The 55125-nt window shown below is 71.8% G+C and carries 56 protein-coding genes and 1 pseudogene (1 of these 57 only partly in view); 24 read left to right on the top strand and 33 right to left on the bottom strand.

Features of this window, described 5'->3' with window-relative positions:
- A protein-coding gene (locus RBJ77_RS27590; protein ID WP_372347503.1) for a hypothetical protein crosses the window boundary here: on the top strand, positions 1-726 show its 3' portion. The gene continues 57 nt to the left of window position 1, outside the view; the window shows 726 of its 783 coding nt (coding positions 58-783); the start codon falls outside the window, past its left edge; its stop codon occupies positions 724-726.
- A gap of 96 nt (positions 727-822) precedes the next feature.
- Here RBJ77_RS27590 and RBJ77_RS27585 read toward each other — a convergent pair whose 3' ends face one another.
- The 4 genes from RBJ77_RS27585 to RBJ77_RS27570 all read right to left on the bottom strand — a co-directional run bounded on the left by RBJ77_RS27585 (position 823) and on the right by RBJ77_RS27570 (position 3598).
- Positions 823-1062: a chaplin gene (locus RBJ77_RS27585; RefSeq protein ID WP_372347502.1), complete on the bottom strand. Its 240-nt coding sequence runs from the start codon at positions 1060-1062 to the stop codon at positions 823-825.
- 320 nt (positions 1063-1382) lie between these two features.
- Entirely contained in the window at positions 1383-1628 is a 246-nt protein-coding gene (locus RBJ77_RS27580; protein WP_255980487.1) for a chaplin, read from the bottom strand.
- Positions 1629-1818: 190 nt separating this feature from the next.
- Positions 1819-2460 carry a response regulator gene (locus tag RBJ77_RS27575; protein ID WP_372347501.1) on the bottom strand — a complete coding sequence of 214 codons (642 nt, stop codon included), beginning with the start codon at positions 2458-2460 and terminating at the stop codon, positions 1819-1821.
- Entirely contained in the window at positions 2453-3598 is a 1146-nt protein-coding gene (locus tag RBJ77_RS27570; protein WP_372347500.1) for a GAF domain-containing sensor histidine kinase, read from the bottom strand. The genes RBJ77_RS27575 and RBJ77_RS27570 overlap by 8 nt, the downstream gene beginning before the upstream one ends.
- Positions 3599-3779: 181 nt before the next feature.
- On the opposite strand from RBJ77_RS27570, the gene RBJ77_RS27565 reads away from it, so the two are divergent.
- From RBJ77_RS27565 to RBJ77_RS27555, 3 genes are all read left to right on the top strand, one after another.
- Positions 3780-4478: an SDR family NAD(P)-dependent oxidoreductase gene (locus RBJ77_RS27565; RefSeq protein WP_372347499.1), complete on the top strand. Its 699-nt coding sequence runs from the start codon at positions 3780-3782 to the stop codon at positions 4476-4478.
- On the top strand, positions 4475-5557 hold the full coding sequence (locus RBJ77_RS27560) for an S-adenosylmethionine:tRNA ribosyltransferase-isomerase (protein WP_372347498.1): 1083 nt from the start codon (positions 4475-4477) through the stop codon (positions 5555-5557). Before RBJ77_RS27565 ends, RBJ77_RS27560 begins: the two co-directional genes overlap by 4 nt.
- Positions 5558-5841: 284 nt before the next feature.
- A complete protein-coding gene (locus RBJ77_RS27555) occupies positions 5842-6603 on the top strand; it encodes a transglycosylase SLT domain-containing protein (protein WP_372347497.1) in 762 nt (253 codons plus the stop codon).
- 111 nt (positions 6604-6714) lie between these two features.
- Here RBJ77_RS27555 and RBJ77_RS27550 read toward each other — a convergent pair whose 3' ends face one another.
- Positions 6715-9252 (bottom strand): FHA domain-containing protein, encoded by a 2538-nt coding sequence (locus RBJ77_RS27550; protein WP_372347496.1) that lies wholly within the window; start codon positions 9250-9252, stop codon positions 6715-6717.
- 269 nt (positions 9253-9521) lie between these two features.
- On the opposite strand from RBJ77_RS27550, the gene RBJ77_RS27545 reads away from it, so the two are divergent.
- Complete coding sequence (locus RBJ77_RS27545) at positions 9522-11162, top strand: streptophobe family protein (protein WP_372347495.1); 1641 nt, start codon at positions 9522-9524, stop codon at positions 11160-11162.
- Positions 11163-11260: 98 nt separating this feature from the next.
- Positions 11261-12508, top strand: coding sequence for a phosphoserine phosphatase SerB (gene serB / locus RBJ77_RS27540; RefSeq protein WP_372347494.1), 1248 nt, complete (start codon positions 11261-11263; stop codon positions 12506-12508).
- A 30-nt stretch (positions 12509-12538) separates the two neighbouring features.
- Here serB and RBJ77_RS27535 read toward each other — a convergent pair whose 3' ends face one another.
- The 4 genes from RBJ77_RS27535 to RBJ77_RS27520 form a co-directional block, all read right to left on the bottom strand.
- Positions 12539-13057: a histidine phosphatase family protein gene (locus RBJ77_RS27535; RefSeq protein WP_372347493.1), complete on the bottom strand. Its 519-nt coding sequence runs from the start codon at positions 13055-13057 to the stop codon at positions 12539-12541.
- Positions 13058-13142: 85 nt separating this feature from the next.
- Positions 13143-13349, bottom strand: a complete 207-nt coding sequence (locus RBJ77_RS27530; RefSeq protein WP_372347492.1) for a hypothetical protein — start codon at positions 13347-13349, stop codon at positions 13143-13145.
- Between the two features lie 175 nt (positions 13350-13524).
- Positions 13525-13644 (bottom strand): SGM_5486 family transporter-associated protein, encoded by a 120-nt coding sequence (locus tag RBJ77_RS27525; RefSeq protein ID WP_255967042.1) that lies wholly within the window; start codon positions 13642-13644, stop codon positions 13525-13527.
- A 29-nt stretch (positions 13645-13673) separates the two neighbouring features.
- Entirely contained in the window at positions 13674-14978 is a 1305-nt protein-coding gene (locus tag RBJ77_RS27520; protein WP_372347491.1) for a CynX/NimT family MFS transporter, read from the bottom strand.
- Between the two features lie 100 nt (positions 14979-15078).
- On the opposite strand from RBJ77_RS27520, the gene RBJ77_RS27515 reads away from it, so the two are divergent.
- On the top strand, positions 15079-15774 hold the full coding sequence (locus tag RBJ77_RS27515) for a FadR/GntR family transcriptional regulator (protein ID WP_372347490.1): 696 nt from the start codon (positions 15079-15081) through the stop codon (positions 15772-15774).
- Here the strand turns inward: RBJ77_RS27515 and RBJ77_RS27510 are convergent.
- From RBJ77_RS27510 to fabG, 3 genes are all read right to left on the bottom strand, one after another.
- Positions 15749-16093: a hypothetical protein gene (locus RBJ77_RS27510; RefSeq protein ID WP_372347489.1), complete on the bottom strand. Its 345-nt coding sequence runs from the start codon at positions 16091-16093 to the stop codon at positions 15749-15751. The genes RBJ77_RS27515 and RBJ77_RS27510 overlap by 26 nt on opposite strands.
- A gap of 185 nt (positions 16094-16278) precedes the next feature.
- Complete coding sequence (gene fabI / locus RBJ77_RS27505; protein WP_372347488.1) at positions 16279-17064, bottom strand: enoyl-ACP reductase FabI; 786 nt, start codon at positions 17062-17064, stop codon at positions 16279-16281.
- A 5-nt stretch (positions 17065-17069) separates the two neighbouring features.
- Entirely contained in the window at positions 17070-17786 is a 717-nt protein-coding gene (gene fabG / locus RBJ77_RS27500) for a 3-oxoacyl-[acyl-carrier-protein] reductase (protein ID WP_255967032.1), read from the bottom strand.
- Between the two features lie 184 nt (positions 17787-17970).
- Between fabG and RBJ77_RS27495 the strand changes: the two genes are divergently transcribed.
- The 3 genes from RBJ77_RS27495 (at position 17971) to tyrS (ending at position 22229) form a co-directional block, all read left to right on the top strand.
- Positions 17971-19494, top strand: coding sequence for a TldD/PmbA family protein (locus tag RBJ77_RS27495; RefSeq protein WP_372347487.1), 1524 nt, complete (start codon positions 17971-17973; stop codon positions 19492-19494).
- Entirely contained in the window at positions 19491-20891 is a 1401-nt protein-coding gene (locus RBJ77_RS27490) for a metallopeptidase TldD-related protein (RefSeq protein WP_372347486.1), read from the top strand. Before RBJ77_RS27495 ends, RBJ77_RS27490 begins: the two co-directional genes overlap by 4 nt.
- 63 nt (positions 20892-20954) lie before the next feature.
- On the top strand, positions 20955-22229 hold the full coding sequence (gene tyrS, locus RBJ77_RS27485; RefSeq protein WP_372347485.1) for a tyrosine--tRNA ligase: 1275 nt from the start codon (positions 20955-20957) through the stop codon (positions 22227-22229).
- A 121-nt stretch (positions 22230-22350) separates the two neighbouring features.
- Here tyrS and RBJ77_RS27480 read toward each other — a convergent pair whose 3' ends face one another.
- Positions 22351-22626 carry a GlsB/YeaQ/YmgE family stress response membrane protein gene (locus tag RBJ77_RS27480; protein ID WP_255967023.1) on the bottom strand — a complete coding sequence of 92 codons (276 nt, stop codon included), beginning with the start codon at positions 22624-22626 and terminating at the stop codon, positions 22351-22353.
- A gap of 231 nt (positions 22627-22857) precedes the next feature.
- Here RBJ77_RS27480 and RBJ77_RS27475 point away from each other — a divergent pair, with 231 nt between their 5' ends.
- Complete coding sequence (locus tag RBJ77_RS27475) at positions 22858-23208, top strand: DUF3099 domain-containing protein (protein WP_372347484.1); 351 nt, start codon at positions 22858-22860, stop codon at positions 23206-23208.
- A 231-nt stretch (positions 23209-23439) separates the two neighbouring features.
- Positions 23440-23694 (top strand): hypothetical protein, encoded by a 255-nt coding sequence (locus tag RBJ77_RS27470; RefSeq protein ID WP_372347483.1) that lies wholly within the window; start codon positions 23440-23442, stop codon positions 23692-23694.
- A 4-nt stretch (positions 23695-23698) separates the two neighbouring features.
- Here RBJ77_RS27470 and moaA read toward each other — a convergent pair whose 3' ends face one another.
- The 3 genes from moaA to RBJ77_RS27455 all read right to left on the bottom strand — a co-directional run bounded on the left by moaA (position 23699) and on the right by RBJ77_RS27455 (position 26855).
- Complete coding sequence (gene moaA, locus RBJ77_RS27465) at positions 23699-24697, bottom strand: GTP 3',8-cyclase MoaA (RefSeq protein WP_372347482.1); 999 nt, start codon at positions 24695-24697, stop codon at positions 23699-23701.
- 167 nt (positions 24698-24864) lie between these two features.
- On the bottom strand, positions 24865-26487 hold the full coding sequence (locus tag RBJ77_RS27460) for a cation acetate symporter (protein WP_372347481.1): 1623 nt from the start codon (positions 26485-26487) through the stop codon (positions 24865-24867).
- Positions 26484-26855, bottom strand: a complete 372-nt coding sequence (locus RBJ77_RS27455; protein WP_372347480.1) for a DUF485 domain-containing protein — start codon at positions 26853-26855, stop codon at positions 26484-26486. The genes RBJ77_RS27460 and RBJ77_RS27455 overlap by 4 nt, the downstream gene beginning before the upstream one ends.
- Positions 26856-27190: 335 nt before the next feature.
- Here RBJ77_RS27455 and RBJ77_RS27450 point away from each other — a divergent pair, with 335 nt between their 5' ends.
- The 5 genes from RBJ77_RS27450 (at position 27191) to RBJ77_RS27430 (ending at position 34270) form a co-directional block, all read left to right on the top strand.
- A complete protein-coding gene (locus RBJ77_RS27450) occupies positions 27191-28720 on the top strand; it encodes a S8 family serine peptidase (RefSeq protein WP_372347479.1) in 1530 nt (509 codons plus the stop codon).
- 80 nt (positions 28721-28800) lie between these two features.
- The gene (locus tag RBJ77_RS27445) at positions 28801-30231 is read left to right on the top strand and encodes a S8 family serine peptidase (RefSeq protein WP_372347509.1); all 1431 of its coding nucleotides are present in this window, start codon (positions 28801-28803) and stop codon (positions 30229-30231) included.
- Between the two features lie 11 nt (positions 30232-30242).
- Complete coding sequence (locus RBJ77_RS27440; protein ID WP_372347478.1) at positions 30243-31748, top strand: S8 family serine peptidase; 1506 nt, start codon at positions 30243-30245, stop codon at positions 31746-31748.
- An 83-nt stretch (positions 31749-31831) separates the two neighbouring features.
- On the top strand, positions 31832-33163 hold the full coding sequence (locus RBJ77_RS27435; protein WP_372347477.1) for a CoA transferase: 1332 nt from the start codon (positions 31832-31834) through the stop codon (positions 33161-33163).
- 108 nt (positions 33164-33271) lie between these two features.
- Positions 33272-34270, top strand: a complete 999-nt coding sequence (locus tag RBJ77_RS27430) for a CopD family protein (protein ID WP_372347508.1) — start codon at positions 33272-33274, stop codon at positions 34268-34270.
- A 16-nt stretch (positions 34271-34286) separates the two neighbouring features.
- On the opposite strand, the gene RBJ77_RS27425 is transcribed toward RBJ77_RS27430, so the two are convergent.
- The 8 genes from RBJ77_RS27425 to RBJ77_RS27390 all read right to left on the bottom strand — a co-directional run bounded on the left by RBJ77_RS27425 (position 34287) and on the right by RBJ77_RS27390 (position 42023).
- The gene (locus tag RBJ77_RS27425) at positions 34287-35330 is read right to left on the bottom strand and encodes a zinc-dependent alcohol dehydrogenase family protein (protein WP_372347476.1); all 1044 of its coding nucleotides are present in this window, start codon (positions 35328-35330) and stop codon (positions 34287-34289) included.
- Positions 35331-35352: 22 nt separating this feature from the next.
- Positions 35353-36027 (bottom strand): lysoplasmalogenase, encoded by a 675-nt coding sequence (locus RBJ77_RS27420; RefSeq protein WP_372347475.1) that lies wholly within the window; start codon positions 36025-36027, stop codon positions 35353-35355.
- Positions 36024-36968, bottom strand: a complete 945-nt coding sequence (locus tag RBJ77_RS27415; RefSeq protein WP_372347474.1) for a sterol desaturase family protein — start codon at positions 36966-36968, stop codon at positions 36024-36026. Before RBJ77_RS27415 ends, RBJ77_RS27420 begins: the two co-directional genes overlap by 4 nt.
- Positions 36969-37040: 72 nt before the next feature.
- The gene (locus RBJ77_RS27410) at positions 37041-37763 is read right to left on the bottom strand and encodes a VIT family protein (RefSeq protein WP_372347473.1); all 723 of its coding nucleotides are present in this window, start codon (positions 37761-37763) and stop codon (positions 37041-37043) included.
- A 24-nt stretch (positions 37764-37787) separates the two neighbouring features.
- Entirely contained in the window at positions 37788-39038 is a 1251-nt protein-coding gene (locus RBJ77_RS27405) for an amidohydrolase family protein (protein ID WP_372347472.1), read from the bottom strand.
- Entirely contained in the window at positions 39035-40318 is a 1284-nt protein-coding gene (locus RBJ77_RS27400) for an amidohydrolase family protein (protein WP_372347471.1), read from the bottom strand. Before RBJ77_RS27400 ends, RBJ77_RS27405 begins: the two co-directional genes overlap by 4 nt.
- 21 nt (positions 40319-40339) lie before the next feature.
- Positions 40340-41224 carry an SDR family NAD(P)-dependent oxidoreductase gene (locus RBJ77_RS27395; RefSeq protein ID WP_372347470.1) on the bottom strand — a complete coding sequence of 295 codons (885 nt, stop codon included), beginning with the start codon at positions 41222-41224 and terminating at the stop codon, positions 40340-40342.
- Between the two features lies 1 nt (position 41225).
- Positions 41226-42023 carry an acetoacetate decarboxylase family protein gene (locus RBJ77_RS27390; RefSeq protein ID WP_372347469.1) on the bottom strand — a complete coding sequence of 266 codons (798 nt, stop codon included), beginning with the start codon at positions 42021-42023 and terminating at the stop codon, positions 41226-41228.
- A gap of 145 nt (positions 42024-42168) precedes the next feature.
- On the opposite strand from RBJ77_RS27390, the gene RBJ77_RS27385 reads away from it, so the two are divergent.
- The 6 genes from RBJ77_RS27385 to RBJ77_RS27360 all read left to right on the top strand — a co-directional run bounded on the left by RBJ77_RS27385 (position 42169) and on the right by RBJ77_RS27360 (position 47800).
- A complete protein-coding gene (locus RBJ77_RS27385) occupies positions 42169-42792 on the top strand; it encodes a TetR/AcrR family transcriptional regulator (RefSeq protein ID WP_372347468.1) in 624 nt (207 codons plus the stop codon).
- Positions 42793-42859: 67 nt separating this feature from the next.
- Positions 42860-43852 (top strand): DEDDh family exonuclease, encoded by a 993-nt coding sequence (locus RBJ77_RS27380; RefSeq protein ID WP_372347467.1) that lies wholly within the window; start codon positions 42860-42862, stop codon positions 43850-43852.
- A 166-nt stretch (positions 43853-44018) separates the two neighbouring features.
- On the top strand, positions 44019-44252 hold the full coding sequence (locus tag RBJ77_RS27375; RefSeq protein WP_255966985.1) for a hypothetical protein: 234 nt from the start codon (positions 44019-44021) through the stop codon (positions 44250-44252).
- Between the two features lie 91 nt (positions 44253-44343).
- Positions 44344-45138, top strand: a complete 795-nt coding sequence (locus RBJ77_RS27370; protein ID WP_372347507.1) for an SURF1 family protein — start codon at positions 44344-44346, stop codon at positions 45136-45138.
- A gap of 108 nt (positions 45139-45246) precedes the next feature.
- A complete protein-coding gene (locus tag RBJ77_RS27365; RefSeq protein ID WP_372347466.1) occupies positions 45247-47040 on the top strand; it encodes a glycoside hydrolase family 15 protein in 1794 nt (597 codons plus the stop codon).
- 4 nt (positions 47041-47044) lie between these two features.
- Entirely contained in the window at positions 47045-47800 is a 756-nt protein-coding gene (locus RBJ77_RS27360) for an SDR family oxidoreductase (protein ID WP_372347465.1), read from the top strand.
- Positions 47801-48288: 488 nt separating this feature from the next.
- On the opposite strand, the gene amaP is transcribed toward RBJ77_RS27360, so the two are convergent.
- The 5 genes from amaP to RBJ77_RS27335 all read right to left on the bottom strand — a co-directional run bounded on the left by amaP (position 48289) and on the right by RBJ77_RS27335 (position 50593).
- Positions 48289-48876: an alkaline shock response membrane anchor protein AmaP gene (amaP, locus tag RBJ77_RS27355; protein ID WP_372347464.1), complete on the bottom strand. Its 588-nt coding sequence runs from the start codon at positions 48874-48876 to the stop codon at positions 48289-48291.
- The gene (locus RBJ77_RS27350) at positions 48873-49529 is read right to left on the bottom strand and encodes a DUF6286 domain-containing protein (protein WP_372347463.1); all 657 of its coding nucleotides are present in this window, start codon (positions 49527-49529) and stop codon (positions 48873-48875) included. The genes amaP and RBJ77_RS27350 overlap by 4 nt, the downstream gene beginning before the upstream one ends.
- Positions 49526-49870 carry an Asp23/Gls24 family envelope stress response protein gene (locus RBJ77_RS27345; protein WP_372347462.1) on the bottom strand — a complete coding sequence of 115 codons (345 nt, stop codon included), beginning with the start codon at positions 49868-49870 and terminating at the stop codon, positions 49526-49528. The genes RBJ77_RS27350 and RBJ77_RS27345 overlap by 4 nt, the downstream gene beginning before the upstream one ends.
- Before the next feature lie 3 nt (positions 49871-49873).
- Complete coding sequence (locus RBJ77_RS27340) at positions 49874-50059, bottom strand: hypothetical protein (protein ID WP_372347461.1); 186 nt, start codon at positions 50057-50059, stop codon at positions 49874-49876.
- Positions 50060-50125: 66 nt separating this feature from the next.
- A complete protein-coding gene (locus RBJ77_RS27335) occupies positions 50126-50593 on the bottom strand; it encodes an Asp23/Gls24 family envelope stress response protein (protein ID WP_255966975.1) in 468 nt (155 codons plus the stop codon).
- Between the two features lie 109 nt (positions 50594-50702).
- Here RBJ77_RS27335 and RBJ77_RS27330 point away from each other — a divergent pair, with 109 nt between their 5' ends.
- Positions 50703-51491 carry a nucleopolyhedrovirus P10 family protein gene (locus RBJ77_RS27330; RefSeq protein WP_372347460.1) on the top strand — a complete coding sequence of 263 codons (789 nt, stop codon included), beginning with the start codon at positions 50703-50705 and terminating at the stop codon, positions 51489-51491.
- 48 nt (positions 51492-51539) lie between these two features.
- On the opposite strand, the gene RBJ77_RS27325 is transcribed toward RBJ77_RS27330, so the two are convergent.
- From RBJ77_RS27325 to RBJ77_RS27310, 4 genes and pseudogenes are all read right to left on the bottom strand, one after another.
- On the bottom strand, positions 51540-52331 hold the full coding sequence (locus tag RBJ77_RS27325) for an enoyl-CoA hydratase/isomerase family protein (RefSeq protein WP_372347459.1): 792 nt from the start codon (positions 52329-52331) through the stop codon (positions 51540-51542).
- Between the two features lie 157 nt (positions 52332-52488).
- Positions 52489-52710 (bottom strand): helix-turn-helix domain-containing protein, encoded by a 222-nt coding sequence (locus RBJ77_RS27320; protein WP_018533414.1) that lies wholly within the window; start codon positions 52708-52710, stop codon positions 52489-52491.
- Positions 52711-53096: 386 nt separating this feature from the next.
- The gene (abc-f, locus tag RBJ77_RS27315) at positions 53097-54695 is read right to left on the bottom strand and encodes a ribosomal protection-like ABC-F family protein (protein WP_372347458.1); all 1599 of its coding nucleotides are present in this window, start codon (positions 54693-54695) and stop codon (positions 53097-53099) included.
- Positions 54696-54800: 105 nt separating this feature from the next.
- A pseudogene (locus RBJ77_RS27310) lies at positions 54801-55125 on the bottom strand (hypothetical protein); the annotation flags it as partial.

Below are 55125 nucleotides of genomic sequence, written 5' to 3'. Positions count from 1 at the left end.
GGTTTTGTCGCACCTGATGACGCGGTGCTCGCCATTGTGGGTGAGGACGCGGTGCACCGTGTCGAAGGACTCCCCGGGGAGTCCGCCCCGGTCGGGCTGACGCTGGCGCTCGGGCGGCTGCGGGCGCTCGGGGCGAGCGGGCTGCGGGTGGCGCTGCCCGCGCCGGGACATCCGCTGGGACTCAGCGGACCTCCCGAGTTCAACGCGCGGGCCCTGGACGCCGAGGAGGCCGTCGTCTGCCACGGGGTGGCGCTCGGGCTGGTGCCCGAGGTGTACGAGGCCGGGCCGGACGGCGACGTCCACGTCGAGGTCGTCTGGCACTGCCTGCCCGTGCGGGAGGCTCCGCCGGCGGACGTGCCGTCCCTCGGCGAGGCGGAGCGGGAGCTGGCGGAGGCGCTGCGGGACGCCACGAACGTGCTGACGAAGCTGGACGTGGCCGGTTCGGGGCCGGTGGCGGAGGCCGCGATCGACGCGTACCGGGCCCGGGCCGACCGGGGCCGTGAGGTGCTGGCTCCCGGGTATCCGGCGCGGGCCGTGCGGGTGCTCGAGCTGGCGCAGCGGGTGGGGCTGCTCGTCTCCGTGGCGTACGAGAGCGGGCACGGCGGGGCGGTGAGCGCTTCGGAGATGGGGGCTCGGGCCGTCGCGTTGCGGCCCGTCGAGCGGACGGCGCGGCGGGCTCAGGTGGCCGCGTACAACTCCTTCGTGGAGGAGCGGGAGCGGGGCTGAGGTTCGGGGCGCGCTGCGGCACGCCCTCGTCGTGCGAGAAGGCCCCTCGCGGACCTGGTCCGTGAGGGGCCTTCTGTGCCTGTGCGGCAGGGAGCGTCAGAGGTTCGACGCCATGTTGCCGAAGGCGGGGTTCAGGACGCCGATCACGTTGACCGAGTTGCCCGAGGCGTTCACCGGGACGTGGACCGGGACCTGGGCCTGGTTGCCGGAGGCGACGCCCGGGGACTGGGTGGCCGCGCCCTCCGCCTCGGAGTCGGCGAAGGCGGCACCGGCGGACGCGCCGGCGGCGAGGCCCGCGACGGCGAGGGTCAGGGCGGCCTTCTTGGCAATGCTCATGGGAAGTGTTCCTCCAGAAGTAGCGGTGCGACCCAGCCACGGGGTCGCACGCTGAGCAACGCGTGGGCCGGTCGGACGACACGGGGTGGGCGCGGCTTGCCCTCGATTGGATCAATCGGCCGACGAACGGGTCGAAGCGGCGTTCCCCTGCGGGAGTTGAGGTCGAACAGCCGTGAGGGACGGCGGTGTCGCCCGGTCGGGGCGGAGAACGGACCGGCCCCCCGGGGGATTACCCGGGGGGCCGGTGGTCCTGTGGACCCTGAGTTCGAGTCAGCCGTGACCCGTCGCGATCAGCAGCGACCGGTCGTGATCGGCCGTGATCAGCCGTTGAAGCCGCCGTTGCCGAAGGCCGGGTTCAGCACGCCGATGACGTTGGCGGTGTTGCCCACGGCGTTGACCGGGATGTGGATCGGGGCCTGGATGAGGTTGCCCGAGCCGACGCCCGGCGACTTCGAGGCCTTGCCGTCGGCGTGCGCACCGTCAGTGGCGGAGGCGAGACCGGCACCGGCGGCGACCAGGCCGCCGGCGACGAGGGTGACAGCCGCGGCCTTCTTCAGGTTCTTCACTTCTAGCTCCTCCTTGCGGTTGCCGCGGCCAGCCGCCGCAGCATGCACTGGAGAACGCCGGAGGGCCCGGCGGGGTACGCCGGACGGTGGACATCTACACGACAGTATGAATCTCACAACGGAGCGGAACCGTCCACGGCGCCGTGCAGTAGTGCGCCGGAGCACGGTCGCCCGGACGAGGGCGTGGGGGTCAGCCGGTGACCCCGTGCCGGACGGCCCACAGGGCGGCCTGGGTGCGGTCCGCCAGGTCGAGCTTCATGAGGATGTTCGACACGTGGGTCTTCACCGTCTTCTCGGAGAGGACGAGGGCGCGGGCGATCTCCCGGTTCGAGCGGCCGTCCGCGATCAGGCCGAGCACCTCGCGCTCCCGCTCGGTGAGCGAACTGCCTCTCCCCTGCCCGTTGTTCGCCTGCTCCTGGGAGAGCAGGGCGCCGGCCACCTCGGGCTGGAGCAGGATGTGGCCGGCGTGCACGGACCGGATGGCGCCGGCCAGTGCGTCGGGGTCCACGTCCTTGTAGACGTACCCGGCGGCGCCGGCGCGCAGGGCCGGGACGACGGTGCGCTGCTCCGTGAAGCTGGTGACGATCAGCACCCGCGCCGGATTGTCCAGCTCGCGGAGCTTGCGCAGTGCCTCCACGCCGTCCATGCCCGGCATCTTGACGTCCATCAGGACGACGTCGGGCTTCAACTCCTCGGCGCGGTCGACCCCTTCGGCGCCGTCGGCCGCCTCGCCGACCACCTCGATGTCGTCCTGGATCTCGAGGAACGTGCGCAGTCCCCTGCGGACGACCTGGTGGTCGTCGACCAGCAACACCTTGATTGCGTCAGCCACCGGGGACCTCCATCTCGATCGTGGTGCCCTTGCCGGGCTCCGATTCCACTGCGAGCCGCCCGCCGACGCCGCTCGTCCGGTCGTGCATCGAGACCAGGCCGAGGTGGCGTCCCGCGCGGCGTATCGACTTCGGCTCGAAGCCCTTGCCGTCGTCGCTGACGCGGAGCACGGCGCCCGCGCCCCGCTTGTCGAGCGTCACGTCGACGCACTGCGCCCCGGAGTGCCGCAGTGCGTTGTGCAGCGCCTCCTGGGCGACGCGGAGCATCGCCTCCTCCTGGGCCGCGGGGAGGGCGCGGATGCCGTCGCAGCAGAACGTGACCCGTGCGCCGTGGGCCCGGTCGAGCACCTGGATCTGCGTACGGAGGGTGGCGACCAGGCCGTCCTCGTCCAGTGCGGCGGGGCGCAACTCCACGACGGCGGCGCGCAGTTCGTCGGTGGCCTCCGCGGCGAGCGCGACCACGTGCTGCAACTCGTCCTTGGCGCGGGCCGGATCGCGGTCCACGAGCTTCGCCGCCGCCTGCGCGGTCAGGCGGAGCGAGAAGAGCTTCTGGCTGACGGCGTCGTGCAGTTCGTGCGCGAGGCGGGAGCGCTCCTCGGCGATGGTGAGCTCGCGGCTGCGCTCGTAGAGCCGGGCGTTCGTCAGGGCGATCGCGGCGTGCTGGGCGAGGATCTGGAGCAGCTCCTCGTCCTCCTGCGTGAAGCCGCAACCGCCTTGCGGCTTGGGGCACTTCTTGTTCGCGAGGAAGAGCGCGCCGATCGTCTCGTCGCCGTCCTTGATGGGCAGGCCCAGGAAGTCGGACATGTCCGGGTGGGCGGACGGCCAGCCCTCGAAGCGGGGGTCCTTGCGGACGTCGGCGAGGCGCTCGGTCTTCGCCTCGCGCAGCATCGCGGCGAGGATGCCGTGCTGGCGCGGCAGCGGGCCGATGGCCTTCCACTGCTCGTCGCTGACGCCGTCGACGACGAACTGGGCGAAGCCGCCGTGGTCGTCGGGCACCCCGAGCGCCGCGTACTCGGCGTCGAGCAGCTCGCGCGCGGAGGCGACGATCGTCTTGAGGACGTCGCGCACCTCCAGGTGCCTGCTCATGGCCAGCAGCGCGGCGCTGACCGCCGCAAGACCAGTCCGTGGACCTTGACTCATGAGCTCACCGTACCGGCGGGGTGTGACGGCGCGTATCGGTCCTGTGGCGGCGCCCGCCTAGGGCCCTGGGCTTAGGCCGAAGGGCCCGTGGGCGTCGCGACCCGCGTACGAGGTGCCCGGGCCCCCACCGTTCCTACGTTGAAGGCACACGCAGAGATGGCGGACCAAGGGGACGGTTGTCATGACAGTAGCGATCATCACGGGGGCCTCACGGGGATTCGGGCGGGCGCTCGCCACGGCGCTGGCCGAGCGGGGCTGGGATCTGGTGCTCGACGCGCGGTCCCCCGGGCCGCTGGAGGAGGTGGCGGCGGGGTTGCGCAGGCACGGCGGGGCGGTCGTGGCGGTGCCGGGTGACGTCACGGACGGCGGGCACCGGGTCGAGCTGATCGCGGCGGCCTGGGAGCTGGGCGGTCTCGATCTGCTGGTGAACAACGCGGGGGTGCTGGGCGCGGAGCCGCTGGTGACGCTCGGCGAGCACGGGCTCGACGCGTTCCGCAGGGCGCTGGAGGTCAATGTGGTGGCGCCGCTCGGACTGCTGCAGGAGGCGCTGCCGCTGCTGCGCGAGGCGCACGACGGGGCGGTGATCAACATGAGTTCGGACGCGGCGGCCGAGGCGTACCGCACGTGGGGCGGTTACGGGGCGACGAAGGCGGCCCTCGACCAGCTGTCGGCCGTGCTCGGGGTGGAGGAGTCCGGCCTGCGGGTGTGGGCGGTGGATCCGGGCGGGATGCGGACGAAGATGCTGGCGGCGGCCGAGCCGGACGAGGATCTGAGCGGCGTGCCACGGCCCGAGGACGTCGTGCCCGGGTTCCTGCGGCTGCTCGACGAGCGGCCGGCCAGCGGGCGGTACGCGGCGCCTTCTCTGCTGGAGGCGCGATGACGCTCGCGCTGCGGGTGCCGGAGGAGCTGTCGGCGCGGGTGCCCGCCGAGCAGCGGGGTCCCGGCCGGGACAGATCGTCGGTGCGGCTGCTGGTGTCGCGCGGCACGGAGGTGGCGCACCACCGCTTCCCCGAGCTGCCGGAGGTGCTGCGGGCCGGGGACCTGCTCGTGGTGAACACCTCCCCCACGCTGGCGGCCGCCGTGGACGGGACGGACGGGCACGCGCGCGTGGTCGTGCACTTCTCCACGCGGGGCGACGACGGGCGGTGGGCGGTCGAGCTGCGGGTTCCGGACGGGCGGGGCACCACGCGCCCGCGCGCGGGCGGGCCCGCGGGTTCGGTGGTGTCGCTGCCCGGCTGTGTGCACCTCGTCTTCGAGGAGCCGGTCGCGGCGGGGAACGAGCGGCTGTGGTGGGTGCGGGCGACCGGGGACGTGCCCGCGCTGCTGCGGGCGCACGGGCGGCCGATCCGCTACGCGTACACGGAGCGGGACCAGCCGCTGTCCGCCTATCAGACGGTGTTCGCGCTGCCGTACGCCGACGGGGCGGGCAGTGCGGAGATGCCGAGTGCGGCGCGGCCCTTCACGGAGCGGATCGTGGCGCAGCTGGTGAGCCGGGGTGTGCAGTTCGCGCCGATCACGCTGCACACGGGGGTCGCGTCGGCGGAGTCGCACGAGCCGCCCTATGGGGAGCGGTTCGAGGTGCCGGAGGCGTCGGCGCGGCTGATCAACGCGGCCAGGGCCGGGGACGGCCGGGTGATCGCCGTGGGCACGACGGCGGTGCGGGCCGTCGAGTCGGCGGCCGGGGACGACGGGGTGGTGCGGGCGGCGCGCGGCTGGACGGAGCTGGTCGTGACGCCGGAGCGCGGGGTGCGGGTGGTGGACGGGCTGCTGACCGGGCTGCACGAGCCGGAGGCGTCCCATCTGCTGATGCTGGAGGCGGTGGCGGGGCGGGCGGCCGTGAGCCGTACGTACGAGGAGGCGCTGCGGGGCCTCTACCTGTGGCACGAGTTCGGCGACGTCCATCTCATCCTTCCGGAGCAGGCGCCTCACGCTGCGCGTTGCACTGGCAACTATTGGTGAGATCGGCGGGTGCCCGCTGTGACGCCGCGCATAGGGCGCACATCACGTACGAAGGTGCCTAGTGGATAAGTAAAGGACCAAAGTCCCGAGGCGGGGCGGGGGCCAGGAGTCGAGAGCCGACTCCTGGCCCCCTTTCGCATGCCCCCGGTCCACTACCCGGCTTCGTACGTCACACCTTTGCCACGGAATTTTGCGCCCGCTAAGAATGGCCCTCGTCGCTGAGCGCCGAACGGTTGTACCCGCGGTGCTCGTGCCCCAAACACACTTCGAGAGGTCCCCATCTCATGTCCAAGCACGCCCCTTCCGGCCATAGTCGCCTGACCCGCACCCACAAGTTCTCGATGGCCGGTGTCGCCGCCCTCGGTGCCGCCGCCCTCGCGGTGACGCTGGTGCCGGGTCATGACACGCAGGCGTCGGCCGAGACGGTCTCCGCCGCCCCCGTCGCCTTCCCGACGGCTGCCGGTACGCAGCAGGTCAAGGACGTGCACGACAGCGTCACCGGCCAGCAGGCCGCGGCGTCCGAGAAGGCGAAGCAGGCCGCCGCCAAGCTGAAGGCCCAGCAGGACGCCAAGGCGAAGGAAGAGGCGCAGAAGAAGGCCGACGCCGAGGCCAGGGCGAAGGCCGATGCCGCGGCCAAGGCGAAGGCCGAGGCGGACGCCAAGGCGAAGCGCGAGCGCGAGGCCAGGGAGGCCGCCTCCCGCGCCGCCGCCCGCAAGCCGGTCTACGCCAACAACCTGGACGGCTGGATCAAGCAGTCGCTGGACATCATGAAGTCCAAGGGCATCCCGGGTACGTACAACGGGCTCTACAGCAACATCATGCGCGAGTCCACGGGCAACCCGAACGCCATGAACGGCTGGGACATCAACGCCCAGAACGGCACCCCGTCGATCGGCCTGCTCCAGGTCATCCAGCCGACGTTCAACGCGTACCACGTCGACGGCACCTCGACGAACATCTACGACCCGGTCGCCAACATCACGGCCGCCGCGAACTACGCGGCCGACAAGTACGGCTCGATCGACAACGTGAACAGCGCGTACTGAGACTCTCTGCCGGGACCTCAGGGTCCTCAGCACGCCGACCCCCACGACGGAGAAGGGCGGCACCCGCGCGGGTGCCGCCCTTCTCCGTCGTGTCTCTGTCGTGCGTGACGACTACTTGCGCATGACCTCGGGCTCATGGCGGCGCAGCAGGCGCGCGACCGCGAAGCCGCAGATGATGCCGAGGGCGAGCAGCACCGCGATGTTGATGCCCCACTGGCCGACCGAGTGCTCCCACAGCGGGTCGAGGTCGTTCGGCTTCTTCGGGTCCCACGGCGGCATCAGGTGCGCCAGGTCCAGCGTGGCGCCGGCGGCACCGATCGCCCAGCGGGACGGCATCAGCCAGGCGAACTGCTCCAGGCCGATCGAACCGTAGATCTGGAAGAGGACTCCGGTGAAGACGACCTGGACGATCGCGAACATCACCAGCAGCGGCATCGTCTTCTCGGAGGTCTTCACCAGCGAGGAGATGACCAGGCCGAACATCATCGACGTGAAGCCGAGCGCGATGATCGAGATGCACAGCTCGACGGCCGGCGGCATCAGGAGACCTTCCTTCGGAAGGTCTCGCGGCGTGAAGGCGATGGCGCAGATGATGACGCCCTGGATGGCCGTGATGAAGCCGAGGACGATGACCTTGGACATCAGGTACGCGGAGCGGGACAGGCCGGTGGCCCGTTCGCGCTCGTAGATGACCCGTTCCTTGATCAGTTCTCGGACCGAGTTGGCCGCGGCCGAGAAGCACATGCCGACCGCGACGATCAGCATGATCGTGCCCGCGTCGCCGTTGAACTTGGACGGCGGCTTGGGCGGCGCCAGGCCGAAGTCGGCCGGGATGACCACCGAGACGATGCCGAGCACCGCGGGCAGGATCACCATCAGGCCCATGAAGCCCTTGTCGGAGGCGATCACCGACACGTAGCGGCGGATCAGCGTGATCAGCTGCGCGCCCCAGGGCTGCGGCTTGGGCGGCTTGACCGCCGCGGGCGGCGGCATCTGCACGGACTGCGGGGCGACGGCGTCGATGTCGGCCGCGTACATCTGGTAGTGCTGCGAGCCCTTCCAGCGGCCCGCCCAGTCGTAGTCGCGGTAGTTCTCGAACGCCGAGAAGACGTCGGCCCAGGTCTCGTAGCCGAAGAAGTTGAGCGCTTCCTCCGGCGGGCCGAAGTACGCCACCGAGCCGCCCGGCGCCATCACGAGGAGCTTGTCGCAGATCGCGAGCTCGGCCACCGAGTGGGTGACGACGAGGACCGTGCGGCCGTCGTCGGACAGGCCGCGCAGGAGCTGCATGACGTCGCGGTCCATGCCCGGGTCGAGGCCGGAGGTCGGCTCGTCCAGGAAGATCAGCGACGGCTTGGTGAGCAGCTCCAGGGCCACCGACACGCGCTTGCGCTGGCCACCGGAGAGGGAGGTGACCTTCTTCTCCTTGTGGATGTCCAGCTTGAGCTCGCGCAGCACCTCGTCGATGCGCTGCTGGCGCTCCTGCTCGCTGGTGTCCGCGGGGAAGCGGAGCTTGGCCGCGTACTTGAGCGCCTTCTTGACGGTCAGTTCCTTGTGCAGGATGTCGTCCTGCGGGACCAGACCGATGCGCTGGCGCAGCTCGGCGAACTGCTTGTACAGGTTCCGGTTGTCGTAGAGGACGTCGCCCTGGTTGGCCGGCCGGTAGCCGGTCAGTGCCTTGAGCAGCGTCGACTTGCCGGAGCCCGACGGGCCGATGACGGCGATCAGCGACTTCTCCGGGACGCCGAAGGAGACGTCCTTGAGGATCTGCTTGCCGCCGTCGACGGTGACCGTCAGGTGGCGCGCGGAGAAGGAGACGTCACCGGTGTCGACGAACTCCTCGAGCCGGTCGCCGACGAGGCGGAACGTCGAGTGGCCGACGCCGACGATGTCGTTCGGGCCGAGCAGCGCGCTGCCGCCCTTGGCGATCGGCTGGCCGTTGACGTACGTGCCGTTGTGCGAACCGAGGTCGCGGATCTCGAAGCGGCCGTCGGGCGTCGCGTGGAACTCGGCGTGCAGGCGCGAGACCTGGAGGTCGGAGACGACCAGCTCGTTCTCCAGCGCACGGCCGATGCGCATGACGCGGCCGAGGGCCAGCTGGTGGAAGGTCGTCGGGCTGCGGTCGCCGTAGACCGGCGGCGCCCCCGCGACTCCACCGGGTCCCTGCTGCTGCGGCACCTTCTGCACCGGCGGCTGCTGCCACTGCTGCTGTTGCTGCTGCGGCGGCTGCGCCTGCTGGGGCGCCTGCTGCGACCAGCCGGGCGCACCGCCCTGCGGCTGCTGCTGCGGCGGTGGCTGCTGGGCGAGGCCGGCGGCCTGCTGCTGCGCCTGGTGCGGCGAGGCGACCGCGGCGGCCTGGGCACTGCCCTGCACGCTCAGGCGCGGCCCGTCGGTTGAGTTGCCGAGGTGGACGGACGATCCGGGCCCGATCTCCATCTGGTGGATCCGCTGGCCCTGGACGAAGGTGCCGTTGGTCGAGCCGTGGTCCTCGATGACCCAACTGCGGCCGCCCCAGCTGATCGTGGCGTGACGCCAGGACACCCTGGCGTCGTCGAGCACGACGTCACCCCCCGGATCACGACCGAGGGTGTACGGCCTGGACGGATCGAGCGTCCAGGTCCTGCCATTCAATTCCAGTACGAGTTCAGGCACTCCATGCCCCACTGAGTTGTCCCCCGAGTATTGCCCCCGCCATGGGGAGTCTAGGGATGTCGAACATCGTGAGGAACTATTTCAGGAAGGCCCCCATGACCGAAAGTCGGGCCTTGCGTCGGGGGTTGTGAAGACTCCCCGGCGGCCCCGGTGTGCGCCCCGTTGACGCGGCAGATTTGGCCCCGGAGAGTGGTGAGTGCCCACAACTCCCTACGGATCATGCGCAAATGGGAAAACAGGGGCGATGCGGTACGGATCGGGGGGTCCTGATGGAGACCGGCCAACACGCGACCCGGCGCGGCGGCGTGCCCCTGGGCGATCTGCTGCTGTCCGCGATCGCCGCGGTGAGCTGGGCGTTCATCGCCATGGCGGGCGTCGCGGCGCTCGGACTCCATCTGCTCGGGGCGGACTCGGCGGGCTCGCTGGGCCCCATGACGGCCGCGGTCGTGGCACTGGGGGTCGGCGGGCGCGTGACGCCGTCCGGCGACGTCTCGGCCTTCGGCCTGCAGGGCGCGCAGGCGGACACCGCGATCGACGTCGCACCGCTCGGGGTGGGCCTGGTGGGCGCGCTGCTGGTCAGCTGGTTCTTCCTACGGTCCTTGCGCGGCGCGGGAGTTGAGGTCTCGCCCGGCGAGCTGCTGGCCCGGGCCGGCGCCGTGGTCGTGCTCTTCGTGGGGATGCTGGGCGGGCTCGCCTGGGCGGGTCACGACATCATCACGATTGACGGTTCGAAGCTGGGGCTGAACGACATTCCGGGCGCCGGGGACCTGCCGGGCGACATCGGCGACAAGCTGCCGGGCGGCATCGGCGGGCTGCTGCCCGACCGGCTCGGCGACCTCGCGGACGCCAAGGCATCGGTGGGGTTCACCGTGCAGACGGGGGCGACGCTGCTGGGCGGCGCGGCGTTCGTCGTCGGCGTCCTGCTGATCGCGCTGCTCGCGTCGCGGCGCACCCCGCTGCCGCCGGCCCTGGGCGCCGTGCACCGGGTGGTCAGGCCGGCCGCGTCCGCGCTGGTGACCGTGGTGCTGGTGGCGGTCCTCGCGGGGCTCGCCGCGGCGCTGTACGCGATGATCGGCGACGACCACCCGAAGCGGATCGCGGGCGCGGCGCTGCTCGGCGCGCCGAACGGGGTGTGGCTCGCCCTCCCGCTCGGCATGTTCGTGCCGTGGGACGGCAAGGCGACGGGGGCGCTCGCCCAGGTCCTCCCCGACCCGCTGGACGACTTCCTGCGGCTCTCGTCGGACCAGCCGGTGACCCTGGGGCGACTGGCCGAACTCGACGGCAGGGTCTGGCTGTTGGCCGTGGCGGTGGCCGTGATGATGCTCTTCGCGGGGGTCCTCACGGCCGTGCGCACACCGCTGGACCGGGGAGCGCTCGGGTTCGCGGGGCGCTGCGCGCTGCGGCTGGGCGTGGTGACCGCGCTGGCGATGCCGCTCCTGGTGTGGCTGACGGACGTCTCGGCGGGCGCCTCGCTCTCGGTCCTCGGCTTCGACGCGTTCGACGCGGGCATCGAACTGCACGGGCACCTCGGCATGGCGGTGCTGCTCGGGGCGGCGTGGGGTGCGGGGGCCGGGGCGCTCGGGGCGCTGCTGGCGTACGGGACCGGGGCCGCGGGCGGGCGGGTCGCCGCACTGGCCGGGGCCGCGCCGCCCGCGCGGGCTTCGACGTACGAGCAGGCCGGGCCGTACGAGCCGAGCCGCCCGTACCGACCGTCGAACCCGGACACCAACCCGTACCTCAAGAACCCCTACGACGAGCGGACCGACCTGACGGGCGCCCCCACCCTCGCGAGCCCCATCCGTCCGGACCTGCCGCGCCGCCGCGGCAAGAACACCAAGGGGGAGTGGCCGGCACCGCCTCCGCCGCCTCCGCCGCCCGAGGTGAACAGGGGCGACGAGAACAGGAGGTGAACGGGGCCGGGCGGGACACCCCCCGGCCCCACGAAGATCGTCCGGCACTCGGACCGGCGGAGCACCTTCGCACGCAGGCCCGATAACGTAAGCCCATCATGAGCGCTTCGCAGCCCCAGCACCCCGCTGATGTCCCGGCCGGCACAGAACTCGCCGCGGCCGATGTCCCGACCCTTCTGGTCAAGATCTTCGGCAAGGACCGGCCCGGCATCACCGCCGGCCTCTTCGACACCCTCGCCGCCTACTCCGTCGACGTCGTCGACATCGAGCAGGTCGTCACCCGTGGCCGCATGGTCCTGTGCGCCCTGGTGACCGCGCCCCCGGCCGGCCTCGAAGGCGACCTGCGGTCCACCGTCCACAGCTGGGCGGAGTCGATGAAGATGCAGGCCGAGATCATCTCCGGCATCGGTGACAACCGGCCGCGCGGCCTCGGCCGCTCCCTGGTCACCGTGCTCGGGCACCCGCTCACCGCCGAGTCGACCGCCGCGATCGCCGCGACGATCACCAGTACCGGCAGCAACATCGACCGCATCTTCCGGCTCGCCAAGTACCCCGTCACCGCCGTCGAGTTCGCGGTGTCCGGCACCGAGACGGAAGCGCTGCGCACCGCGCTCGCCATAGAGGCCGCGAAGCAGGGCGTGGACGTGGCGGTCGTCGCGGCCGGGCTGCACCGGCGCGCGCAGCGGCTCGTCGTGATGGACGTCGACTCGACGCTCATCCAGGACGAGGTGATCGAGCTGTTCGCGGCGCACGCGGGCTGTGAGGCCGAGGTCGCCGAGGTGACGGCGGCGGCGATGCGCGGCGAGCTGGACTTCGAGCAGTCGCTGCACGCGCGCGTGGCGCTGCTCGCGGGGCTCGACGCGTCGGTCGTCGACAAGGTCAGGAGCGAGGTGCGGCTGACCCCGGGCGCGCGCACCCTGATCCGGACGCTCAAGCGCCTCGGCTTCCAAGTGGGCGTGGTCTCCGGCGGGTTCACCCAGGTCACGGACGATCTGAAGGAGCGCCTCGGGCTCGACTTCGCGCAGGCCAACACGCTGGAGATCGTCGACGGGAAGCTGACCGGCAAGGTGACCGGCGAGATCGTGGACCGGGCGGGCAAGGCGCGGCTGCTGCGCCGGTTCGCCACGGAGGCCGGGGTGCCGCTCGCCCAGACCGTGGCGATCGGCGACGGCGCGAACGACCTGGACATGCTGAACGCGGCCGGGCTCGGTGTCGCCTTCAACGCGAAGCCGGTGGTCCGGGAGGCCGCGCACACCGCGGTGAACGTGCCGTTCCTGGACACCGTCCTCTATCTGCTCGGCATCACGCGCGAAGAGGTCGAGACGGCGGACCTGCACGAGGCGTAGGGCAGCCTGTCCCCCGGAGTCGTGTGAGGGCTACTCGCTCGGCGCCCAGTAGTCGACGAGCGTGGCGGTGCCCGGCTCCAGGCTCTTCCACGGGCCGGAGAAGGTGAGGACGGCGAACGCGGCGGTCGGGAATCCGCGCCGGTCCAGCCGCTCCCTCGCGTCTCCCTCGGACTCCGGGGCGAGGATCTCGGTGAGGGCCTGCACTCCGGGGTTGTGGCCGATCAGGACGGCGTTGCGCACGTCGTCCTGGGTCTCGTTCAGGAGGGCGATCAGCTCGCCCGGTGACGCCTCGTAGATCCGCTCCTCGTAGACCGTCTTCGGTCGCTCGGGGAGTTCGGCCACGGCGAGCTTCCAGGTCTCGCGGGTGCGGGTGGCGGTCGAGCAGAGGGCCAGGTCGAACGGGACTCCGGAGTCGGCCAGCTTGCGGCCGGCGACGGGTGCGTCCCTGCGGCCCCGCTCGGCGAGCGGCCGCTCGTGATCGTTCACCTGAGGCCAGTCCGCCTTGGCATGCCGGAAAAGGACAATCCTGCGGGGTTCTGCGACGCTCATGGGTCCCAGCTTCGCATGAAACCGGGCGCGGGGCGCAGGGAGTTGACGTGCTCCCCCGGCACGGGTGAACAGCGGCTGAAAGGTGTCAGGGAAGCACGAGTTCCCTGGCGCGCTCGAGGATGTGGGCGAGGCTCGGGTCACCCGCCGCGGCCTGCGCGTCGGACGGGTTGAGGATCAGCAGGAGCAGCGCCACGAAGGCGACGGCCGGCAGCGCGACGGCCCACCAGGGCAGCCGGATGTCGACGCCACCGGTGACTGCCGGGCGGGTCCGGGTGTGCGTGGGGGCCGACATCGGTGCCTCCGTGGTCCGTGGTCTTCTTCGTCCGTGTCGCCGACGGTCCCGGCGACACTTCGAAGGTACGGACCCGGGGGCCTTCGACCCATCCGGTGATCCACCCACTTCACCCTGACACTGGCCCCCTAGGGGATGGTGGAGTTAACCCCACCCCCTGGGGCCGCGTGTCAGGTCACGGCGATGCGATGGTCGCGATGATGCCGACGATCACGGTGACGGCCAGCATCGCGCCGAGCACCAGAAGAAGCTTCTTCTGGCCGTTCTGGGGATTGGGTTCGAGCACAGGCGACATGCGGCAAGTGTCGCACCCGTCCCCCGCCGTCAGGACGCCGGGGCGCCCTCGGGTGCGACCGTCGCCTCGTCCTCGACCGTGCGGTTGCGGCCGGCGAGGACACCGATCACGATCTGCGGCACCATCAGCGTCGCCATCAGGGCGATCGGCACGCCCCAGCCGTCGGTGGCCTCGTACAGGACGCCGACGAGCAGCGGGCCGGGGATCGAGATCAGATAGCCGGTGGACTGGGCGAACGCGGACAGCTTGACGACTCCTGCGCCGGTGCGGGCGCGCATGCCGACCATCGTGAGGGCCAGCGGGAAGGCGCAGTTGGAGATGCCGAGCAGGATCGCCCACGCCCAGGCCCCGGACGCCGGGGCGAGGTAGAGCCCCGCGTATCCGGCCAGACCGCACACGCCGAGCGCGATCACCATCGGGCCCTGGCTGGGCAGCCGGGCGGCGACGCGCGGGATGACGAAGCCGAGCGGCACGCCCATCACCATGGTGACGGCGAGCAGCAGGCCCGCGGTCGACGCGGAGACGCCGGAGTCCCGGAAGATCTGCGCCATCCAGCCCATCGTGATGTACGCGGCGGTGGCCTGGAGGCCGAAGAAGACGGCGAGCGCCCACGCGGTGCGGCTGCGGGTGATGCGCAGCCCGTCGCCGTCGGCGTCGGCGGTCGCGGAGCGCGTGACGGGTGCGGCGGGGGCCGGGCCCTTCTCCCGGACGAGCGGGATCCAGGGCAGCACGGCGGCGGCGCCGAGCGCGGCCCACACGGCGAGGCCGGTCTGCCAACTGCCGCCGAGGGCGTCGGTCATCGGCACGGTCGCGGCGGCGGCGAGGGAGGTGCCGGCCGCGAGGGCCATCGAGTAGACACCGGTCATGGAGCCGACGCGGTCGGGGAACCAGCGCTTGACGATCACCGGCATCAGGACGTTGCTGACCGCGATGCCCATGAGGGCGAGGGCGCTGGCGACCAGGAAGCCGACCGTGTTGCCCGTGTACGGGCGGATGATCAGGCCCGCGGTGATCGCGGCCATGCCGGCGCAGACGACGGCGCTCGCGCCGAAGCGCTTGGCGAGCCGGGGCGCCATCACGCCGAAGATCGCGAAGCAGAGCGGCGGCACGGAGGTGAGCAGTCCGGCGACGCCGCCGCTCATGCCGAGGCCGTCCCGGACCTCTTCGAGGAGGGCGCCGAGGCTGGTGATGGCCGGTCGCAGGTTCAGCGCGGCGAGGACGATGCCGACGGTGACCAGCCGCACCGCCCACGCGCGCGGGGCGGTTTTCTCCTCGCGTACGGGGGTCTCGGCGGTCGGTGGTGGTGCCATCGTCGGGGTTTCCTCACTAGCCATGAGACCCATCTTAGAATCATGGGATGATTGGTTGTCCAATCCGTTTGCGTCACACTTGAGCCACCTCCAGACCCCCGGTGCCCCACAGCGAAGGAACGTCATGCCGCTGACCTCCCCCCGGCGCTCGGCCCTGTCCGAGCAGGTCATCTCCGCCCTGCGCGCCCAGATCTCCTCGGGCGAGTGGCCGGTGGGCTCCCGCATCCCGACGGAGCCGGAGCTCGTCGAGCAGCTGGGCGTCGCCCGGAACACGGTGCGCGAGGCGGTGCGCGCCCTCGCGCACAACGGCCTCCTGGACATCCGGCAGGGCTCGGGCACGTACGTCGTGGCGACCAGTGAGCTGGCGGGCGTGATGCAGCGGCGGTTCGCGGAGGCCGACCCCCGGCACATCGCCGAGCTGCGTTCCACGCTGGAGTCGAGCGCGGCGAAGCTGGCCGCCGTGCGGCGCACGGAGCGCGATCTGAAGCAGCTGGACGCCCTGCTCGTGCGGCGCGAGGAGGCGTGGGAGTCGCGGGACACGGAGGCGTTCGTGACGGCGGACGCGACGTTCCACATGGCCGTGGTGGCGGCGTCCCACAACGACGTGATGACGGCGATGTACGCGGACCTGGGCGAGGTGCTGCGGGACTGGCTGCGCGAGGACGTGGGCGAGCGGCTGACCGCCGAGAACCACATGGACCACACGCGCCTGGTCGACGCGATCCGGGTCGGCGACGCGGAGGCGGCCGCCCTGGAGGCGGCGGGCTACGCGTTCCAGTGCCGGCAGGCCCGGCTCACACCGGCGCCTTCCGGTGACTGACCCAGGCGCCGCGCACGTTCTTCCAGCACCGCCCGTCGAGGCGGACGGTCTGGGCGGGGTCGACGGCCCGCGGCCGTGAGTCGGTGTCGATGTCCCACCACTGGTCGCACTCGATGTGCAGGGCGACCCGGTCGACGCCCGGGTACGGGTTGTGACAGGTGGCGCTCACCCGTGACCGGTCGACCTCGATGCGGCACTGGGCGCCGAAGAGTTCGCGCTTCTTCCCGGCGGACCGGTCGTCGGGCACCGCGTGGGACGGCACCGCGACGATCAGGGCCAGGGCGGCTATGGCGGGGGCTATCCGGTGGGCCAGACGCACGAAGGGACCTCCTCGCACCAGAGTGCGGTGAGGCCCCTTCGGTCCGCCCGGCCGGTGAGCCGAACGGGTGGTGCGCCCTTCAGGGGCGCGGGGAACTGCGCGAGCAACCACATACGGACCTGTGGCCAGATGCGGGACATCAGGCCCGACGGCGCGCGGCCGAGCGGCTGAACCCAGCGGAGCGCTCAGGCGCCGATGGCGTGCAGGCCGCCGTCGACGTGGATGATCTCGCCCGTCGTCTTCGGGAACCAGTCCGAGAGCAGCGCGACGATGCCGCGGCCGGCCGGCTCCGGGTCCTTCAGGTCCCACTCCAGCGGGGAGCGCGTGTCCCACACGGAGGCCAGCTCACCGAAGCCCGGGATGGACTTGGCGGCCATGGAGCCGAGCGGGCCCGCCGAGATCAGGTTGCAGCGGATGTTCTGCTTGCCGAGGTCGCGCGCCATGTAGCGGCTGGTGGCCTCCAGCGCGGCCTTGGCCGGGCCCATCCAGTCGTACTGCGGCCAGGCGAACTGCGCGTCGAAGGTCAGGCCGACGACGGAGCCGCCCTCGGACATCAGCGGCAGCAGCGCCATCGTCAGCGACTTCAGGGAGAAGGCGGAGACGTGCATGGCGGTGGCCACGGACTCGAACGGCGTGTTCAGGAAGTTGCCGCCGAGCGCGTCCTGCGGCGCGAAGCCGATGGAGTGCACGACGCCGTCGATGCGGTCGCCGAGGTGCTCGCGGACCTGGCCCTCCAGGCGGGCGAGGTGCTCGTCGTTCGAGACGTCGAGCTCCAGCACCTTCACCTTGTCGGGGTGGGGCAGCTTCTTGGCGATGCGCTCGGTCAGCGTCGGCCGCGGCCAGGCGGTGAGGATGATCTCCGCGCCCTGCTCCTGGGCCAGCTTCGCGGTGTGGAAGGCGATGGAGGACTCCATCAGCACACCGGTGATGAGGATCTTCTTGCCCTCGAGGATTCCAGTCGTGTTCGTCATCGTGCTCAGTGACCCATTCCCAGTCCGCCGTCAACCGGGATGACGGCTCCAGTGATGTACGAAGCGTCGTCCGAGGTCAGGAACCTCACCACACCGGCGATCTCCTCGACCTGCGCGTACCGCCCGAGCGGCACCTGCGACACGATGCCCGCGCGCTGCTCGTCGGTGAGCGCCTGCGTCATGTCGGTGTCGACGAAGCCGGGGGCGACGACGTTGAAGGTGATGTTGCGCGACCCGAGCTCACGGGCGAGGGAACGCGCGAAGCCCACAAGACCCGCCTTCGAGGCGGCGTAGTTCGCCTGCCCCGCCGAGCCGAGCAGCCCGACGACGGAGGAGATCAGCACGACGCGGCCCTTCTTGGCGCGCAGCATGCCGCGGTTGGCACGCTTCACGACCCGGAAGGTGCCGGTGAGGTTGGTGTCGAGGACGGACGTGAAGTCCTCCTCGGACATGCGCATGAGGAGCTGGTCCTTGGTGACGCCGGCGTTGGCGACCAGGACCTCGACGTTGCCGTGCTTCTCCTCGATCTCCTTGTAGGCCTGCTCCACCTGCTCGGCGTCGGTGATGTCGCACTTGACGGCGAGGAAGCCCAGCTTTTCGAGTTCCGCGGGGTCACCTGAGCGGTACGTGATCGCGACCTTGTCGCCCGCCTCGGCGAATGCGCGGGCGATGGCGAGGCCGATGCCCCGGTTTCCTCCGGTGACGAGAACCGAGCGGCTCAACGGATCACCCTTTCGATAGCGGTGGTGGTCCTCGAAACCTATCGGTACGACCCTTGGTACGGAGAATCGACCACCGACAGTGGCGTACACGACTCACTGTCGGGTCCCTACAGAAAGGTCTGGCCGCGCACCCCCGCCGCGCGACATGATCAGGGCTCACGGTGGCAACGACAGGGAGACACTCGTGCCTCATACGATCGATGAAGCCTTCACGGCGCTCCCGCTGCGGGCCCTCGCCGACGCCGCGCTCGCCCGGGCCCGCGCGCTGGGCGCCGAGCACGCGGACTTCCGGTTCGAGCGGGTGCGCAGCGCGGCGGTGCGGCTGCGGGACGCGAAGCCGTCGGGCTCGTCCGACACCACGGACCTGGGCTATGCGGTGCGGGTCGTCCACGGCGGTACGTGGGGGTTCGCCTCGGGCGTCGATCTGACGATGGACGCGGCGGCGAAGGTGGCGTCGCAGGCCGTGGCGATGGCGAAGCTGAGTGCGCAGGTCATCGCGGCGGCGGGCTCGGACGAGCGGGTGGAGCTGGCCGCCGAGCCGGTGCACGCGGAGAAGACCTGGGTCTCCTCGTACGAGATCGACCCCTTCTCCGTGCCGGAGGAGGAGCGGTCCGGGCTGCTCGCCGACTGGAGCGCGGGGCTGCTGCGGGCCGACGGGGTGTCCCACGTGGACGCCTCGCTGCTGTCGGTCCACGAGAACAAGTTCTACGCGGACACGGCCGGCACGGTCACGACGCAGCAGCGCGTGCGGCTGCACCCGCAGCTCACGGCCGTCGCCGTGGACGAGTCGAGCGGCGAGTTCGACTCCATGCGCACGATCGCGCCGCCGGTCGGGCGCGGCTGGGAGTACCTGACCGGCACCGGCTGGGACTGGGCGGGCGAGCTCGCGCGGATTCCCGAGCTGCTGGCCGAGAAGATGCGGGCGCCGAGCGTGCGGGCGGGCTCCTACGACCTGGTCGTCGACCCGTCGAACCTGTGGCTGACCATCCACGAGTCGATCGGGCACGCCACCGAGCTGGACCGCGCGCTGGGCTACGAGGCGGCCTACGCGGGCACCTCCTTCGCCACGTTCGACCAGCTCGGCAAGCTCAAGTACGGCTCCGAGATCATGAACGTGACCGGTGACCGCACCGCCGAGCACGGGCTCGCCACCATCGGCTACGACGACGAGGGCGTGGCCGGGCAGTCCTGGGACCTGGTGAAGGACGGGACCCTGGTGGGCTATCAACTCGACCGCCGGATCGCGAGGTTGACCGGGTTCGACCGGTCCAACGGATGCGCGTACGCCGACTCCCCCGGGCACGTCCCGGTGCAGCGGATGGCCAACGTGTCGCTGCAGCCGGACCCCGGCGGACTGTCCACGGAGGACCTGATCGCGGGCGTCGACCGCGGGATCTACGTCGTGGGCGACCGGTCGTGGTCCATCGACATGCAGCGCTACAACTTCCAGTTCACCGGACAGCGCTTCTTCAAGATCGAGAACGGGCGGCTGGCCGGTCAGCTGCGGGACGTGGCGTACCAGGCGACGACCACCGACTTCTGGGGTTCGATGGCCGCGGTCGGCGGCCCGCAGACGTACGTCCTCGGTGGCGCCTTCAACTGCGGCAAGGCCCAGCCGGGCCAGGTCGCGGCGGTCTCGCACGGCTGCCCGAGCGCCCTCTTCAAGGGTGTCAACATCCTCAACACCACTCAGGAGGCGGGCCGATGAGCCCCCGTACGCCCGGGAACAAGCCGTACGAGATCGTCGAGCGCGCCCTGGAGCTGTCGCGGGCCGACGGCTGTGTCGTCATCGCCGACGAGACGTCCACCGCGAACCTGCGCTGGGCGGGCAACGCGCTGACGACGAACGGGGTCACGCGGGGCCGCACCCTCACCGTGATCGCGACCGTCGACGGCAAGGAGGGGACGGCGACCGGTGTCGTGTCCCGGTCGGCGGTGACCGCCGACGACCTGGAGGCGCTGGTCAGGTCCGCCGAGGAGGCCGCCGCCAAGGCCGGGCCCGCGGAGGACGCGCAGCCGCTCGTCTCCGGCGTGCCGCACTCCGCCGACTTCACGGACGCGCCCGCGGAGACGTCGTCGGCCGTCTTCAAGGACTTCGCGCCCGCGCTCGGCGAGGCGTTCGCGCGGGCCGGGGCGGGCGGGCGCGAGCTGTACGGGTTCGCCAACCACGAGCTGACGTCGAGCTACCTCGGCACGTCGGCGGGGCTGCGGCTGCGCCACGACCAGCCCAACGGGACGCTGGAGCTGAACGCCAAGTCGCCGGACCGCAGGCGCTCGGCGTGGGCGGGGCGCTCGACGAGGGACTTCACGGACGTCGATCCGGCGGCGATGGACGCGGAGCTGGCGACGCGGCTCGGCTGGGCCGAGCGGCGGATCGAGCTGCCCGCCGGCCGGTACGAGACGCTGCTGCCGCCGACCGCCGTCGCCGACCTGCTGATCTACCAGCTGTGGTCGGCGGGGGCGCGGGACGCCGCCGAGGGCCGGACCGTCTTCAGCAAGCCGGGCGGCGGCACCCGCGTCGGCGAGCGGCTGACCGGGCTGCCGCTGTCGCTGCGCAGCGATCCGCACGCGCCGGGCCTGGAGTCGGCGCCGTTCGTGCTCGCGCACGCCTCCGGGGACGACGCGTCCGTCTTCGACAACGGGCTGCCGCTCGGCGCGACCGAGTGGATCTCCGGCGGGGAGCTCCGGCACCTGACGACGACGCGGCACAGCGCGGGGCTGACCGGTCTCCCGGTCGCGCCCGCGGGCGACAACCTGATCCTGGACGGCGGCTCGGACACGTCGCTCGACGAGATGGTCGCCGCGACGGACCGCGGGCTGCTGCTGACCTGCCTCTGGTACATCCGCGAGGTCGATCCGGCGACGCTGCTGCTGACCGGTCTGACCCGGGACGGCGTGTACCTCGTGGAGAACGGCGAGGTCGTCGGCGAGGTGAACAACTTCCGGTTCAACGAGTCGCCGGTGGACCTGCTGGGCCGGGCCACGGAGGCCGGGCGGACGGAAAAGACGCTGCCCCGGGAGTGGGGCGACTGGTTCACTAGGGCTGCGATGCCGGCCCTGCGGGTGCCGGACTTCAACATGAGCTCGGTCAGCCAGGGCGTCTGACCATCCGGTTTCGCCCATAGACTGGCAGGGCCCCAACAGGACTGTTCAAGGAGAACCAGAACCGTGACGGACATCGTCGACGAACTCAAGTGGCGCGGGCTGATCGCCCTGTCCACCGACGAGGACGAGCTGCGCAAGGCGTTCGCGGACGGTCCGGTCACGTTCTATTGCGGCTTCGACCCGACCGCGCCGAGCCTGCACCTGGGCAACCTGGTGCAGATCCTCACCATGCGGCGCATCCAGCAGGCGGGCCACCGCCCGCTGGGTCTGGTCGGCGGCGCCACCGGTCTGATCGGTGACCCGAAGCCGACGGCGGAGCGCACGCTGAACTCGCCGGAGGTCGTGGCCGGCTGGGTGCAGCGGCTGCGCGGTCAGATCGAGCGGTTCCTCGACTTCGAGGGCCCGCACGCGGCGACGATGGTGAACAACCTGGACTGGACCCAGGGCATGTCCGCCATCGAGTTCCTGCGCGACGTGGGCAAGTACTTCCGGGTCAACAAGATGATCGCCAAGGAGGCCGTCTCCCGGCGGCTCAACTCGGACGCGGGCATCAGCTACACGGAGTTCAGCTACCAGATCCTCCAGGGGATGGACTACCTCAAGCTGTACGAGCAGTACGGCTGCGTCCTGCAGACCGGCGGCAGCGACCAGTGGGGCAACCTGACCTCGGGCACCGACCTGATCCACCGGGTGCACCCGGAGGCCGGGGTGCACGCGATCGGCACGCCGCTGCTCACCAAGGCGGACGGCACCAAGTTCGGCAAGACCGAGTCCGGCACCGTCTGGCTGGACCCGGAGATGTTCTCGCCGTACGCCTTCTACCAGTTCTGGCTGAACGCGGACGACCGGGACATCTCCAAGTTCCTGCGCACCTTCTCCTTCGCGTCCCGTGAGGAGATCGAGGAGCTGGAGCGGCAGACCGAGGAGCGGCCGCAGGCCCGGGCCGCCCAGCGGGCGCTCGCCGAGGAGCTGACGACGCTGGTGCACGGCGCCGACCAGACGGCGGCCGTGATCGCGGCGTCGAAGGCGCTGTTCGGTCAGGGCGACGGGAACCTGGCGGACCTGGACGAGGCGACGCTGGCCGCCGCCCTGTCCGAGCTGCCGAAGGTCGAGGTCGCCGAGCTCGGTCCGGTCGTCGACCTGTTCGCCGAGGTCGGTCTCGTCGCCAGCAAGTCGGCCGCCCGGCGCACCGTGAAGGAGGGCGGCGCCTACGTGAACAACGTCAAGGTCGCCGCCGAGGACGCCGTCCCGGCCGCGGACGACCTGCTGCACGGCCGCTGGCTGGTGCTGCGGCGCGGCAAGAAGAACCTGGCCGCGGTCGAGGTCAAGAGCGCCTAGCCGGGCCCGTCGCACCACGTCACGGTTCCCCGCGCCCCTTCCGGGGTGCGGGGAATCGGCCTGTCCGGGGCCTGTCCGGGGCCTGTCCGGGGCCTGTCCGGCGGATCAGGCCGCGTCCGCCCTAGGCCTTCTTCTTGTTGCCGCGCAGCGCCGCCCACGCCATGTCGCCCACCCCGACCACGACCACGGCTCCGATCAGCTGGAGCAGATGGCGGGTCCAGTCGATGCCCCGGGTGTCGTTGACGCCGAGGCCGGTGGCCGCCCAGTTGCCCAGGACGCTGCCGATGATGCCGAAGACGGTCGTCAGCCACAGCGGGATCTGCTGCTTGCCCGGCAGGATCGCCTTCGCGATCAGGCCCAGTACGAAGCCCACGATGATCGCCCACAACCAAGTCATGACGTCGCCTCCTCATGCGGCGCGGAGGTGCGCGAAGTGCGACGCGCACGTGCGATCAGTCTCGGGCCGTACCCCGTACGGCGCATGTCGGGGCACCCCGTACGCGGTACGGCGCAGGCCGTACGCCCGGGTCAGGCGCGCCCCGGTCTCGTAGTCGGCGCACCCCGGGCGTAACGTGGATGCCGGTCCGGGCCGGGGAGAGTCCGGCGAGCTGGCGGGTGGTGGAATGTGATGCGGAAGCAGAGCGACAACGGTGCGGCGCAGGTTTTCCGGATCACTGGAGCCCGGCAGGGCCTGGCCGAGGACGTGCGGGGCAGGCAGCGCCGGTACGTCATCTCGATGGTGATCCGCACGCTCGCGGTGATCCTCACGGCCGTGCTGTGGAACGTGGAGCGGCACGTCGCCATCGTGACCCTGGTGTTCGGCGCCTTCCTCCCCTATGTCGCGGTCGTGATCGCGAACGCCGGCCGGGAGAACGCCCCGGGGCTGCCCTCGACCTTCGTGCCGGCCCCCTCGCGACCCATGATCTCGCCCGCGCCGACGGCCGGTCCGGCGGAATCCGTCCCGGAGGACCGGAGCTAGTCCGCGGGCCGCGCGGACACCGTCGGGGGCCGTCCGACCGCGCTCCGCGACCGGTACACAAAGCTCAAGAAAAGCTCAGATCAATCATGTTGTTCCGGTGCCGGGCGGCGGGTCCCGCGTGACATACTGCGTACGCGCTCCGCATCCCCCGTCGGAGCGACGGACCGACGCCGGGCAGCTCCCCCCGTGGCTGCTCGGCGTCGCCATTTCCGGGGCGTCTAAGGTTGACGCGTGAATCTCGCGAACCTCTCCGAACCGTCCCCCGCCACTCCGCAGTGCTCCGCCAAGGGCTGCCGTGCCGACGCGGTGTGGGTGCTCGCGTGGAACAACCCGAAGCTGCACACGCCGGAGCGGCGCAAGACCTGGCTGGCCTGCGAGGAGCATCGCGAGCACCTGTCCAAGTTCCTCGGCGTCCGCGGGTTCCTGAAGGACACCGTGCCGCTGGCGGAGTGGGACGCCCGCGAGGAGCGGGACGCCGAGGAGTAGGGCGTCAGCCGCCGATCGCCGACATCGGGCGGTCGGGCTGCAGGAACGACGGGTCGTCCAGACCGGAGCCCGCCTTCTTGCCCCACATGGCGAGCTTCCAGATGCGGGCGATGTTCTCGTCGGTGCCGTCCGGGCCCTCGTCCCTCAGCGCCGCCCGCAGGTCCGTCTCCTCGGTGGCGAACAGGCAGGTGCGGACCTGGCCGTCGGCGGTGAGGCGGGTGCGGTCGCAGGCCGAGCAGAACGGGCGGGTGACCGAGGCGATGACGCCGACGCGGTGCGGCCCGCCGTCCACGACCCAGCGCTCGGCCGGGGCGGAGCCGCGCTCGTCGGAACCCTCGGGCGTGAGCTCGAAGCGCGTACGGAGCGAGGTCAGGATGTCGCCCGCGGTGATCATGCCGTCGCGCTTCCAGCCGTGCTGGGCGTCGAGGGGCATCTGCTCGATGAAGCGGAGCTCGTAGTCGTGGTCGACGGCCCAGGCGAGGAGGTCGGGGGCCTCGTCCTCGTTCAGCCCCGGCATCAGGACCGAGTTGATCTTCACCGGGGTGAGGCCCGCCTCGTGGGCGGCGGCCAGGCCCTCGATGACGTCCTTGTGGCGGTCGCGGCGGGTCAGGGTCTTGAAGACGTCGGGGCGGAGCGTGTCCAGTGACACGTTCACCCGGTCGAGGCCCGCCGTCCTGAGCGCCTGTGCCGTGCGCTTGAGCCCGATGCCGTTCGTCGTCAGGGACATCCTGGGGCGCGGCTCCAGGGCCGCGACGCGCTCGACGATGCCGACCAGGCCGGGGCGCAGCAGGGGCTCGCCGCCGGTGAAGCGGATCTCGGTGATGCCGAGGTGGGTGACGGCGATGCGGACGAGGCGGACGATCTCGTCGTCCGTCAGCAGGTCCGGCTTGGCCAGCCACTGGAGGCCCTCTTCGGGCATGCAGTAAGTGCAGCGGAGATTGCACCGGTCGGTGAGCGAGACCCGAAGGTCGGTGGCCACTCGGCCGTAGGTGTCGATGAGCACGTGGGCCCCCTCCCATTGCCTGTCTGCTTGTCTCTCTGTCGCCTTCTGTGGTCCGAGCCTACGTGACGCGTCTGACAGCGGCAGGCCTGTGATCCCACGAGCGTGCCGCGCCCCCGTCGTAGAGAGCTACTAGCGGTCTACGGCGGGGGCGCGGCAGCGAGTCCGGATCAGTGGGCTCCGGTGCCCGTGAGGGAGCGCACTTCCAGCTCCGCGTACTTGCCCTTGTCGGCCTTCTCCTTGGCCATGTAGGTGCCGATGACACCCAGCAGGAAGCCGATCGGGATCGAGATGATGCCCGGGTTCTCCAGCGGGAACCAGTGGAAGTCGACGCCCTTGAACATCGACGTCTTCGGGTTGCCGGAGACGACGGGCGAGAAGAGGACGAGGAAGACGGCCGAGAAGAGGCCGCCGTAGATCGACCACAGCGCTCCGTTGGTGTTGAAGCGCTTCCAGAAGAGGCTGTACAGGATCGTCGGCAGGTTGGCGGAGGCGGCGACCGCGAAGGCCAGGGCGACCAGGCCGGCGACGTTCAGGTCGCGGGCGAGCGCGCCGAGGCCGATCGAGACGATGCCGATGAAGACGGTGGCCCAGCGGGCGGCCTTCATCTCCTGCTTCTCGTCCGCCTTCCCCTTCTTGATGACGTTCGCGTAGATGTCGTGCGCGAAGGAGGAGGACGAGGCGAGGGTCAGGCCCGCGACGACGGCGAGGATCGTCGCGAAGGCGACCGCCGAGATCGAGGCGAGCAGGATCGCGCCCCAGTTGGAGTCGGTGCCGCCGAGGTGGAGGGCGAGCAGCGGTGCGGCCGTGTTGCCCGCCGGGTTCGACGCGATGATCTCGGCCGGCTTGATGAGGGCGGCGGCGCCGAAGCCGAGCGCGATCGTCATCAGGTAGAAGGCGCCGATGATGCCGATGGCCCAGTTGACCGACTTACGGGCGGCCTTGGCGGTCGGCACCGTGTAGAAGCGGATCAGGATGTGCGGCAGTCCGGCGGTGCCGAGGACGAGCGCGATGCCCAGCGAGATGAAGTCGATCTTCGACGTGGACGTGGCGCCGTACTTGAGCCCGGGCTCCAGGAACGCCGCGCCCTTGCCGCTGTTCTCCGCGGCCGTGCCGAGCAGGTCGGAGACGTTGAAGTCGAACTTCAGCAGGACCAGGAAGGTGAGCAGGATGGCGCCGGCGATCAGCAGGACGGCCTTGACCATCTGCACCCAGGTGGTGCCCTTCATGCCGCCGATCGTGACGTACACGATCATCAGGACGCCGACGAGCGCGACGATGAGGATCTTGCCCGCGTCCGAGGTGATGCCGAGCAGCAGCGAGACCAGGACACCGGCGCCCGCCATCTGCGCGAGCAGGTAGAAGATCGAGACGACGATCGTCGAGGTGCCGGCCGCGGTGCGGACCGGGCGCTGGCGCATGCGGTAGGCGAGCACGTCGCCCATCGTGTAGCGGCCGGAGTTGCGCAGCGGCTCGGCGACCAGGAGGAGCGCCACCAGCCAGGCGACCAGGAAGCCGATCGAGTAGAGGAAGCCGTCGTACCCGAAGAGGGCGATGGCGCCGGCGATGCCGAGGAACGACGCGGCGGACATGTAGTCGCCGGAGACCGCGAGGCCGTTCTGGAAGGCGGTGAACTGGCGGCCGCCCGCGTAGAAGTCGGAGGCGCTCTTGGTCTGGCGGCCGGCCCAGACCGTGATGACGAGCGTCGCGAGGACGAAGACCGCGAACAGACTGATGATCAGCGGCCGGTGCTCGCTGGCCTCGCCGGCGGCGAGGGTGATTGCGGGGCTCATGCGCCGCCCTCCATACGGGACTTGATGGCCTCGGCCTTGGGGTCGAGCTTCGCGGCGGAGTACCGCGAGTACCACCAGGCGATGAGGAACGTGGTGAGGAACTGGGCGAGGCCGAGGATCAGGGCGACGTTGATGTTGCCGAAGACCTTGGTGCCCATGAAGTCGCCCGCGTAGTTCGACAGCAGGACGTAGACCAGGTACCAGGCGATGAACGCGATGGTGAGCGGGAAGGCGAACGAGCGGTGCGCGTGGCGCAGCTCGCCGAACTCCTCGCTCTGCTGCACCTCGATGAACTCCTCGGTGGAGGGCAGCGCCAGACGGTCGTCGGGGCTGCCCTTCTGGGGTGGTGGTGGTGCGTCGGTGGCCACGGAGTCTCCTCGTGATGCGGGTGCTGTCGGGGACGGGGGTGCGGTCATTGGGGGGCGAACCTCACAGTGACGTGGATCACGTGGGCCGGGTCGCGATGGTAGGGCTCTCCGGCGTGATCCAACAGGGGGCCGGATCGTGCGCGTACCCCCTGCACAACGTCACGGGGACACGCGCGCGGCGGTTCAACTCCCCTGCTTTCTTTCGGAACTCGTTGATGACCTGCGGGGACTAGAGATACGTTCACACCGCACCACGCGTCATGTACCTGCCCGAGCACCATTCGTGTTCGGGCTTTTCCGTATTCGCCCCATACGACGGATGATGTGGAGATCCCATGGCTCATCTGCCTGCCAGACGCCGCATGGCCCTCGCCCTGCCGATCGGCATCGCGCTGACGGCCTCCTTCGGCTTCCTGCCGTCCGCGAGCGCCACCGCCCCTGCCGACTCCCCCGCCGCCACGGCCGGTTCGGCGTCCTCGCTCGCGTACGTCGTGAACACGCGCAGCACCGACGCCCGCACCATCGCCTCCGTGAGCAGGGCGATATCCGCGGCGGGCGGCTCCATAGTCGAGACGTACGCGAAGATCGGCGTCTTCGTCGTCCACTCGTCGAACGCCGACTTCGGCAAGCAGATCCGCGCGACGAAGGGCGTGGCCACCGCGGGCGCCACCCGTACCGCGCCGCTCAGCCTGGCCGGCACCACCGACGAGGGTGCCGTCCAGAAGCTCTCCAAGGCCGACGCGAAGGCCGTCGCCGCGCAGGCGACGCCCGGCCAGGAGCCGCTCGAGGCCGACCAGTGGGACCTGCGGGCGATCGGCGCTGACAAGGCCGCGACGGTGAACCCGGGCAGCAAGAAGGTCACCGTCGGCGTCATCGACACCGGTGTGGACGACACCCACCCCGACCTCGCGCCGAACTTCTCCGCCTCCCAGTCGGCCAGCTGCGTCGGCGGCAAGGCGGACACCTCGCCGGGCGCCTGGCGGCCCGCGAACCCCGAGCACTACCACGGCACGCACGTCGCCGGTGAGATCGCGGCCGCGCGCAACGGCGTCGGCGTCGCGGGCGTCGCCCCGGGCGTGAAGGTCGCGGGCATCAAGGTGGCCGACCCGGTCAGCGAGCTGTTCTACCCGGAGAGCGTCGTGTGCGCCTTCGTGTTCGCCGCCGACCACGGCATCGAGGTCACGAACAACAGCTATTACGTGGACCCGTGGATGTACAACTGCATGGACGACCCCGACCAGCGGGCCATCGTCGACGCGGTGAACCGGGCCCAGCTGTACGCCCAGAAGAAGGGCACCCTGAGCTTCGCCTCCGCGGGCAACTCCAACCACGACCTGGACTCCGACGCGATCCTCGACGACTCCAGCCCGGACGACTCGACCGCGGTGGAGCGCACCATCAACCCGCACACCTGCTTCGACGTGCCGACCCAGCTCCCGGGCGTCGTCACGGTCAGCTCGACCGGTGTCACCAAGTCCAAGGCGTACTACTCCAGTTACGGCAACGGCGTCATCGACATCGCGGCGCCGGGCGGCGACAAGCTGCAGATCCCGGCCGACACCCCGTCGAAGAACGGCCGCATCCTGTCGACCATGCCGGGCGGCGAGTACGGCTGGCTGCAGGGCACGTCGATGGCGTCGCCGCACGCCGCCGGTGTCGCCGCGCTCCTCAAGTCGACGCACCCGAAGGCCACGCCGGCCCAGCTGCAGGCGCTGATGAAGGCGCAGGCCGACGAGGAGGTCTGCCCGGCCTCGTACGACGGTGACGGCGACGGCGTCGTGGACGCCACCTGCGAGGGCGGCAAGCAGCGCAACGGCTTCTACGGCTACGGCATCGTCGACGCGCTCAAGGCCGTCAAGAAGTGAGGGGCCCCGGCAGAAGGTCCCGTCCGCTGAGACCGCTCGCCGCCGCGTCCGGCCTCGCCGTGGCGTCCGCGCTCGCGGTGATGCCGAACGCGGTGGCCGCCGACGCGCCCGTCGCGGCCGACGGTCCGCTGCTCAGCTACGTCGTCAACGTCCGTGCGGGGCACGGGACGTCGGCGGCCGTGCAGAAGGAGATCGGCCGGGCGGGCGGCAGCGTCGTCATCGCCTACGACCGGATCGGCGTCATCGTCGCCCACTCGAAGAACCCGGACTTCGGGAAGACCATCCGTGCGGTGCGCGGTGTGCAGAGCGCGGGCGCGACCCGTACCGCTCCGCTCGCCGCGTCCGCGACGGACGAGACCGGGACGACGCAGGCGCTGAGCGCCGCCCAGGTCGCCCGGGCGGCGGGGTCCGCCGCCGCGGGTCAGGAGCCGCTGGAGCCCAACCAGTGGGACATGCGGCTGATCGGCGCCGACCGCGCCAACGCGATCGAGGACGGCAGCCGGAAGGTGACGGTCGGTGTCATCGACACCGGCGTCGACGACACCCACCCGGACCTGGCGCCGAACTTCTCGCCGGCGCAGTCCGCGAACTGCGTGGGCGGCAAGCCGGACGCGTCGTTCGGGGCCTGGCGCCCGTCCGAGGCCGCCGCCGACCACGGCACGCACGTGGCGGGCACGATCGCCGCCGCCCGCAACGGCATCGGCGTGGCCGGTGTCGCGCCGGGCGTGCGGCTCGCCGCGATCAAGGTGGCCGACCCGGGCACCCAGATCTTCTACACGGAGTCCGTCGTCTGCGGCTTCGTGTGGGCGGCCGACCACGGCATCGACGTCACCAACAACAGCTACTACTCCGACCCCTGGTACATGAACTGCGTGACCGACGCCGACCAGAAGGCCCTGGTCGACTCGATCAGCCGGGCCATCCGGTACGCGCGGGACAAGGGTGTCACGAGCGTGGCGAGCGCCCACAACTTCAACGACGACCTGGCGTCGGACTCGGTGGTCGACACCTCCAGTCCTGACGACAGCACGCCCGTGGAGCGCACGGTCGATCCGTCCGAGTGCCCGATCGCGCCGGAGATGCTGCCGGGGATCGTGACGGTGTCGTCGGTGGGCGTCACCCAGCAGAAGGCCTACTACTCCAACTACGGCAACGGCGTCATCGACGTGGCGGGCCCCGGCGGCGACGGCCTCAAGCCCGCCGACACCCCGGACAAGAACGGGCGGGTCCTGTCGACGCTGCCCGGCGGCGGCTGGGGCTACAAGCAGGGCACCTCGATGGCCGCCCCGCACGTGACGGGCGTCATCGCGCTGCTCAAGTCCGGGCATCCGAAGGCGACTCCGGGTCAGCTGGAGGCGCTGCTGAAGAAGCAGGCCGACGAGCAGACGTGCCCGGCCTCGTACGACGGTGACGGCGACGGGGTCGTCGACGCGGTCTGCGAGGGCGGCCGGCAGCACAACGGCTTCTACGGAAACGGCATCGTCAACGCGCTCAAGGCCGTGACGAAGTAAGGGATTCACCTATGAAATCGCGTCTCATACGGGCCCTCTCGCTCCCGGCGGGACTCGCCATGGCGTCGGCGCTCGCGGTGGTGCCGAACGCGGTGGCCGCCGACGCGCCCGTCGCCACGGACGGCCCGCAGCTCAGCTACGTCGTCAACGTCCGTTCCGGGCAGGGCAATTCGGCCGGGATCCGGCAGGCGATCGGCAAGGCCGGCGGCTCCGTCGTCATCGCGTACGACAAGATCGGCGTCCTCGTCGTCCACTCCAAGAACCCGGACTTCGCACGGACGATCCGGACCGCGCACGGCGTCGAGTCGGCCGGTGCCACGCGCACCGCGCCGCTGGCCGCGCAGTCCAGCGACGACATCGCCACGGAGAAGGTGCTGACCGCCGCCGAGGCGGAGAAGGCCGCCGCGGCGGCGAGTGCGGCGCAGGACCCGCTGGAGCCGTTGCAGTGGGACCTGCCCGCCATCAAGGCGGACCGGGCCCACCAGAAGTCGCTGGGCAGCTCCAAGGTGACCGTCGGCGTGCTGGACTCCGGCGTCGACGACACCCACCCGGACATCGCGCCGAACTTCGACCGGCAGGCGTCGGCCAGCTGTCTGGGCGGCGTGCCGGTGCAGAAGGACGACGCGTGGCGTCCGGTGGCGGGCGAGTCCGACCACGGCATGCACGTGGCGGGCACCATCGCCGCCGCGAAGAACGGCGTCGGCGTCACCGGTGTCGCGCCGGGCGTGAAGGTGGCGAGCCTGAAGGTGGCCGAGCCGGCCACCGGCATGTACTACACGGAGGCCGTGGTCTGCGGCTTCATGTGGGCGGCCGACCACGGCGTGGACGTCACCAACTCCAGCTACTACACCGACCCGTGGCTGTTCAACTGCAAGACGGACGCCGACCAGAAGGCGCTCGTCACGGCCGTCACCCGGGCCACGCAGTACGCCGAGCGCAAGGGCGCGGTGAACGTGGCGGCGGCCGGCAACGCCGAGACGGACCTCGCGCAGGACCAGATCGTCGACGACTCGTCGCCGGACGACACGAACCCGGTCACGCGGACGATCAACACCAAGGACTGCTTCGACATCCCGTCGCAGCTGCCGGGTGTGGTGACCGTCTCGGCGACCGGCGCCAAGGGCATCAAGGCGTCGTACTCGAACTGGGGCAAGAACGTCGTCGACATCGCGGCGCCGGGCGGCGACAGCACCGCGTACCAGACGCCCGCCCCGCCGGCCACCAGCGGACTGATCCTGTCGACGCTGCCGGGCGGCAAGTACGGCTACAAGGCGGGGACGTCGATGGCGTCGCCGCACGTCGCGGGTGTCGCCGCGCTCATCAAGTCGACGCACCTGCACGCCTCGGCCGCCCAGGTCAAGGCGCTGCTGTACGGGGAGGCCGACGCGACGCCGTGCACCGACCCGTACGACATCGACGGCGACGGCACCGTCGACGCGGTGTGCGTGGGCAGCAAGAACAAGAACAGCTTCTACGGTTCCGGTACGGCCGACGCGCTGGACGCGGTGACCAAGTAGCGGGTTCCTGACGGGGGTCGAGTGGCGCACGCCACTCGGCCCCCGTCTCCGTGCGCGGCCCCGTGCTGGGCGATAGTGCCTGCATGACACACGCACCCGACACCGCTCCGGTGTGGCAGGCGCTCGGCGGCGACCCCGCCCTGCTCCCCCGCATCGCGTACCGCACGCGCGCGGACGCGCTGCCCGCCCGGCTTCCCGTCGTCGAACTGGCCCGCGCCTGTGTGGGCGCCTGCGCGCTGGCCGGCGCGGAGTGGACCGCCGCGCGCACCGGGCGGCCGGTTCCCGCGGTAACCGTCGACGACGCCGCCCTCGACACCGCGTTCACCAGTGAGCGGCACCTCCTCATCGACGGGCGCGCCCCGGTCAACTTCGCGCCCCTGTCCCGCTTCTGGCGCACCGCGGACGGCTGGCTGCGCACCCACGCGAACTATCCGCACCACCGCGCGCGGCTGCGCACGGCGCTCGGCGTCGGCGACGACGCGACGGTGGACGAGGTGGCGGCGCTGCTCGCCGGGCGGTCGGCGTACGAGGTCGAGGAGACGGTGTACGCGGCCGGCGGGCTGGCCGTGGCGCTGCGCACGCCCGCGCAGTGGGCGGCGCATCCGCAGGGCGCGGCGGTCGCGCAACGGCCGCTGCTGACCCGGGAGTCGGTGGGCGAGGCGGACCCGCGCCCGGTGGCGCGGCCGGTGCGGGTCCTTGACCTGACCCGGGTGCTCGCGGGTCCGGTCGCCACGCGGACGCTCGCGCTGCTCGGCGCGGACGTGCTGCGGGTGGACGCGCCGCAGTTGCCGGAGGACCCGGACGCGCACGCCGACACCGGGTTCGGGAAGCGGTCGACGCGGCTCGATCTGACGGACGGCGTCGACCGGCGCACCTTCGAGGAACTGCTCGCCGGGGCCGACGTGGTGGTCACGGGCTACCGGCCGGGCGCCCTCGACCGGTTCGGGCTCGCGCCGGAGGCGCTCGTGGAGCGGCGTCCAGGGCTCGTGGTGGCGCAGGTGTCGGCGTGGGGCGCGTACGGGCCGTGGGGCGAGCGGCGCGGCTTCGACAGTCTGGTGCAGGTGGCGTCGGGCATCGCCGCGATCGAGGGGTCGCCGGCCGCGCCGGGCGCGCTGCCCGCGCAGGCCCTCGACCACGGCACGGGGTACCTGATCGCGGCGGCGGTGCTGCGCTCGCTCACCGAGCAGGCGACGCGGGGCGGTTCGCGGGTGCTGCGGTTCGCGCTGGCGCAGACGGCCGGGTGGCTGACGGCCGGGTGGGCGAGCGGCGACCTCGCGGCGGGGCGGCTCGCGGAGGCCGACGCCGCGGTGGGGCGGCTGCGGTACGCGCTGCCGCCGGTGTCGTTCGACGGCGGTCCCACCGACTGGGAGCGGCCGCCGGGGGTGTGGGGCACGGACGAGGCGGCGTGGCGCTGAGCACCGAGCGATCCGGACGGCTTTGCGCCAGTTGTTCCTCTGCACTTGCCCCGGTCTGCGCCCACTGGTGAAGATCCAGTGGTGAGCTCGATACCACCCACCACCGACATGCCCGCGGCGCCGGCGGCGGACGCCGTGCCCGGCCGCAGACCCGTCGGCGCCGGGCGCGCCGTCGCCGCCGTCGTGCTCGTCGCCGCCGCGACCTTCGTCCCGATGTTCGGGCCGCAGGCGGCGCTCGACGGCACGGGCGAGGCCGCGGCGCCCGGCGTCGGCGGGATCGCGCTGCTGCGGACGGTGCTGTTCGCGGCGCTGTGCGTGCAGCTGGGCGAGGCGTTCGCCGGGTTCCTCGCCCGCCGGGTGGCGCCCGCTCAGGCGGTGCCGCGCACCTGGTCGCCGTACGCGGCATGGGTGGGTTTCGCGGCGGCCCTCGGCCTGGCCTCCGTGGTGGCCGCGGGGAACCTGATCCCGCACGGCGTCGGCGACCTCGACATCGGCGGCCTCTACGGGACGCGCGACGGCACCCTCGCCCTCCTGGAGGTCAACGCCTTCCTGGTGGCGGCCCTGTGCGCCCGCTCGCGCCGCCCGGACACCGCCCTGCTGCCGCTGGCGGCCGTGGTCGTCGCGGAGGCGCTGCGCGCCCATCCGCCGGCCGAGGACACCGCGCTCGTCGGGTCGGGGCTCACCCTCGTCCATCTGACGTGCGCCGCGCTGTGGGCGGGCGGACTGCTGTACGTGCTGCGCGCCCTGCGCCAGTGGCGGCGGACCGCGCCCGAGGCGGGCACGGCGCTGCTCGGCCGCTACGCGCGCGTGGCCGCGGTGCTGCTCGCCGCGATCACCGCGACGGGGGTGTGCAGCACGCTGCGCCGGATGCCGCCGGGCACGGTCCTCGACCAGCTGACGACGACCGCCTACGGGCGCACGCTGCTGGCGAAGGTGCTCCTCGTGGCGGTCGTCGCGGCGCTCGCCCTCGCCGCCAGGTTCCGGCTGCGCGGGGCCCGGGACCGTACGGCCGCGTACGTGCCCGCGCGCGCGGAGGTCGTGGTCCTGGGCGTCGTGGTGGCGGTGTCGGCGGTGCTGACGGCGCTGCCGCTGCCGATCCGCTGGTGAGGGCCCGGGCCCGCCGTCAGTTGGTGACGAGGACCTTCAGGGCGGTGCGCTCGTCCATCGCCTTGTAGCCGCCGGGCACGCCCTCGATGCCGACCGTCAGGTCGAAGACGGGCGACGGGTCGATGGTGCCGTCCAGGACGTCGGGCAGCAGCTCGGGGATGTAGGTGCGCACGGGGGCGACGCCGCCGCGCAGCGCGATGTTCCGGTCGAACATGACGCCCAGGTCGAGGCCGGTGCCGCTGCCGTGCGGGACGCCGACGAAGCCGATGGCGCCGCCGTCCCGGGTGATGTCGACCGCGGTCTTCATGGACTGCTCGGTGCCGACGGCCTCGATCACGGCGTGCGCGCCCTGGCCTTTGGTGAGGGCGCGGATCGCCTCGACGGCCGCGTCGCCGCGCTCGGCGACGACGTCCGTGGCGCCGAAGCGGCGGGCGATGTCGGTACGGGCCTGGTGGCGGCCGAGCGCGATGATCCGCTCGGCGCCGAGCCGCTTGGCCGCGAGGACGCCGCACAGGCCCACCGCGCCGTCGCCCACGACGGCGACGGTCGAGCCCGGGCGCACGCCCGCGCCGAGGGCCGCGTGGTGGCCGGTGCCCATGACGTCGGAGAGCGTCAGCAGGGCGGACAGCAGGTGGTCGTCGGACGCGGCGTCGGCCGGCAGCTGCACGAGCGTGCCGTCGGCGTACGGGACGCGCACGGCCTCGCCCTGCCCGCCGTCGTAGCCGACCGAGCCCCAGAAGCCGCCGTGCTCGCAGGACGTGGTGAGGCCCTCGCGGCAGTAGTCGCACACGCCGTCCGACCACATGAAGGGGGCGACCACCAGGTCGCCGCGCCGGACGCCGGTCACCTCGGAGCCGGTCTCCTCGACGAGGCCGAGGAACTCGTGCCCGATGCGCTGGCCGGGCTCGCGCTTGGCCTCGCCCCGGTAGGCCCACAGGTCGCTGCCGCAGACGCACGCGCGCAGGACGCGCACGACGGCGTCCGTGGGCAGGACGACGACGGGGTCGGGGACGTCCTCCACCCGCATGTCGAACGGGGCGTGGATGGTGGTGGCGCGCATGCGGGTGTTTCCTTTGTGCTGCTCAGAGAGGGCTGCGCCGGGTTTCGGCGCGCATGTCACGGTACGCCGCCCAGGGCGCCCTCCGCTCCCCGAGGGCGCCCTGCACCAGCAGGAACTGCGCCGCCACGTAGGTGAGCATCACCCAGAAGTCGGACTGCGGCAGCGCCGGCCAGTCGGCGACGCCCATGGCGATGAGCGAGTCGGAGAGCAGGAAGAGCGCGCCGCCGACGCCCGCCACCGGGCCGAGCCGGGCCGCCCCGAACGCCATGCAGGTCAGCAGCACGCTGTAGACGGCGACCGGCACCCGCATGCCGGCCGGCAGGTCCGGCCAGAGCGAGGCGACGGTCGTGGTGAGCACCACGCAGTACACGACGCCGAGCATCGAGCCGCGCGGGAGCGGCGTCCCCTGACGTCGGAAGAGGATCAGATAGCAGACGTGTCCGGCGGCGAAGCTGCCCATTCCGGCGAGGAACGCGGCGTCCTGGTCGAAGAGGAGCAGGACGTCGCCGCCCCACCCGAACAGCAGGGCGCCGCACAGGAGCCGGGGTCCGCCGCTCGCGACGGCGTACGCGAGGAGGGCGGGCATCAGCAGCGGCTTGAGGACGGTGTGCGCGACGTCGACGTCGGCCAGCAGCGCGACAAGGTCGGCGGCGCACAGGGCGAGGAAGGCGGTGCGCAGGACGCGGGGGAGGTTCACGCGGCGCCCTCGGCAACCTTCTCGCCGGCCGTCTCGCCGGTCGTCTCGCCGGCCGTCTCGTCCGCCTTCTTCGCGGCCTTCTGCTCGTCCTGCGGCGTGCTCCCGGCCGCGGGCTGCCAGCCAGGGCCCCGGAAGACCCGTCCGGCCCGCTCGCCCCAACTGTCGGCCGTCTTCAGGTCCTTGGCGATGGCGGCGTACTCGTGGGTGGCCACGCGCAGCGGGTTGTAGGTGGTGATGTTCTTGGTGAGTCCGAAGACGGGCCGCTCGACCTCGGCCGCCCACGAGCCGAAGAGCCGGTCCCACACGATCAGGATCCCGCCGAAGTTCCGGTCCAGGTAGCCGCCCTGGGAGGCGTGGTGGACCCGGTGGTGGGAGGGCGTGTTGAAGACGAACTCCAGCGGCCTGGGCAGCTTGTCGATGCGCTCGGTGTGGATCCAGAACTGGTACACGAGGTTGACCGACGAGCAGAACGCGAGCGCCGCCGGGTGCACGCCGCACGCGATCAGCGGCAGGTAGAACGGCCACGAGGTGAGGCTCGTCCAGGGCTGGCGCAGCGCGGTGGAGAGGTTGAACTTACGGCTGGAGTGGTGCACCACGTGGCAGGCCCACAGGATGCGGATGACGTGGTGCCCGCGGTGCGACCAGTAGTAGAAGAAGTCCTGGCCGAGCAGCATCAGCGGGATCGTCCACCACAGCACGGGCACGCGCAGCGGCGTCAGTTCGTAGACCGCCGTGTAGATCGCGACGATCGGGATCTTCCACAGGAAGTCGAAGAAGAGGCTCCCGAGCCCCATGGTGATGCTGGTCGTCGCGTCCTTGGCCTCGTACCCGGCATCGTCCTCGTCGGGATGGATGCGTACGGACACGATCTCGATGACCGTGAGCAGCACGAAGGCGGGTATCGACCACAGCACGACATCGGGCAGGTTCGGCGACGACATGCGAGCACGGTAAGGGCAGGTGACGGGCGTCGGCTAGGGGTTGTTACCGACAAGTATTACCGGCGGTAGGCGTCAGACACCCGCAGCCCCCAGCAACGACCCCGCCGCGTACGTGACGGCCATCGCCAGTGCTCCCCCGCCCACGTTCCGGAGCATCGCGGGGCGGACGGCGGAGCTGCCCGTGCGGGCGCTGGCCCAGCCCGTGAACGCGAGCGCCACCAGGACCGAGCCGACCGTGACCGGGAGGCGCAGGCCGGTGGGCGGCAGGACGATGGCGAGCAGCGGCAGCAGGGCGCCCGCCGTGAAGGCGAGGAAGCTGGCCCACGCCGCGTGCCAGGGGTTGGTGAGGGCGTCGGGGTCGATCCCGAGCTCCACGCGCGCGTGGGCGCGCAGGGCGTCGCGCGCGGTGAGCTGCTCGGCGGCCTCCCTGGCGACCTCGCGGCTGAGGCCGCGCTGCTCCAACAGGCCGGTGAGTTCCCGGAGTTCGGCCTCGGGATCCGCTGCAAGCTCCCGGCGCTCGGCGGCGAGCGCGGCCTTCTCGGAGTCGCGCTGCGTGGACACGGACACGTACTCGCCCGCGGCCATGGACATCGATCCGGCGAGCAGCCCCGCCAGTCCGGCCGTCAGCAGGGCGGAGCGGTCGTCGGTGGCCCCGGCGACACCGACGACGAGGCCCGCGGTGGAGACCACGCCGTCGTTGGCGCCGAGGACGGCGGCGCGCAGCCAGTTCAGCCGCGCGCCGAGCCCGCCGCCGTGGGCCTCGTCGTGGGTGTTCTCACGGGTGGGTTCGGTCACGGGGCGAGCATGGCAGCCGTCGCGTCACCAGACCCGTACCGACCCTCCCGTCGCGAACACCGGACTGGTCGCGTCCGCGGGCGGCTCCTTGAGCGGCTCGTCGAGTTCGGCGACGGTCGGGCCGACGCGGGCCGCGATCGGGTCGAGGAGGTCGAGGTCGAAGCCGTAGACCCGGGCGGTGTTGCCGCCGACCATCGCGGCGATCTCCTCGCGCGGCAGCCCCGCGTACGCGATGCGCAGGCCCTCGCGCGTGTACGGGTAGGTGCCTTCGTCGTGCGGGTAGTCGCTGCCCCACATGATCTTGTCGAGGCCGATCCGGTCACGCAGCGGCACTTCGTGCGGGCGCATGAAGCTCGCGCCCACGTAGCAGTTCTCGCGCCACACGGTGGAGGGGCCCTTGCCCATCGACTCGGCGAGCCCCGCGCCGAACTTGGACTCGGCGGTCTGCGCCGTCGAGGCCGTCGCCTTCGTCGCGGCGGCCACCAGGCGCCCGTGGTAGTAGTCCAGCATGTCCAGGACGCCGGGGATCCAGCCCGAGCCCTGCTCGGTGAGGACCAGCTTCAGGTCCGGGTGCTTGCGGAAGGCGCCGCCGAAGACGAGGTGCCACAGGGCGCGGTGCGAGAACCACGTCGTCTCGACCATGAAGACGGCGCGGGCCGCCGGTTCGTCGCCGAGCGGCGGGGACGCCGAGCCCGCGTGGTGGTTGACCGGCACGCCGAGTTCGGCGCAGACCCGCCAGATCGGGTCGTACGCGGCGGAGTAGAGCTCGGGGAGGCCGGAGCCGGGCGGGGTGCCGGGGAGCAGCAGGCCGCCCTTCAGGCCCGCCCCGGCCGCCCAGCGGATCTCCTTGACCGCCTCGTCGACGTCGTTGAGGAGGATCTGGAACACGCCCGCCCTGCGTCCCGGGGCGGCGGCGCAGAAGTCCGCGAGCCACCGGTTGTGGGCCCGCAGCCCGGCCCAGCGCTGCTCGAACTCCTCGCGGCTGGGCGCGGGAGCCATCAGCGAGGCCGACGGGAAGAACGGCGGGATGGTGTTGGGGAAGACGACCTCGGCGACGATGCCGTCCCGCTCCAGCTCGGCGATGCGCCGGTCGGAGTTCCAGTTGCGGTCGGCGGTGTCGGCGAGGAGGTCCTCGTACGGGTTCACGTACGTGGCCGCCCACGCGTCGAACGCGTCGTGGTGCCCGGACTCCAAGTAGGGCTTGTAGTCGAGGAGGTCGGCGCCCGCGTGGCAGTCCGCGGAGATGACCGTGTAGCGCTCTTCAGGTGCGGTCATGGAGTCACCCCAAGCGTCGGGAAGTCGTGGTCGGTCAGCCAGTGCCGGCCCACCTCGCGCGAGCGCGCCCAGGACGCTTCCACGGCGCTCTGGTCGGCGTCCTGGCCGAGGTCGGCCGGGGTCGGACCGATGCGCTGCGCGAGCGGGGCGAGTTTCCCGGTGTCGAAGCCGAACACCTCGGCCGCGGCCAGGCCCAGCATGCGGCGGGTCTCCGCCACCGGGATGTCGTGGAAGGTCTTCTTCAGCCACGCGCGCGTGTCGGGCCACGTCCCCTCGGGGTGCGGGAAGTCGCTGCCCCACAGGATGTTGTCGACGCCGATCTCGTAGCGCTGGGCGAGTTCGCGGCGCTTGGTGTTGGTGGCGCAGACGAAGATCTGCCGGTCGAGGTACTCGTGCGGCGGGCGCTTCAGCTCGGCGAACGGGGAGAGCTTCTTGCCGCCGTGGGCGCCCAGGTAGAGGCGGTCCATGAACCACAGCAGGTTGGGCAGCCACCAGCAGCCCGACTCGGCGACGCCGAACTTCAGCCCTGGATGCCGCTCGAAGACGCCCGACCACAACATGAACCACAAGGGGCGGGCGGGCCACCAGGTCACTTCACTTACGTAGATGCCGAGGTGGTCGCCGTACTCGTGGCGCGGCGCCGCCCCCGAATGCGTCACCACAGGCATCTCGCACTCGGCGGCCGCCGCCCACACGGGGTCGTAACGACGTGCGTGGTACGGGTCCTTGTCGACCCACATCGACGGGATCATCAGGGCGCCGAGCCCCGACTCCTTGGCGCGGTGCACTTCGGCGACGACCTTGTCCGGATCGGCCGTGATCGGCAACAGGGCGACACCACAGTGCCGTTCGGGGTTCTGCCCCACGAACTCGGCGAGCCAGCGGTTGTGCGCCTGGGCGCCGGCCATGCCGAGTTCGGGGTCCTGGTCACCGGAGAGGCCGAGCCCGACACCGAACGGCGCCGCCGTCTGACTGTCCACGGCGTCCGCGTCGGGGAAGACGACCTCGGCGGCCACGCCGTCGCCGTCGAGCTCCTTGAGGCGCTGCGCGGCGTCCCAGCCGCCGCGCAGTCCCTCCTCGTTGTCGGCGAACCACTTCGCGGCGAAGGCGTCGTTGCGGATGCCGAGCCGCGTCGCCTCCTCACGGCGCTTGTCGCGCTCGCCGAGGAACTGGTCGAAGGCGCGATGGAAACGGCTGTCCAGATAGGGCCGGTACTCCTCGGTGGGCAGTCCGGCGTGGCAGTCGGAGGAGATGATCAGGTACGGGTCCTGGTTGCTCATCGTGCGTACCCCCTCGGGGAGTCAGTCGAGAATGAAGCTCTCCAGGTAGGCCGGGTTCGCCCGGTCCAGCATCGACTGCGAGCGCGCCCTGATCTGCCGGTCGCTGTGCTCGCTCTCCGGGAGCAGCCAGAACCGGTCGGCCGCGATGCCGTCGGCGACGAGCTCGGCCACCTGCTCCACGGGCGTGAACTCGACCTCCTTGCCCGCCGCCTTCATGGCGGCCTCCCACTGGTCGAGGCTGCGGTACGGCGTCCTGCGGGGGCGCTCCTTGGCGAACCGGTCGGGCCGGTTGCGGTGCGACTCCCACAGGCCGGTGCGCAGCATGTGGGGGCCCGGGAAGAGGACGGAGGCGCCCACGCGCGCGTGCTCCGCCTTCAGATGGGCGTACAGCGACTCCGTCATCGTGACCACGGCCGCCTTCGTGACCGCGTACACGGAGGCCGTCGGCAGCGGGGCGATGCCGCCGTCCCCGGAGGACGTGTTGACGACGTGGCCGGGCTCGCCGCCCGCGATCATGCGCGGTACGAACGCCTGGACGCCGTGGAAGACGCCCCACACGTTGACGTCGAACGCCCACTTCCAGTCGTTGGGTTCGTGCTCCCACATGCGGCCCTCGGCGCCGGAGCCGACGCCCGCGTTGTTGCACAGCACGTGGCACGCGCCGAACGTGGCGTACGTGTCCTCGGCGAGCGCCATGACCTGCTCGCGCTCGCCGACGTCGACCACGCGCGCGTGCACGGTCGCCCCGTCCGCCCGCAGTCCCGCGGCCGCGGCCTCCAGGGCGCCCTTCTCGACGTCGGCGAGGACCACCTTGAGGCCACCGGCGGCGAACCGCCGGGCCATCGCGAGCCCGATGCCGCTCGCCGCGCCCGTGACGACGGCGACCTGTCCCTCCGTCAGCTCCATGTCACACGCTCCCCTCGGGCGGGCCGTCGAGGATCTGCTGGGGGTCGTCGTAGCGCTGGTGGATGTACGGGAGCAGGGCCTGGGCGCTGACCCGCTCGGCGACCCGGCCCTTCTGGTCGGTGGTCTTCTCGCCGATGGTGATCTCGACCAGGGTGCGCACGGGCAGGTCGGCGACGGGGTCGTACATCGACTCGCGCAGGACGACGTCGCCGGTGACCGCCTCCAGCTTCCTGACCTTCTCGTTGCGCAGGCAGTGCACGAGGACCGGGTCCGCGTCGAAGCCCGACCCGTCCACGGCCGGCAGGAACTTGAAGTAGAAGTCCGTCTTCTGCGTCGGTTCGGGCAGCGGCAGGCTGCCGCTGACCGCGCCGCGCACCTCCACGAACGCGATGCCGTGCCGGGCGAGCGCGGCCCGCACCACGAGCCCGTCGCGCTCGACGGTGACCTCGCCGAGCTTCTTGGGCTCGCCGAAGACCTCACGGCCGCCGATCAGGGCCCGCTCGTGCGTCATCGGCATGACGAGCGGATACCAGCCGGCCACTCCCCCGTGCTCGGCGGCGACGGCCACGGACCCGGCACCCAGCGGGTAGCCCGGCAGGTCGACCTTGCTGATGTTGGCCCGCACCAGGGGGCGGGCGGTGGGCTTGAGCGGCGGCGGGAGCACCGCGGCCACCGCGTCCGGGTCGGACTCCCACACGGCGACCACGCCGGTGGACCAGATGTCGGGGAGCTTGCTGCTCGCTGTGCGCGCGGCGGTGATCTCCGCCTCGGTGCGCGCTCCGTACCGTACGCGTGCCATGTCGTGCCGCCCTTCTCGAAACCGGTGATGGCTTTCAGGAGGTCGTTCGCGAGGCGCCTGTAACACAGTTACACCGACGTCGATGAAGGGTAAAGACACGTGCACGTACGGGAGTCGGCGACCGGTCGTCGAGGGGGCGAGGAAGATGGCACGCGCACCGCTCACCCGGGACGAGGTGCTCGCGACCGCCGCGGAGCTGGTCAAGCAGCACGGCCCCGAGGCGCTGACCATGCGCAAGCTCGCCGCCGAGCTGGGCACGGCGGTCACCTCGATCTACTGGCACGTCGGCAATCGCGAGTCCCTGCTCGACGCCCTCGTGGAGCGCACCGTCGCCGACCTCGGCGCGATCCGTGCGCGCGGCGCCGGCCCGGCCGAGCGGATCGTCTCCGTCGCGCGGGCGCTGCGCCGGCAGCTGCGCGCCCATCCGCATCTGGTGGCGATGGTGCACGAGCGCGGCCTGACCGAGCGGATGTTCCTGCCCGCGCAGCGCACCTTGGTGCACGAGGTGCACGCGGCCGGACTGCGGGGCGCCCGCGCCGCCGAGGCCGTCCGGGCGGTGCAGTTCCAGGTCGTCGGATTTGTCCTGATCGAGCGGAATCGTGAGCGGGCTCCGGTGCAGCGGCCGGGCGAGGAGGAGCTGTGGGACGCCGCGACCGCCGAGGACGACGCGGCGCTGGCCCGCGCGCTCGCCGGACCGGTCGATCCCGACCGGCTCTTCACCCTGTCCGTGCGCGCGCTGGTCAAGTCACTCCTGGAACCGGGCACTTGACCCGGACGGGCGGTCGAGGGGCGGGCGGCGACCGAAGTGTCAGTGACGGCCCGTATCCTCAGGGACCATGCTCGAAGACCGCCCGACGCCAGCGTCCGCAGCCCCCTGGCCGATCGCGTACCCGCAGGGATACGCGGTCGTCGACGTGGAGACCACCGGCCTCTCCAGGGACGACCGGATAATCTCCGCTGCCGTCTACCGGCTCGACGCGCAGGGCGAGGTCCAGGACCACTGGTACACGCTGGTCAACCCGGAGCGCGATCCCGGCCCGGTGTGGATCCACGGCCTGACGACGGACGTGCTCGAAGGGGCGCCGCTGTTCCCGGAGATCGCCGAGGAGTTCGCCGCGCGTCTCGACGGCCGCGTCCTGGTCGCGCACAACGCGGTCTTCGACTGGTCGATGATCGCCCGTGAGTACGCCCGCGCGCAGCGCACCGCCCCGGTCCGCCAGCGGCTGTGCACCATCGCACTCTCCAAGGAGCTGGGCCTGCCGCTGCCCAACCACAAGCTGGAGTCGCTCGCCGCGCACTTCGGGGTCGTGCAGGAGCGCGCGCACCACGCGCTGGACGACGCACGCGTGCTCGCGGAGGCGTTCCGCCCGAGCCTGCGCGCGGCCGCGGCGGGCAATGTCCGGCTGCCGCTCCTGGAGTGCAGGCCGCTCACCGAGTGGACCGACGGCGCGTCGGGGGCGGTGCCGCGCCAGCCGCAGTCGTCGTACCGGGGCGGCGGGGCCGGCTCCTGGCGCCCCTCGCGCAAGCGGCCCGCCTGCCCGTACCCGAACCCCGGCCGTTACGAACCGGGCAAACCGCTCAAGCAGGGCATGCGGGTCGCCTTCTCCGGCGACACGTCCGTGGAGCGGGAGTTGCTGGAGGACCGGGCCGTCGAGGCGGGGCTGCACGTGGCGACGAGCCTGTCGCGGCTGACGAGCCTGCTCGTGACCAATGACCCCGACTCGTACACGTCGAAGGCCGTGAAGGCGAAGCAGTTCGGGACGCCGGTGGTGGACGAGGCGGCGTTCGGGCAGCTGTTGCAGGACGTGGCGCCCGCGGAGAAGGCCTGAGCGCGGACGATCCGGACGGACGGCCGGTACGGACGACCGGTACGGACGACCGGTACGGACGACCGAGGGCCGTCCGAGGGACAGACGGGTGATTGTCGGGTGATTGCGGGGCGACTCGCCCCGCGCCCGCTCGCCACCCGGAGCCCCGGCCCCCACCCTGTGGCGCATGGCACGTTGCGAGGTCTGCGGAAACGACTACGGCATGTCCTTCGAGGTGCACGCGCAGGGCGCGGTGCACGTCTTCGACTGCTTCTCCTGCGCCATCCACCGCATGGCGCCCATCTGCGAGCACTGCCGGTGCCGCATCATCGGGCAGGGCGTCGAGGTCGACGGGCACTGGTTCTGCGGGGCGCACTGCTCCCGCGCGGAAGGGAAGGTGGGCATCGTCGACAAGGTCTGAGCCCCGCCCCGCGCCGCGTCGCCACGGGCGGGCGCACCCCCTGATGGCACCCCGTGGATGACACCCCATGACGGAGTTGTACCGTCATGGGGTGTACCGCTTCCTGTTGACCCGGCAGTGGGTGATCCTCACGCTGGTCGCCCTCGTCCTCATCCCCACGATGATCCGGCTGGGCATCTGGCAGATGCACCGCTACGACGAGCGCACCGCACGGAACCAGCTGGTCACCGACGCGCTCAACGCGAAGCCCGTACCCGTGGAGGAGCTGGCCTCCCCCGGCCACGCCGTCACCAGGAGCGAGCGGTACCGCACCGTGACCGCGCAGGGCCGCTTCGACACCGACGACGAGGTCGTCGTCCGCCGCCGTACCAACTCCGACGACGCGGTCGGCTACCACGTCCTGACGCCGTTCGTCCTCAAGGACGGCAAGGTCCTCCTGGTCAACCGCGGCTGGATCCCCGCCGACGGCCCGAGCCAGACCGCCTTCCCTAAGATCCCGGCGCCGCCGCGCGGCGAGGTCACGGTCTCCGGGCGCCTGATGCCCGACGAGACGACCGCGGCGAGCGGCATCAAGAACCTCAAGGGCCTGCCCGACCGCCAGATCATGCTGATCAACAGCGAGCAGCAGGCGCGGCGCCTGGACGCGCAGGTCCTCGGCGGGTACATCGCGCAGACGGCCCCCGACTCCAAGAACGACACCCCCGAGCTGCTCGGCCGCCCCGGCAAGGAGGACGCGGCGCTGAACTTCGCGTACGCGTACCAGTGGTGGCTGTTCGCCGCCGCGGTGCCCGCCGGGTGGGTGGTCCTGCTGCGGCGGGAGCTGCGGGACCGGCGGCGCAAGGAGGAGACCGGGGCCGTGGACGAGGTGCCGGCCGCCGTGGGCTGAGCCCGCGTCGCCCCGTTCGTCTGCCTGGCAGACCTCCGCCGTCTCGTGCCGGTTGCGTGTGGTCGACCGCGCAGTTCTCCGCGCCCCTATCGGGGCATACGGATCCGTATGCATCACCCCATCGAGGACTACGCCCTCATCGGTGACCACCAGACCGCCGCGCTCGTCGGACGGAACGGGTCGGTCGACTGGCTCTGCCTGCCCCGGTTCGACTCGCCCGCCTGCTTCGCCGCGCTGCTCGGCGACGACGAGAACGGGCACTGGCGGCTCGCCCCCGTGGGCGCCGGCGACTGCACCCGCCGCGCCTACCGGCCCGGTTCCCTGGTGCTCGACACCGAGTGGGAGACGGACGAGGGCAGCGTCCGGGTCACCGACTTCATGCCGCAGCGCGACCGCGCCCCGGACGTCGTCCGCATCGTCGAAGGGCTCAGCGGACGCGTCACCGTGCGCGGCACGCTGCGGCTGCGCTTCGACTACGGGTCCGTCGTGCCGTGGATGCGGCGCGCCGACGGGCACCGGGTCGCCGTCGCCGGCCCGGACTCGGTGTGGCTGCGCAGCGAACCCGCCGTCCGCACCTGGGGCGAGTCCTTCTCCACGCACTCGGAGTTCACCGTCGAGCAGGGCGAGCAGGTCGCCTTCGTCCTGACCTGGCACCCCTCGCACGAGGACCGCCCGCCGCTGGTCGACCCGCACGAGGCGCTGCGGCACAGCCTGGAGGACTGGCGGGCCTGGTCCGACCGGTGCCGCTACGAGGGCCCGCACCGCGAGGCCGTCCTGCGCTCCCTGCTCACGCTCAAGGCCCTCACCTTCGCGCCGACCGGCGGCATCGTGGCGGCCCCCACGTCCTCCCTGCCGGAGGAGATCGGCGGCGTACGGAACTGGGACTACCGCTACTGCTGGCTGCGCGACTCCACCCTCACCCTCGGCGCCCTCGTGTCGGCCGGTTATCTGGACGAGGCCGAGGCGTGGCGCGACTGGCTGCTGCGGGCCGCCGCCGGGGACCCGGCCGACCTGCAGATCATGTACGGGCTCGCGGGCGAGCGGCGGCTGCCCGAGCACGAGCTGCCGTGGCTGTCCGGCTACCACGGCTCCCGTCCCGTACGAACCGGGAACGACGCCGTGCAGCAGCTCCAGCTCGACGTGTACGGCGAGGTCGTGGACTCCCTGGCCCTCGCCCGCCGGTCCGGCCTCAAGGCCCAGCCGCACGCCTGGCGGCTGCAGTTGGCGCTGCTCGACTTCCTGGAGGACGCCTGGCGCGAGCCCGACGAGGGGCTGTGGGAGGTGCGCGGGCCGCGCCGGCACTTCGTGCACTCCAAGGTGATGGTGTGGGTCGCCGCCGACCGCACCGTGCGCGCCCTGGAGGACGATCCGCAGCTGCCCGGCGACCTCGACCGGCTGCGCAAACTGCGCGACGACGTCCACCGCGACGTCTGCGAGCGCGGTTTCGACGCGGAGCGCGGCACCTTCACCCAGTTCTACGGCTCGACGGAGCTCGACGCCTCGCTGCTCCTCATCCCCCGCGTGGGGTTCCTGCCGCCGGACGACCCGCGGGTCGTCGGCACGGTCGACGCGGTCCGCACGGAGCTGGCCCACCACGGCTTCCTGCGCCGCTACAGCTCGGACGAGACGGCCGTCGACGGGCTGCCGGGGCGCGAGGGCACCTTCCTGGTCTGCTCGTTCTGGCTGGCGGACGCACTGCACATGACGGGCCGCACGAAGGAGGCGCGCGAGCTGTTCGAACGGCTGGTGGCCCTCGGCAACGACGTGGGGCTCCTCGCCGAGGAGTACGACCCGGTGGGCAAGTGCCAGCTCGGCAACTTCCCGCAGGCGTTCAGCCACATCGGTCTCGTCGGCACCGCGCTGACCCTGTTCGGCACGGCCCGGGACGGAGAGGCAGGATAGGACCATGGATCTTGGACTGAAGGACCGTGTCTACGTAGTCACCGGCGCCACCCGTGGCCTCGGCAACGCCGCCGCGCGCGAGCTCGTCGCCGACGGCGCGAAGGTCGTCATCACCGGCCGCGACGAACAGAAGGCGAAGGACGCCGCGGCGCAGCTCGGGCCGAACGCGATCGGGGTGGCCGCCGACAACGCCGATCCGCGCATCGCGGAGCGGCTCATCGCCGTCGCGCGCGAGCAGTTCGGCGGGTTCGACGGGATTCTGGTCAGTGTGGGCGGGCCCGCGCCCGGCTTCGTCGCCGACAACACGGACGAGCAGTGGACGTCGGCGTTCGAGTCGGTGTTCCTCGGGGCGGTGCGGCTCGCCCGGGCGGCCGCGGCCGAGCTGGGCGAGGGCGGCGTCATCGGGTTCGTGCTCTCCGGCTCCGTGCACGAGCCGATCCCGGGCCTGACCATCTCGAACGGGCTGCGTCCGGGGCTCGCCGGGTTCGCCAAGTCCCTCGCGGACGAGCTGGGGCCGCGCGGGATCCGGGTGGTCGGGCTGCTGCCGGCCCGCATCGACACGGATCGCGTGCGCGAGCTGGACGGGTTCTCGGCCGATCCCGAGGCGACCCGGGCCGCGAACGAGTCGCGGATTCCGTTGCGGCGGTACGGGGCTCCGGAGGAGTTCGGGCGGGCCGCGGCGTTCTTCCTGTCTCCCGCGGCTTCCTACTTGACCGGGGTGATGCTGCCGGTGGACGGCGGGTACCGGCACGGGTTCTGAGCGTCCGTCGCGGCGTGGGTGCACGGGGCTGCGCTCCCGTCGATCGCCCTCCGGGCTCGTCCTCAATCGCCGGACGGGCTTGGTTGACCGGGCTCGACCTCGATCGACGGCGGACTTGGTTGGCCTGAGCTCGACCTCGATCGACGGCGGACTTGGTTGGCCTGAGCTCGTCCTCAATCGCCGGACGGGCTTGGTTGACTGGGCTCGACCTCGATCGACGGCGGACTTGAGTGGCCTGAGCTCGACCTCGATCGACGGCGGACTTGAGTGGCCTGAGCTCGACCTCGATCGACGGCGGGCTTGAGTCGCCGGGCTCGACCCGATCGACGGTGACTTGATTGACCGGATTCGACCTCGATCGACGGCAGGCTTGAGTGGCCAGGCTCGTCGCCGATCGGCGGCGCGCTTGGTTGACCGGGCTCGTCGCCGATCGGCGCGCAAGCTTGGTGGGCGGGATCGTCCCCAGGCGGCGGACGGGCTTGAGTGGCTCAACTCACCCTCTCCGCGCGGTGCTTGACCGCTCGGAGGCGTACTTCTGCCGGGAGTTCGGCCAGGCCCGCCGAGTCTCTTGCCTGGGCCAGGGCGTCCTCGCTCAGGAGGTGCAGGGCCTCGCCGGGGGCGGCGTGCGGCTGGAGGGTGAGGGCGACGCGGGCCTGCGGGGTCGAGCGGCGGCCGGTGAGGCGGACCCCGGCCCGCTCCACGCCGTCGAGCGCCTCGGCCCCGCCCGCGAGCACGCCCTCCAGCGCCCGGCCGCGCAGCAGCGCGCCCTCACCGTCGCCCGTGTCGACGAGCACCTCGGCGAGACGGCGCCGCCGCAGCTGCGCCACCAGCCACCACAGGGCCAGCAGGACCAGGACGCCGAGCACGGCGATGACCGTCGGCCACCACCAGCCGTCATCGCGCCAGCGGTTGCGGTCGGCGACGCTCAGCAGGACGTCGTCCTTGCCGTCGTGGATCCACCAGGACGGCGGTTTCACCCCGAGCCCGACGGCGAGCACGGAGCCGCCGCCGAGCACCAGGACGAGGCCGAGCAGGCCGAGCACGATCCGGTTCACGGTCCTGAGCACGCCGTTCATCCCTTCCGGCCGGGCCGCGCCACGTGCACGGAGAGCCCCGGGGCGCTGCCAAGACCCAGCTCCCGGATGCCGTCGCCCAGCGAGGTGTCCAGATCGGCCCGTACGTCGTCGAGTTCACGGAAGTGCGAGACGGCCCGCACCTCCACCTTGGAGCGCTTCATCCGGACCCGTACGGACTGCACGCCCGAGACCTCCATGGCCCGGTCGCGCAGCACCATCGCGGCGGCGTCCCGGTGCAGACCGGCGCGGACGTCGGTGTGCGTGCGGCGCATCGGCAGGACGCCGCGCAGGCCGGGCGTCGCGGCGAGGACCAGCAGCCAGATCCCGAGGGCGACGGCGACCCCCGCCCCGACCAGGACGCCGGTGTCGTCGAGGGGCCGCTCGGCGAGCTCCCGGGCGAGGCTGCTGCGCCACTCCATGGCCGACCGTCCGGCACGGACGGCCGCGATGTCGTAGAGGAGGACGCCCACGCCGCCGAGCAGCACGAGTGCGGCGAGTGCCGCGGGGATGCGGCGGTGGGACCAGAACCGGGCGGGTTTCTCCTCGCCCTCCAGAGTGGGGTGCGGTTCGTACGAGGCGGCGGACGCCGACTGGTCGCCGAGGTCGGTGCCGGCCCGCTCGACGACGGGCACCGGCTGGGTGGGCTCGCTCACCGGATCCTCCCCCGGTCCGTACCGCGCGTCTGTGCCGAGTGCAGCCGCTCCACCTGGACGGCCACCTCCGGCACCTCCATTCCCGCCAACGTCCTTACCCGCTCCGCCACTTGGTGACGCACGGCACCGCACTGCGCGCCGATGTCGGCCGGGTAGTCGAGCTCCAGGCTGATGCGGACGCGGGCGGTGTCGTGGTGCACGCTGACGGTGGCGTGCGGCGGCGCACCGTCCTCGGGAACGGCGCCCAGTGCCTCACGTGCCGCGTACGCGGCGATCTTCGCGACGACCCGGTCGGCGATCCGGGTCGCGCCGCGCTCGGCGGGCGCGACCTGTGTCGCCATCGGTCACCGCCGCCGGTCGCCGCGCATGCGGAAGAACTCGCCGGGTTCCAGGTCCCCTTCGAGGAACCGGCCGGCGACGAAGCCGATGGCGCCGAGCGCCGCCACCAGCAGGAAGGCCCCGAAGCCGCCGAAGTATCCGGCGAATCCCAGGGCCATGCCGGCGATCATGCCGATCACGGCCAGATTCATCGTGCGTTCCTCCTACGGCTGCGTGCCCGGGGTGCGGACCCTGCTGTCACCGGATGCCACCGGTTGTCATTGGAGCCGGGACTCCGGCTCTTCGTCCTCCTCGTCCGGCAGCTTCACGTCGCTGACGGCGATGTTCACCTCGACGACCTCGAGCCCGGTCATGCGCTCGACGGCCGCGATGACGTTCTCGCGCACGGCGCGCGCGGTGTCCGCGATCGACACCCCGTACTCGACGACGATCTCCAGGTCGAGCGCGGTCTGCACCTCGCCGACCTCGGCCTTCACGCCGCGCGACACGGACTTGGTGCCACCGGGTACCCGGTCGCGCACCGCCCCGAACGTACGGGACAGGCCGCTGCCCATCGCGTGGACGCCGACCACGTCGCGGGCGGCGAGCCCGGCGATCTTCTCGACGACGCCGTCGGCGATGGTGGTACGGCCGCGGCTCGCGGGGTCGCCGCCGCCTCGCTTGGTCACGTTGGTCCTGCTGGGCGTCGCGGGTGTCTCACCCGGCTTCTGTGCGGTGTCGCTCATCGGGGGTGTCCCCTCTGTGAGGTGCGGTCTCCCTGCGGGTGCTGCTTTCTTTTGCCCACACTAAGTGCGGTTACCCGGAGCCGCGCCCGGGATGAGGCAGCCTGGGGCCATGACGGCTGACCGATGGGCACAGGCAGTACGGCAACAGCTCGGGCTCGGCAGGCTGCTGCCGCTGGGCGGACCGGGTGACGGGGCATGGATCGCGGAACCGGCGGCCGTGGCGGAACTGCGCCGGGCGGTGTCCGCCGTCCGTGGCGTGCGCCTCGGGTCGTTGCGCCTCGCGCTCGCCGACCCCGAGGGCGAGTACGCGTCCACGGTCCCGGCCCCGCCGAGCGCGCTGCCGCCGGGTCCGCTGCGGATCGTGGCGGAGTGCGCGGCGACGGCGGCCGAGCCGCTGCCGCAGGCCGCCGCCCGGCTGCGCACGGCGCTGGCGGAGGCGGCGGGCGAAGGGCTCGGTCTGGTGGTGACGGAGGTCGACCTCCAGGTCACGGCGCTGCTGGACGAGGCGCCGGACCGGCCGACGGAGACGATGGAGCCGACGGAGAAGAAGGCGGAGAGGGGCGAGAGGGGCGAGGAGCCGGCGGAGCCCGCGGCCCCCGCCTCCGGGCCGGCGTCCCCCTCGCTCAGCGGCGACGAGCAGCGGGTCGCGGCGGCCGCCCTCGCGGTTCCCGGGGTCGCCCGGCTGACCGGTGCCCTGGGCGGTCTCGGCCGGGCGGTCCACATCGAGGAGCCGGATGCGGCGACGTCGCTGCCGCGCCGCCACGTGCGGGTGGAGCTCGCGGTGGGGCCGGGGCACCGGGCGCTGACGGTGGCGGGTGCGGTCCGGGAGGCCGTGCCGAAGGCGCTCCCGGACCGGCCGACGGTCACGGTGCTGGTGACGGAGGTCGCGTCGACGTGACGGACGCGCCGCACCGCGACAGAACGGACGGCGTACGCCGCCGGGGCGTCACTCCCCCAGGCCGGCCAGGTCCCGCAGACGCCGGCCCTGCGCGGCCCGCTCGGCGGCCCGCTGCTCGTCGAGGGACCGGCCGCCGACGCCCTGGAGCAGCGCCTTGGTCTCGATCACGGCGTCCCGCGGCGCGGCCACGAGCGCGGCGACGAGGTCCTGCGTCGCGGCGTCCAGCTGCTCGGCCGGGACCGCCACGTTGGCCAGGCCGCTGGCGACGGCCTCGTCCGCGTGGACGTACCGCCCGGTGACACAGATCTCCAGGGCCCGCGCATAGCCGACGAGCGAGACGAGCGGATGCGTCCCGGTGAGGTCGGGGACCAGGCCCAGGCTGGTCTCGCGCATGGAGAACTGCACGTCGTCGGCGACGACGCGCAGGTCACAGGCGAGGGCGAGCTGGAACCCCGCACCGATCGCATGGCCCTGGACCGCGGCGACGGACAGGATGTCGCTGCGCCGCAGCCAGGTGAAACCGTCCTGGTACTCGGCGATCGTCGTGTCGAGGACGTCGTCGGCGCCGCGTGCCAGGTCGATGAAGGACGGCTCGCCGTCGAACCCTTCGGGCGTGAACGCCTGACGGTCCAGGCCGGCGGAGAAGGACTTGCCCTCACCGCGCAGCACCACGACCCGCACGGACCCGGGCAAGGACCTGCCGGCTTCGGTCAACGCCCGCCACAGCGCGGGACTCTGGGCGTTGCGCTTGTCCGGATTGGTCAGGGTCACCGTGGCGATCGCGTCGTCGACGGTGAGCCGTACGCCGTCCTTGTCGAGCAGGGGTGCGGGCATGGTCATCTGGACCTCCGGGTCTGCGCAGTCATCAGCAACGCGAGAGCGTAAGTGACTGCACAGTAACCACCCGGTCGATCAGCCGACCGACCGGGTGGTCACCGACGGAGCCAGTGAACGGACGAGCCATGTGTGACTACGAGGGAAGACAGGACGGAGCGAGCTAGCTCGCCGCCGCCTTCTTGCCTCGCGTGGCCCCGCCGCGACCTCGCAGCGTGACCCCGGACTCGCTGAGCATCCGGTGGACGAAGCCATACGAGCGGCCGGTCTCCTCGGCCAGTGCCCGGATGCTCGCACCGGAGTCGTACTTCTTCTTCAGGTCTGCCGCGAGCTTGTCGCGCGCGGCGCCGGTTACCCGGCTGCCCTTCTTCAGAGTCTCGGCCACCCGTGCCTCCTCATGGGAAGTGCGCTCTGGATTTCCCATGATCACCCCTCGCCGCCTTCCTGGCCACCCATTCGGCAAGGTCCGTAGGCCCGGAATTCCGGGCAGGAAGGCGATCCACACGAGTGGAACATGAGGTTCCGGAGGCCTTTCGCCACGACCGGAAGCACCCGTTCGAAAGAACCGGCAGGTCAGCGACTACCCAGGCGCCGCAAGGGCTGTACGGCCGACGCCGCGGTGAAATCCATGTATGACACACCGCAGTACGAGGCGATCTCACTCAGATGAAGGATCACGGATCGGCCGAATGATCCATACGGAGTGGATCAGTCATTCGATCAAGCCGTGCTGACGCCTTTCCGCCCCTGCGGCCGGCCTCCCCGAGGAGGTCAGGCGAGTGCGACGAGATCCGCGTAGCCCTGGCCCCAGAGGTCCTCGACGCCGTCCGGGAGCAGGATGATCCGCTCCGGCTGGAGCGCGTCGACGGCGCCCTCGTCGTGCGTGACGAGGACGACCGCTCCCTTGTAGGTGCGCAGCGCGCCGAGGATCTCCTCACGGCTGGCCGGGTCGAGGTTGTTCGTCGGCTCGTCGAGGAGCAGCACGTTGGCCGCCGAGACGACCAGCGTCGCGAGCGCGAGGCGGGTCTTCTCGCCGCCGGAGAGGACTCCGGCGGGCTTGTCGACGTCGTCGCCGGAGAACAGGAACGAACCGAGCACCTTGCGGACCTCGACCAGGTCGAGGTCGGGGGCCGACGAGCGCATGTTCTCCAGGACCGTGCGCTCGGGGTCGAGGGTCTCGTGCTCCTGCGCGTAGTAGCCGAGTTTGAGGCCGTGGCCCTCGACGACCTGACCGGTGTCGGGCTTCTCGGTCCCCGCGAGGAGGCGGAGCAGGGTGGTCTTGCCCGCACCGTTCAGTCCGAGGATGACGACGCGGGAGCCCTTGTCGATGGCCAGGTCGACGTCGGTGAAGATCTCCAGCGAGCCGTACGACTTCGACAGGCCCTCGGCCATCAGCGGCGTCTTGCCGCAGGGCGCCGGCTCGGGGAAGCGCAGCTTGGCGACCTTGTCGCTCTGCCGCACCGCCTCCAGGCCCGCGAGGAGCTTGTCGGCGCGCTTCGCCATGTTCTGCGCGGCGACCGTCTTGGTCGCCTTGGCGCGCATCTTGTCGGCCTGCGCGTTCAGCGACGCGGCCTTCTTCTCGGCGTTCTGCCGCTCGCGCTTGCGGCGCTTCTCGTCGGCCTCGCGCTGCTGCTGGTAGAGCTTCCAGCCCATGTTGTAGACGTCGATCTGGGAGCGGTTCGCGTCCAGGTAGAAGACCTTGTTGACGACCGTCTCGACCAGGTCGACGTCGTGGGAGATCACGATGAAGCCGCCGCTGTACGTCTTCAGGTAGTCGCGCAGCCAGACGATCGAGTCCGCGTCCAGGTGGTTCGTCGGCTCGTCGAGGAGCAGGGTGTCCGCGTCCGAGAAGAGGATGCGGGCCAGCTCGATGCGGCGCCGCTGACCGCCGGAGAGGGTGTGCAGGGGCTGGCCGAGCACCCGGTCCGGGAGGTTGAGCGCGGCGGCGATGGTGGCGGCCTCGGCCTCGGCGGCGTACCCGCCCTTGGTGAGGAACTCCGTCTCCTGGCGCTCGTACTGCTTGAGGGCCTTGGCCTGCGTGGCGCCCGAGCCGTTCGCGATGCGCTGCTCGTTCTCCCGCATCTTGCGCATCAGGGTGTCGAGGCCGCGGGCCGACAGGATGCGGTCGCGGGCCAGCACGTCGAGGTCGCCGGTGCGCGGGTCCTGCGGCAGGTAGCCGACCTCGCCGGAGCGGCTGATGGTGCCGCCGGCCGGGATGCCCTCACCGGCCAGGCACTTGGTGAGGGTGGTCTTGCCCGCTCCGTTGCGGCCGACCAGGCCGATGCGGTCGCCCTTGGCGACTCGGAAGCTGGCGTTCTCGATGAGGATGCGGGCGCCGGCGCGCAGTTCGATACCGGATGCGGTGATCACGGGGACTCCAGGACAGGATTAACGGCTGACTGACGAGCAAGGGCCAGGGCGAGGGCCGGTCGGCGCCGCTAATGCACCCAGAGAAGAAACGTCATACGAGCCAGTTTAACGGTGGGATGCAAGCTCTTTTTCCACGCCTGTGCGCAGCCCCGCGCGCGGCATGCCGTTGCCCAGCGGCGTACGCCCCGGCACGACCCTGCCCAGGCCGTCGACGGCGATGATCCGCTCGCTCCAGGCGATCGCGGAATCGGTGCAGGGCTGGGCCACGAGGAGGACGCCGCCCCGTCGCGCGAAGGCGGCCGGTTCGAAGGCGCAGCCCTCCCGCGCGGGCAGCACCCAGCGCAGGTCGCCGTCCTCGGTGCGGTAGCCGGCGATGCGCCGCGGCGTGACGACGGCCAGCATCCGGGCGCCGGGGTCGAGCGGCTGGAGG

It is taken from the genome of Streptomyces sp. KL116D, from assembly GCF_030766975.1.
Lineage (GTDB): Bacteria > Actinomycetota > Actinomycetes > Streptomycetales > Streptomycetaceae > Streptomyces > Streptomyces longispororuber_A.
This window is presented reverse-complemented; position numbering and strand designations above follow the sequence as displayed.

Coding starts and splice junctions, on each gene's coding strand:
- RBJ77_RS27475 (WP_372347484.1), top strand. CDS start 22,858: ATGCGGAAGCAGAGCGACAACGGTGCGGCGCAGGTTTTCCGGATCACT.
- RBJ77_RS27375 (WP_255966985.1), top strand. CDS start 44,019: ATGGCACGTTGCGAGGTCTGCGGAAACGACTACGGCATGTCCTTCGAG.
- RBJ77_RS27515 (WP_372347490.1), top strand. CDS start 15,079: ATGCCGCTGACCTCCCCCCGGCGCTCGGCCCTGTCCGAGCAGGTCATC.
- RBJ77_RS27435 (WP_372347477.1), top strand. CDS start 31,832: ATGACACACGCACCCGACACCGCTCCGGTGTGGCAGGCGCTCGGCGGC.
- RBJ77_RS27530 (WP_372347492.1), bottom strand. CDS start 13,349: ATGTCGGCCCCCACGCACACCCGGACCCGCCCGGCAGTCACCGGTGGC.
- RBJ77_RS27480 (WP_255967023.1), bottom strand. CDS start 22,626: ATGACTTGGTTGTGGGCGATCATCGTGGGCTTCGTACTGGGCCTGATC.
- RBJ77_RS27390 (WP_372347469.1), bottom strand. CDS start 42,023: ATGGCACGCGTACGGTACGGAGCGCGCACCGAGGCGGAGATCACCGCC.
- RBJ77_RS27340 (WP_372347461.1), bottom strand. CDS start 50,059: ATGAATCTGGCCGTGATCGGCATGATCGCCGGCATGGCCCTGGGATTC.
- RBJ77_RS27325 (WP_372347459.1), bottom strand. CDS start 52,331: ATGACCATGCCCGCACCCCTGCTCGACAAGGACGGCGTACGGCTCACC.
- RBJ77_RS27430 (WP_372347508.1), top strand. CDS start 33,272: ATGCCCGCGGCGCCGGCGGCGGACGCCGTGCCCGGCCGCAGACCCGTC.
- RBJ77_RS27380 (WP_372347467.1), top strand. CDS start 42,860: ATGCTCGAAGACCGCCCGACGCCAGCGTCCGCAGCCCCCTGGCCGATC.
- RBJ77_RS27365 (WP_372347466.1), top strand. CDS start 45,247: ATGCATCACCCCATCGAGGACTACGCCCTCATCGGTGACCACCAGACC.
- serB (WP_372347494.1), top strand. CDS start 11,261: ATGAGCGCTTCGCAGCCCCAGCACCCCGCTGATGTCCCGGCCGGCACA.
- RBJ77_RS27555 (WP_372347497.1), top strand. CDS start 5,842: ATGTCCAAGCACGCCCCTTCCGGCCATAGTCGCCTGACCCGCACCCAC.
- RBJ77_RS27360 (WP_372347465.1), top strand. CDS start 47,045: ATGGATCTTGGACTGAAGGACCGTGTCTACGTAGTCACCGGCGCCACC.
- RBJ77_RS27450 (WP_372347479.1), top strand. CDS start 27,191: ATGGCTCATCTGCCTGCCAGACGCCGCATGGCCCTCGCCCTGCCGATC.
- fabI (WP_372347488.1), bottom strand. CDS start 17,064: ATGACGAACACGACTGGAATCCTCGAGGGCAAGAAGATCCTCATCACC.
- RBJ77_RS27405 (WP_372347472.1), bottom strand. CDS start 39,038: ATGACCGCACCTGAAGAGCGCTACACGGTCATCTCCGCGGACTGCCAC.
- RBJ77_RS27395 (WP_372347470.1), bottom strand. CDS start 41,224: ATGGAGCTGACGGAGGGACAGGTCGCCGTCGTCACGGGCGCGGCGAGC.
- RBJ77_RS27345 (WP_372347462.1), bottom strand. CDS start 49,870: ATGGCGACACAGGTCGCGCCCGCCGAGCGCGGCGCGACCCGGATCGCC.
- RBJ77_RS27460 (WP_372347481.1), bottom strand. CDS start 26,487: ATGAGCCCCGCAATCACCCTCGCCGCCGGCGAGGCCAGCGAGCACCGG.
- RBJ77_RS27335 (WP_255966975.1), bottom strand. CDS start 50,593: ATGAGCGACACCGCACAGAAGCCGGGTGAGACACCCGCGACGCCCAGC.
- RBJ77_RS27570 (WP_372347500.1), bottom strand. CDS start 3,598: ATGAGTCAAGGTCCACGGACTGGTCTTGCGGCGGTCAGCGCCGCGCTG.
- RBJ77_RS27585 (WP_372347502.1), bottom strand. CDS start 1,062: ATGAGCATTGCCAAGAAGGCCGCCCTGACCCTCGCCGTCGCGGGCCTC.
- amaP (WP_372347464.1), bottom strand. CDS start 48,876: ATGAACGGCGTGCTCAGGACCGTGAACCGGATCGTGCTCGGCCTGCTC.
- RBJ77_RS27425 (WP_372347476.1), bottom strand. CDS start 35,330: ATGCGCGCCACCACCATCCACGCCCCGTTCGACATGCGGGTGGAGGAC.
- RBJ77_RS27525 (WP_255967042.1), bottom strand. CDS start 13,644: ATGTCGCCTGTGCTCGAACCCAATCCCCAGAACGGCCAGAAGAAGCTT.
- RBJ77_RS27385 (WP_372347468.1), top strand. CDS start 42,169: ATGGCACGCGCACCGCTCACCCGGGACGAGGTGCTCGCGACCGCCGCG.
- RBJ77_RS27545 (WP_372347495.1), top strand. CDS start 9,522: ATGGAGACCGGCCAACACGCGACCCGGCGCGGCGGCGTGCCCCTGGGC.
- RBJ77_RS27535 (WP_372347493.1), bottom strand. CDS start 13,057: ATGAGCGTCGCAGAACCCCGCAGGATTGTCCTTTTCCGGCATGCCAAG.
- RBJ77_RS27565 (WP_372347499.1), top strand. CDS start 3,780: ATGACAGTAGCGATCATCACGGGGGCCTCACGGGGATTCGGGCGGGCG.
- RBJ77_RS27440 (WP_372347478.1), top strand. CDS start 30,243: ATGAAATCGCGTCTCATACGGGCCCTCTCGCTCCCGGCGGGACTCGCC.
- RBJ77_RS27400 (WP_372347471.1), bottom strand. CDS start 40,318: ATGAGCAACCAGGACCCGTACCTGATCATCTCCTCCGACTGCCACGCC.
- RBJ77_RS27330 (WP_372347460.1), top strand. CDS start 50,703: ATGACGGCTGACCGATGGGCACAGGCAGTACGGCAACAGCTCGGGCTC.
- RBJ77_RS27445 (WP_372347509.1), top strand. CDS start 28,801: ATGCCGAACGCGGTGGCCGCCGACGCGCCCGTCGCGGCCGACGGTCCG.
- RBJ77_RS27490 (WP_372347486.1), top strand. CDS start 19,491: ATGAGCCCCCGTACGCCCGGGAACAAGCCGTACGAGATCGTCGAGCGC.
- RBJ77_RS27520 (WP_372347491.1), bottom strand. CDS start 14,978: ATGGCTAGTGAGGAAACCCCGACGATGGCACCACCACCGACCGCCGAG.
- RBJ77_RS27560 (WP_372347498.1), top strand. CDS start 4,475: ATGACGCTCGCGCTGCGGGTGCCGGAGGAGCTGTCGGCGCGGGTGCCC.
- RBJ77_RS27415 (WP_372347474.1), bottom strand. CDS start 36,968: ATGTCGTCGCCGAACCTGCCCGATGTCGTGCTGTGGTCGATACCCGCC.